The following is a 57387-nucleotide window of genomic DNA, read 5'->3' as shown; positions in this document are numbered from 1 at the left end:
GGGGTACTCCCCGATGCACCAGGAGGGTTCGATCGTCCTGGGCACCGGCGGCGACAACAGCAACGGCTCGATCGGGTCGTTCTTCGAAGGCGTGATGACCAGCGGGCTGCCGACCGACGCGGCCGACAACGCCGTGCAGGCCAACGTCGTCTCGGTCGGCTACGGCGGCCCCAGCCCGGTGGCGGGCGGCACGCTCAGCCCCGGTTCGACGATCTCGCTGCGCGCCACGACCGCCTGCTGCACCACGCGGTACATCCGGCACCAGTTCGACGACGCGGTGACGTCGGTGGTGAGCTCCACGAGCCCGGCGCTGGACAAGAGCGACGCGTCCTGGATCGTGCGCCGCGGCCTGGCGAACCCGTCGTGCGTGTCGTTCGAGTCGCGCAACTACCCCGGTGACTTCCTGCGGCACTACAACTACCAGCTGCTGCGCCAGCCGATGGACGGCAGCGCGGTCTTCCGCGCCGACGCCACGTTCTGCCCGCAGGCCGGGAAGAACGGCCAGGGCACGTCCTTCGCCTCCTACAACTATCCCGACCGCTTCATCCGCCACTACGACAACACCGTCTACATCGCCAGCAACGGCGGCCCCGACACCTTCGACGCCACGGCCTCCTGGGCCAACGACGTCAGCTGGGCCGTGAACAGCCCCTGGGCGCCGTAGTCCCCGGGCCGGACCCGCGGAACCGTTCCCCCGTGCGGTTCCGCGGGTTCCGGCGTTTCCCGCCCGTCGCGGCCGGGTAGCCCTCCCTCGCGACAGAAGGGCGGGCCATGACGAACGAACCGCCCACGGCCGCGCACCTGCAGGCCGTGGCTGCCGAGCTCGGGCTGCAACCCGAGGACACCCGCGCGCGGACCGGCGACTTCGAGGGCGGCCGCATCCGCTTCGCGGGCCGCGCCGTCGAGCGCGAACCGAGTGACTACCTGCTGCTCTGGACACCGGGCAAAGGCTGGCAGCTCGCCGCGGACGACGGCCGCGACGGCGCGGTCCAGGTCGTCGCCACGCTGCCGGGCGCCCCCGCACCCGAAGCCGTGGCCGATTTCGTCCTCACCGCGCTGACCGGACGCGGGGAGCGCCTGGTGCGCCGGTCGGACGAGCCGGGCACCGAGCCCGTCCCGCACGGCGAGAAGGACCGGTCACCGGCGTAGGCGTGCCGCGGGCAAAAGCGTTTCGCGCGGCCGGACGGCGGCTCCAGCCTGACCGCATGACGCACTGGTTCCCCTACGAAGAGGACGAGGAGACTCCCGGCCTCTCCGGCGACGAAACGGCCTTTCTCGAAGCCCTTCGGGAAGCGGCCGGCAGCCGGGCCGAGCGCGGGGAAACCGAGCCGTCGCTGCTCGCGGTGGTCTCGCTGGTCGACGGCGAGGCGAAGGTCGCGCTGGCGACTTCGGGGTCCATGTCCTCGGCGACCGGGCCCGCGGCGACCAGCTGCACAACCAGCTGACCCCGGCGGCAGAAAGCGCTTTCCGCAGCGCTTGCCCGCCGGGAACGCCGTCACCTACGCTCGTGGGGAAGGCGATCACCCGAAGGAGCCGCGTGCCGACCACCCTGCGAGACCGGATCGGGCTGTGCTCGGTGACGTTCCGTTCGCTGCCCGCCGCCGAGGTGGCCCGGGTCGCCGCCGCGGCCGGGCTGCGGGTCGTCGAGTGGGGCGCCGACGTCCACGCTCCTCCGCACGCGGCGGAAACCCTGAGCGAGGTGCGCGAGCAGACCGCCGCCCACGGGCTGGCGGTCTGCTCCTACGGCTCGTACTGGCGCGCGGGCCGGGACGCCACCGAGGACTTCGCCGCCCTCGCCGAAGCCGCGGCGGCCCTCGGCGCCCCGCGGATCCGGGTGTGGGCCGGCACCGAAGACTCCGCAGACGCGTCCGCGGAGTCCCGTTCCCGGGTGACGGCGTCGCTGCGCGAGGCGGTGGCGATCGCGGCCGCCCGGGGGCTGTCGGTCGCGCTGGAGTTCCACGCCGGCACGCTGGCGGACACCCCGGCGGCGACGTTGCGGCTGCTCGACGACGTCGGCCACGACGCGCTGTCGACCTACTGGCAGCCGCCGGTCGGCGCGCCGGCCGAGCCCGCCCTCGCCGGCCTGGCCACGGTGCTGGAGCGGGTCAGCGCGGTCCACGTCTTCTCGTGGTGGCCCGGGCCGGCCCGCCTCCCCCTGCACGAGCGCGAACGCCTGTGGCGGCCCGCGCTGGAACTCGTCGCCGACCGCCCGCTGGACGTCCTGCTCGAGTTCGTCCCGGACGACGACCCGGCCGTGCTGCCGCGCGAGACGGAAACGCTGCTGCGCTGGCTCGGCACCTGAGCTCCCCCGGTGGCCGCCGTTCTTTTCCCCATCGATTCCCTCTCTGAACTGTTGCCGAAACGAATCATGGCGGTTGCGCCATTCGCGGTACCAGGCCACGGACCGGCAACCTGTTGCCGGTTCCCGGCGTTGCTCTGATGGGGGTCACCACGGTCCCGGGCCCCGGTCCGGGCGTTATCGTCGGTGACAAGGGGAGGAAAACCGAGGGGGAGATCGGTGTGGATGACCGGCCGAGCACGACCTTCAAACGTTTCCGGCGCCACGTCGGGCTGACCCAGGAAGCGCTCGCCGAGCGCTCGGGGGTGTCGGTCCGGACGATTCGCGGGCTGGAGACCGGAACACGGCGAAATCCGCAGCGCAGTTCGCTGCAGCTGCTGGCCGACGCGATGGAACTCTCGGCCGACGACCGCGCCGAGCTGATGGCCGCGGTGTTCACCGGCCCCGCGAAGGCGCCGGAGCGGCCGGTCCCGCGGCAGCTGCCGCCGCCCCCGCACCGGTTCACCGGCCGGGACCGCGAGCTGGCGGAGCTGACCCGCGCGGCGGCGGCCGCCGGCAGCGGCGCGGTCGCCGTCTCGGCCGTCGGCGGCGCGGGCGGCATCGGCAAGACCTGGCTCGCCCTGCACTGGGCCCACCGGTACGCGGACGACTTCCCCGACGGCCAGCTGTACGCCAACCTCCGCGGCTTCGACCCGAGCGGGACCCCGGCGCGTCCCGAGGCCGTGGTCCGGGGGTTCCTCGAGGCGCTGGGCGTCCCGGCGGCGTCGCTGCCGCTGGAGGCCGAGGCGCAGTACGGCCTGTTCCGCAGCCTCACCGAAGGACGCCGGCTCCTGATCGTGCTCGACAACGCCCTCGACACCGAGCAGCTCGTCCCGCTGCTGCCGGGCCGGTCGGCGTGCGTGGTGCTGGTGACCAGCCGCAACCGGCTCGCCGGCCTGGTCGCCACGCACGGCGCGACGACGGTGGGCCTCGACGTCCTCGACACCGCCGACGCCCGGCGGCTGCTGACCCGGCACGTCGGCCGGGCCCGGACCGACCGCGAGGCGGGCGCCGTCGCCGAGCTGCTGGAGCACTGCTCGGGGCTGCCGCTGGCGCTCGGCATCGTCGCGGCACGCGCCACGAGCAACCCGGGTTTCCCGTTGCGGGCACTGGCCGACGAGCTGCACAACACCACCGCACGGCTCGACGGGTTCGACGCCGGGGAGCTCAACGCCAACCTGAGAGCCGTCTTCTCGGCGTCCTACGGCGTCCTGGACCCCGAAGCCCGGCGGCTGTTCGGGCTGCTGGGCCTGGTGCCGGTGCCGGAGGTCGGCGTGCCGGCGGTGGCCGGCCTCGCGGGGTGGCCTGCCGCCAAGGCCGGGCAGGTGCTGCGGGTGCTCGAGAACGCCCACCTCGTCGGGCAGCCCCGGCCCGGCCGGTACCGGATGCACGACCTGATCGGGCTGTACGCGACCGAACGGGCCCGGGCGGACCTCCCGGCCGGTGACCGCGCTTCGGCGCTGGATCGGCTGGCCGACCACTACGTGCACACCGCGATCGCCGCCGACCGGGTGCTGCGCGACCGCACCGAGGTGGTCGAGCTGGGCGAACCCGCCGAAGGCAGCGTGCCGGAATCGCCGGCGGGCATCGGTGCCGCGATGGCGTGGCTGGCCGACGAGCACGACGCGCTGCTCGCGATCCAGGCCGCGGCGGCCGCGCAGGGCAAGCACGCCCGGGTGTGGTGGCTGGGGCAGGCGCTGGCCATCTTCCACTGGCGGCGCGGCCTGTTCGCGGAGGACCTGGTCTCCTCGCGGCGCGCCCTCGCCGCCGCGGAGGAGCTGGGCGACGCGGAGGCGATCGCCGTCATCGCCCGCAACCTGGGCTACGACCTGCTCCGGCTCGGCGATCGCGCCCAGGCGACGGCGTGCCTGGAGCGGGCGCGATGGATCAACGAGGAGCACGGCTTCACCGAGGCGCTCGCGCACACCTACGGCGTCCTGACGCACCTGGCGGAGCTGGGCGACGACCACCGGACGGCCATCGGCTACGCGCTCCGGTCGGCGCGGTTGTTCCGATCGATCGGCAAGGCGAGCGACGAGGCCAACGCCCTCAACGCGATGGGCTGGCACCACGCGATGCTCGGCGAATTCGAGTCGGCGCGGGAGTACTGCGCCAAGGCACTGGACATGCTGGTGCGCTGCGGCGATCGCCGGTACGAGGTGTGCGCGCTGCACAGCCTCGGATACATCGCGAAGAGAACGGGCCAGTACGCCGAGGCATTGCGCTGCTTCCGCCGTTCCATCCCGGTCTACCACGACATCGGCGATCAATTCGCCGAAGCCAACGCCCAGGTCGACATCGCCGAAGTCCACGCGGCCATGGCGGACCCGGTGGCCGCGGAAACCGCGTGGCGCACCGCGCTCGCGATGTTCGAAACCCAGAACCGGACCGAGGACGCCCAGCGCGTCCTGGCCAGGCTGAACGCGCTGGGACGGCCGCTGGCGGTGCGGTGAGGCGGCGCCGCACCCTCCACAGCGGACAGAGGCGTCCCACCGCGGCCGGCACCGGATTCCGCACCGAAAACCGGGCGTCGATCATCACTCGATGAGGCGAATGTGTCCCATTTCGCCGCGTCCCGGCGCCGACTACGCCGAACGGCCTCACGCCGTTTCCCCGTAATGCGCGGCGCGGCCGGATCGCCAATGCCGGCAACGGAAGATCCCTCCCCCGACCTCGGCGCACGCCGCCGGAAGAACCGCTGATCACGTGGTTTCCCCGCGACCGGCGCCGGCGTTGGTATTTCCCTTTCCGGCGGTTCTGTGGATACACTCGGGCGGGAGCACGTCGCCCATTGTGCGCCGGACACGCCTCACGTTCCCGGACACACCACCCGAGGAGCAATCAATGGCCCAGAAAGTCCTCGTCGAGATCCTGGACGACATCGACGGCAGCGCCGCCGCCCAGACGGTCCAGTTCGGCCTCGACGGCGTCACCTACGAAATCGACCTCTCGGACGAGAACGCCACGGCCCTGCGCGACGAGTTCACCCGCTACATCGGCGCCGGCCGCCGCATCAGCAGCCGCCGGTCGCGCGCGGCGGCGAGCCGCCCGATGACGACGTCCGACCGTGAGCGCAACCAGCAGATCCGCGCCTGGGCCAGCGCGAACGGCTACGAGATCTCCGAGCGCGGCCGGCTCTCCACCCAGGTGGTTTCGGCCTACGAGCAGGCGCACGCGGGCGCGGACGCGCCGGCCCCGGCGCGGCGCTCGTCGCGCAAGAACGCGGCCGCCTGACACCCGGCCGGGTCACGGCCAGCTCCAGCGCATGCCCACGATGCCCGGCCCGATCCCGCCGGCGAAGTGGTGCGCGGGCGACGCCGGTGACACCGGAACGGGCGTGACGTCCCGTTCCGGCCCGCCGGGGGTGTCCAGCCGGTAGGCGTGGCACGTCGCGGGCAGCGTGCCCAGGGCGAAGTGCACCTCCAGCAGGTGTTCGGCGACCGGGTGCCGGAAGCGGCGGTCGTAGCTGGTGTCGGGGACGCCGTCGGTGTATTCGAACTCGTACTCGAGGATCGCGGTCTCCCCGACGGCCATCGACCGGCTCGGCACCAGTTCGCTGATCACGAAACCCGGCTCGGGGAGCACTTCGGTGCGCACGGGCCGGCAGTACCGCGTCGACACCAGGCGCGGCGGGTGGCCCGGGACGCAGCCGCGCAGGGCCACCACCTTGGCCTGGACCGGTTCTTCCACCGCGCGGACGACCTCGCGCACCCGCAGCCGGGCCAGCGACCGGTCGGCGGCGACGCGCAGCGTCTCGTGCAGGCTGAGCACCAGCAGCGACGTCTCGTCGGCCGCCTCGAACGAGCGCAGCACCGACAGCACGCTGTTGCGCGGGCCCCACAGCCGTTCCCAGCGCACCAGGTCCGGCGTCCCCGGGTGCCCGGGCCGGGCCAGCAGCTCGATCAGCGACCGTGACGGCACGCCGAGGACGTCCTCCAGGACAGCCACCGCGCGCCGGGACTCGGGCCGTTCCGGGCGCGTGCGGCCGGTGCGCCAGTAGCTGAGCGTCGTGGTGCTGACCGGCACGCCCGCGGCGGCCAGGCGGTCCTTGAGGCGGGCGAGCCCGAGCCCGCTGCGGTCGATCGCCAGGGAGAGCGCGCGGCTGAACGGGCCGTCGGCCAGCGCCTGCGCCAGTTCCCGCCCGGCGGGTTCCGGCGGCACCGCGAACAACGGCATCGGCGCTCCTCGGCGTCGGTGCGGGGAAAGAGGGCGCCGTCCGGCGGATCACGCCGTCGTGGCAGGAGTGTCCGGTGGTGCCGGACCGCCCTCGGTTTAACAGCCGCGGATCGCGGTTGTCACCCGACGAACGTCGGCCGGCGACCGCGCAACCCGCCGAAAGATCCGTTCTGTTCCGTTGATGGGCTCGGATCTTCGGGCGGTTACCGGTGGCGCACCGTCCGCTTACGTTCGGTGAGTCCCCACCGGTTCCTCCCAAGGAGTCCCCATGCGCCACCCCTCCGCCCGGTCCGCCGCGCTGCTCGCCGGTTCGTGCGCCGCCTTCGCGGTGCTCGCCGCCGCCCCGGCGTCGGCGAGCACCACGATCACCCCCCTTTCGCCCGACGCGCAGCCGTCGATCATCGGCGGCAGCACGGCCCAGAACCCGGGCTACATCACCCGGTTCAACGGGCACGCGAACGGCTACACGTTCTTCTGCACCAGCACCCTGATCGGCGCGCGCTGGGTGCTGACGGCCAAGCACTGCATGTACGACAACAACGGGCAGCGGCTCACCGACATCGACCTCTACGTCGGCTCGAACAACGCCTCCGGCGGCGTGCACGCGAAGGCGTCCACGACGTACGTGTACTCGGGCGGCGACCTCGCTTTGATCAAGCTGAACACCAACGGCGGCAGCACGTTCGCCCGGCTCGCGGACAGCTCCTCGGATGCCCAGGAAGGGGACGCGGCCCGCGTCTACGGCTGGGGCGCGACGCAGTCCACGGACGAGGGCAGTCACCAGTCGGCGGTCCTGAAGCAGGCTTCGGTGCAGGTCTCGGACACGAACGCGAGCGACTACTTCGGCGGCCCGGCGATCACGGCGGACACGCTGGACGGAGCGGTGGCGGGCGGCGACTCGGGCGGCCCGATGCTCGACGGCGGCGTGCAGGTGGGGGTGTGTTCGACAAGCGACCGCTCCAGCACGACGACGTACGGCAGCGTCGCAGCGGGCCGCGGCTGGATCCGCCAGGTCAGCGGCGTCTGATCGCAGAGTCCCGGGTCGCCGGCCGGATTCCCCGCCCGGCCGGCGCCCTGTCACGACAGGGACGGGTCGGCCAGAGCTCGCCTGGTGGCGTCGGGAACATAAGCGCCCAGCGCGACGATGAGGCTACGGATGCCGGTACGGGTTTCAGAGCTGAGCCGGGCGGTGCGGGCCACGTCGAGTTCGTTGGCGATGGTGAGGAGAGCGAAGTCGGTGAGGTCGCCGCCGGCCAGGGAGACGACCTCGCCGGTGAAGCGGTCGGTGAGCGGGAGCGGCGTCGTGCCGAGGTGGGCGTAAGTCTTGCTCCGGTCGCAAGCGCCGTAGCGGTAGACGAGAGCCTCGTCGTCGTTGCCGATGGCTGCGCGCAGCCGGGCTCGCCGATCCGGCGGCAGCAGCGGGTGCGGGAAGCCGTCGGTGCCGTAGGTGGCGTGACACAGCGCGGCGAGGCGGGCGCGCCGGCTGCCGCCCCACCCGGCCACCAGATCGCGCACGCGCCGGAGGTGGTCGAGAAGATGGCCACCGGGATGGCTGACCTCTCCCGCGCCGAGTTCACGCAGGAGCGCCAGCGCCGGCCACTCGGTGGCGAAGGCGGCGACGGTTTCGGCCAACGCCACCGGTTGGTCCCGGGCGACGAGGTGCCCGGCTGCGCGGATACGGGTCACCTCGGCGTGCGGAGTTCGGCGCAGCAAGCGGTCGGCATCGACGTCGGTGACGGGTGACCCGTTGCCGCCGCGAACCAGCAGGACGGGGAACTCGAGCTGGGCGGTGACCCGCCCCAGCCGCGGAACCTGGGCGAGGATGTCGTCGACGAGTTCGGCGTACGCGTCGAGCATGCCGCCGTCGGCGAGAAAACGGCGGACCCGGTCGGGCTGGAGGTCGGGCACGACGTCCACCAGCACGAGACCTGCCACCCTCGCCCGGACCGCCGGATCACCGAGGGCGGCGAGGGCCGCGAGCCCGCCGAGCGAAGCGCCGACGACCACGCATCCCGGCGGTTCGGCGTGGAGCATCGCGGCGACATCGTCCGCGCAGGCCGCGAGCGCCCGCGGTGATCCGTCACTGTCACCGTGCCCGCGCTGGTCGAAGGCCACGCAGCGGAATCCGGCGTCGACGAGGATCTCGATGACCGGCGTCCAGACCCGGCGTCGTTCCCCGCCGGCGTGCAGCAGCAGCACGGCCGGCCCGGACCCGGCCTCCTGCCCGCGAAGGACCGCGTCGGGGCGCGTGATGTGCCGCGCCCGGACGCCGGAGAGCTCGGTCATGGCGACAGCACCTCTTTGCCTTGCCGGAAAACCGCCACCTTACCTTGACCAGTCAAGGTAAGGTGGCGGTTGTGACATCTCAGCGGGTGCGCCGTCCTCCCGGCGAAGCGCGGCGCCTGATCCTGGAAGCCGCTGAGCGGCTCCTGGCCGAGGGCGGAGTGGCCGCCGTCCAGGTCCGGGCCGTCGCCACCCGCGTCGGCATGACCGACGCCGGGGTCGGCCACCACTTCGGCAGCCGCGACCGCCTCCTGGAAGCACTGCTGCGGCACGGCGGCCGGAAGATCCGCGCCGGAGTGGCGGACGTGCTGGACTCCTGGCTCGATCGCGGCGCCGACCTCGGTGAGCTCGTCGACGCCCTGGCCGGGTTCTACCGCCGGGGCTACGGCGAGCTGGCCATGGCGCTGCACGCCGCCGGGTGGCGGGACGCGGGATCGGGCATGCTCGCCCCGGTCGTCGACGCGTTGCACGCACTGCGAGCCGGCGCAGCCGGCATCCCGGTCGAGGACACCCGGCTGGCCGTCGCCGCTCTCCACCAAGCCCTCGTCACCGAGTCCGCCTACGGCCCCGCGTTCCGCCGCAGCGCCGGTGTCACCGGCCGGGCGGCGACGGCAAGTGGTCCGCAGCTGCGCTGGTGGACCACGCACCTCTCTCGCTCGCTCGGCTTGCCCTGACCCCGGTCGGCCGCCGGCTCCTCGGGAATCAGGGCTCGGTGCCCCAGCTCAGGGAGCCGGACTGGTAGGCGGTGACGGTGGCCAGGTCCGTGAACGACGCCGCGGCGCGGTAGCTGTAGTCGTCAGCCTGGTTGAACGCCGACCAGTCGGACTTGGCGAGCCGGACCTGGATCTCACCGGTGTTCGCGCCGGCGGCGAGGGAACCGGCCGTGAACGCGACTTCCACGTAGGCGTCGGCCCCCGGGCGTTGGGTACTCAGCTTCACCACGCGCAACGTGACGTTTCCGCAGCCAACGACCGCGTAGTCGCACCAGAGCTGGTAGGTCGGGTTGGCGGCGTCGCCGGTGAACCAGTACCGCGCGGTGACGCTGTTCAGGGCGACGGATGTGCTGCCGCGGTTGGCAATTTGGAGGCCTACGCGAATCTGGTTGTCGCCGGTGCCGGCTCGCTGCTGCACGGCGAGCGTGCCGGTGCCGGGGTCGCCGCCGGTGGTGGTGGTCGTGAAGGACACCGGGCTGCTGGGCGCGGACTGGTTGCCGGCGGCGTCGCGGGCGCGGACCGAGAACGTGTACGCGGTGCCGGGGGTCAGTCCGGTGACCTGGTAGCTGGTGCTCGTCGTGCTGGCGACCGTCGCACCGGCCGGGTTCAGCACGTCGTAGCCGGCCACGCCGACGTCGTCGGTGGCGGCGGTCCACGTCAGACCGGCGCTGGTGCTGCCGGGGGTGGCGGTGAGCCCGGTGGGCACGGACGGCGCGGTGGTGTCCCCTGTGGACGGTTGGGGCTGGCTGCCCCACACCACCGTGGAACCCTGGGCGAGCACCAGGTTCGGGTCGTCGGCGGGCGTGGTTCCGCTGGGGGCGAGGCCGGTGTGCGACCAGTCGTTGCCGGGGTTCCACGTTCCGGTGCTGCTGATCCGGAACTGCACCTCCTTGCGGTAGCGGGACTGACCTCCCGGGGCGACGCCGCCGGAGCACGGCACCTCGACGTAGTAGACCGGGCCGGAGAACTGGTGCAGCGTGGGCGCGTCGCACTGGTTGTAGGCGGAGCTGACCGAGATCTGGCCGGGCGTGGTGGCGCCGTCGAGGGTGAAGTAATAGCGCAGTGCGCCGGTGAACGTGCGGGCCGGCCACGCCGACTTGTTGATCACGTACGCCTTCACCTCGGTGAACGTGCCGCCGTCGGGTTGGTTGAGCGCACCCTGCGCCAGGATTTCCGGGCCGTCCGGGGTTTCCTTCGGCGGGAAGGCCGCCAGCGGCGTGCCGCCGTACTCGCCGTAGAGGCGGGCCAGCGCACCCGTGAAGGCGGCGTTGTAGTCGAGAGCCACCTCGTTCATCGTGTAGTTGGTGCGGTCGTCGGTGTATGCGTCGTTGGCCGAGCTGGGGCCGCCGACGAGGGCGCCGTAGAGGACGTGCCGGCTTTGCGCGGGCTCGTTGATGTTGTCGGCCCAGGAGCCGTGCGCGGTGCGGTGGTGCGGGTTGCGGGGCGGGTTGACGCCGAACCCGACCTCGAAACTCGCGCCGCGCGGGTTGTCCCCGAGCGCGTAGTCGATCTGCCGCACGGCGAAGTCGTGGTACGTGGTGGCGCGGGTGGGATCGGTGGCGCGCAGGGAATCCGAGTAGACGAGCGCGACGAACGCCGTGTTCGCCGCGTACCGCAGCGAGCCCCACTGGTCGAGCACGGCCTGGCCACCGGGCGAGTAGGGCACGTGCTGGCCGTTGACGCCGGTGGTCCACCAGTCCAGCCAGCGGTCGGCGTCGGCGACGTACTCGGGGTCCTTGGTGAGCTGGGCCAGCAGGACGTAGGCGCCGTAGGACTTGTCGTCCCAGGCCAGCGTCCAGCGGTAGGAGCGGGTGGTGGTCTGCGGTTCGGTGGACAGCTTTTCGTACTCGCTGCGCGCCTTGGTCAGGTAACCGGTGTCGCCGGTGGCCTTGTAGAGCCAGATCGCGCCCCAGACCAGCTCGTCCTGGTAACCGCTCCAGGACTTGTAGAAGTTCTGGGCGTCGGTGATGCAGTTGGAGTAGACGCCCCGGTAGTTGTCGGCGAACGAGTACAGCTGCTTGGCGTGGGTGAGCAGGGTGGCCGCGTAGCCGGGGTCGTCGGACTGGAACACCATCGAGCCGGCGGCCAGCTGCGCGGCGGCTTCGCCGGCGAGGTCCGAGCCGGGGCAGGAGGTGTCGATGCGGTAGGCGGGGCGCGCCATGGTCATCGTCTCGGCGGGGCCCCACCACTTGTGGTCGTCGTCGCCCTTGCCGACCTGGCCGTAGAGCACGTTGGGCTGCGGGTGCGCCTTGATCAGCCAGTCGTCGCCCCAGCGCAGGTTCGAGAGCAGGTACGGCCATTGGCCGGAGTTCTGGTAGGCGGCGCGGTTTTCGAGCGCACCCCAGGCGAGCATGGTCATGCTGGACTCGAAGGGCAGCCCGAACTTGACGTGATCACCGGCGTCGTAGAACCCCCCGGTGAGATCGAGGCCGGCGTCCTTGCCGTCATCGAGGCCGGACGGGCCACGCCAGGAGACCCGGTTGCCGGCGGGCAGAGCGCCGGAGCGCTGGGCGTCGTAGAACCAGACGGCCTTCTGCAGCGCTTCGCCGTAGTTGAACTTCCCGGCGGCACCTGCGGGAACACCCGGCACCACAAGGGTCAGGCCGAGCACGAGCACGGCCACAACCGTCCGGGCCAACGCCTTCGTCATTGAAGTACGCACAACGCCTCCTCGTTCTGGGAGCGCTTCCAGAGAGGAAGGGTAAGGAGCGGAACCGGTTGTGTAAAGCATCGATGCGCGACTGCAGGCGGATCGGCGGGACTGCACGAAGCTGTCCATCGGGCTCGCCCCGTGGGCGATCGCCCGCTCTTCGCGGTCGCTGACCCGGCGGCCTCTGCGACGAACGGCCAGGCCGTGCCGCACCCGGCTCAGCCTCGCCGACCTCGCCGGGGAGGACGTGGTCCACGCCTCTCGCGCCGCCGCGCGCGGCAGCGGCCGCAAACCAAAAAGCCGGACTGACTTGAGTCAGTCCGGCTTCGGTGGTACCCCCGATGGGATTCGAACCCACGCTACCGGCGTGAGAGGCCGGCGTCCTAGGCCGCTAGACGACGGGGGCTTAGGATCTTCCCTGGTTTCCCAGGGGCTTTTCGGTTTTTCTTGCTGGAGAGAACCTACCAGAGCCGGTTTCCCGATCCGCAGGGGGGTCACTCTCCGCAGCTGGGGTACCAGGACTCGAACCTAGACTAACTGGACCAGAACCAGTCGTGCTGCCAATTACACCATACCCCAGTGAGGTACTGCTCCGGCTGGCCGGTTCAGCACCGCACGAGGAGAAATACTAGAGCACGCCGTTCCGGACGGTGAACGCGGGGGTGCCACTGCCGCGCTGGGCGGGGACGCCGATCGTGGCGTACTCCGAAACCAGCAGCTCAGGCAGCTCGGCGAGGCCGGCGACCGTGTGGACGCCCTCCGGGGCGCGCTCGCCGATGCCGTCGCGGTCGAGCCAGACCGCGCCCAGGCCCGCGTCGCGGGCGCCGATCGCGTCCGTGTCCAGTTTGTCGCCGACGTGGACCGCCTGGGCCGGCGCGCAGTCCAGACCCAGGCACACCGTGTGGAACATCACCGGGTCGGGCTTCGCCACGCCGAGCTCGCCCGCGATGGCGACGTGGTCGAAGAACGGCGCCAGGCCCAGGTCGGCGATTTTCCGGCGCTGGTGGGCACCCGAGGCGTTCGTCACCGCCGCGAGGACCAGGCCGGCCGCGCGGAGCCATTCCAGGCACGGGACGACGTCGTCGAACAGCTGCCAGGAGTGGTCGAGCAGCTCCCGGCGGCGACGTTCGAACGAGCTCACCTGCTCGGCGTCGGCGAGGATGCCGATTTCGGCCAGGAAGCAGTCCGTGCGCCGCTGGTGCATGGTCGCGTAGTCGAGTTCGCCCGCGACGACGAGGGCGACGTGCTCCTCGGTGATCAGGTCCCACAACGGCCACAGGTCGCCGCGGCCGGTGAGGATGTGGAGGCTCCGGCGGATCGCCGCGGTGCAGTCGATGAGGGTGTCGTCGATGTCCAGGCACACCAGCCGGAGCTCGGGCGGCGCCCAGGGCTCGGACGCCGCCGCGGCGGGCGGGGCGGTTCGCGACGGGGTCCGGGGTGCCAGGGCGAAATCCACCCAGTGAGGCTAGGGCAACCGCCGCGTTCGCGACGCTGCCAAAGAGGTGATTGCCACTGCCCTGTTCCGGCGCACCGGCTCTACTCGCAGTTGGCGAACCGTCCCCGTTCGGTTACCTGGTACCGCGCGGCGGACCTGTCGCCTCCTCCGGTGCGGACTCGTCCCCACGGCAAAACCGTTGTACCACCGGGGAATCCGCTCCGTCCACATCGGCGCCACGGCGAACGGCCGCCGATAGCGTGCCGGCGTTGAACACCTTCGACGAACTGTCGCGTTTGGACGGTTTCCGGCCACCAGCGGCGGCGACGGCACGCCGTCGCCCGATCAGCGTATCCCCGCTCACCCCCCTTGACGCCGGTGCCCGTGAGGTGCATCCTCATCTTATTCAACAGGCGATGAATAAGGGAGATGGTCGAGATGACCGAGCGCACGAGCTGCGTCGTCATCGGTGGCGGGCCGGCCGGGATGGTCACGGGGCTGCTGCTGGCCCGGGCGGGCGTCGAGGTGACGGTGCTGGAGAAGCACGCCGACTTCCTGCGCGACTTCCGCGGGGACACGGTCCACCCGTCGACGCTGACGCTGCTCGACGAGCTGGGCCTCGGCGAAAAGTTCCACGCGCTCCCGCACAGCGAGCTGACCGCGGCGGGGTTCCCGCAGGAGAACGGCGAGCTGATGAAGCTGGCCGACTTCACCCGGCTCAAGGTGGCGCACCCGTACATCGCGATGGTGCCGCAGTGGGACTTCCTCGACCTGCTCGCCGAGAGCGCGCGCAAGGAGCCGACGTTCGTCCAGCGGATGGAGACCGAGTGCACCGGCCTGGTCCGCGAGCACGGCCGGGTCGCCGGCATCACCTACCGCACCAGCGCCGGCGAGACCGGCGAAATCCGCGCCGACCTGGTGATCGCCGCCGACGGACGCTGGTCGCTGGCCCGCCGGGAAGCCGGCCTGGTGCCGCGGGAGTACGACTGCCCGTTCGACGTCTGGTGGTTCCGGCTCTCGCGCGGTGACGACGAGGAAGGCAGCATGCTGATGCCGAGGATGCGCGACCGCCGCTTCGCGGTGCCGCTCCCCCGGCCGGACTTCTACCAGGTCGCCTACCTCGCGCCCAAGGGCGACGACCTGCGCAAACAGGGTATCGAGGCCTTCCGCGAGAACGTCGCGCAGATCTGCCCCGAGTTCACCGGCCGGGTGCACGAGCTGGCGACGATGGACGACGTCAAGTTCCTCGACGTGCGGCTCAACCTGCTGCGCCGGTGGCATGTCGACGGGCTGCTGTGCATCGGCGACGCGGCGCACGCGATGTCGCCGATCGGCGGCGTGGGCATCAACCTGGCCGTGCAGGACGCGGTCGCGGCGGCGACGCTGCTGGCCGAGCCGCTGCGCCGGGGCCGTCCGACGGAGGCCGAGCTGGCGAAGGTGCGCGCTCGGCGGCTCGCGCCGACGCTGCTGGTGCAGGGGCTGCAGCGCCTGATGCACCGGACCGTGGTGCGCGGGGTGATGAACGGCAGGCGCAACGGCCCGCCGGCGCCGATGATCAAGGCGTTCGCGCGGTTCCCGCGGCTGTCGTACTTCCCGGCCCGGCTCCTCGGCCTCGGGCTGCGGCCGGAGCACGCTCCGGCGTTCGCCCGGCGGCCGGTGGAGCCGGCGGCGCGGGGTTAGACCTCTTCGACCGGGTTGGTCAGGGTGCCGATGCCTTCGATGGTGATCGAGACGCTCTGGCCACCCTCGATCGGGCCGACGCCCTCGGGGGTGCCGGTGAGGATGACGTCGCCGGGCAGCAGCGTCATCACGCCGGAGACGAACTCGACCAGCTCGGGGATCTTGTGGACGAGGTCCGAAGTACGGCCGTCCTGCTTGAGCTCGCCGTCGACCTCGGCCCGCAGGGAAAGGTCGGAGGCGTCGATCGAGGTCTCGATCCACGGGCCGATCGGGCAGAAGGTGTCGAAGCCCTTCGCACGGCCCCACTGGCCGTCGGACTTCTGCAGGTCGCGGGCGCTGACGTCGTTGGCGACGGTGTAGCCGAGGATGACGCTCGCGGCACGGGCGGCCGGCACGTTCTTGACCGGCTGCCCGATGACGATCGCCAGCTCGCCCTCGAAGTCGACGCGGCCGATCCCCGAGGGGCGGCGGATGGCCGCGTGGGGACCGATGACCGTGGTCGACGGCTTGATGAACAGCATGGGCTCGCCGGGCACGTCGTTGCCGAACTCGGCCGCGTGCTTGGCGTAGTTGCGGCCGACGGCGATCACCTTCGACGGCAGGATCGGCGCGAGCAGCCGGACGTCGGCCAGCGGCCACCGCTTGCCGGTGAAGTTCGGCTGGCCGAAGGGGTGCTCGGCGATTTCGAGGACCTGGGCGTCGTCGCCGTCGCCTTCGATCGAGGCGAACGCGACACCACCGGGATGAGCAATTCGGGCTAGGCGCACGCGTCCAGTCTACGTGTGCGCCCGGCTCGCCCCTCAGGCCACGGTGGTGCTCTTGTGGACGAGCGCGTCGCACAGGGCCAGCCAGCTGGCCTCGACGATGTTGCCGTGCACGCCGACGGTGGTCCACTCGCGCTCGCCGTCGGTGCTCTCGACCAGCACGCGCGTCACCGCGTCGGTGCCGGGGTTGCCCTGGAGGATGCGGACCTTGTAGTCGGCCAGCTCCACACTGTCCAACCAGGACAGGTGCGGGCTCAGGGCTTCCCGCAGGGCGGCGTCGAGGGCGTGCACCGGCCCGATGCCCTCGGCGGTGGCGATGACGCGCTGGCCGCCGACGTGCACCTTGACGGTGGCTTCGGCCACGACCTCGCCGTCCGGGCGGTGGTCGAGGACCACCCGGTAGGACTCCAGCTCGAACGGGGCCTCCGCCGGGACGTCGGCCTCCTGGCGCAGCAGGAGCTCCAGGGAGGCGTCGGCGGCCTCGAAGGACCAGCCCTCCGACTCGAGCCGCTTGACCTTCGTGATGGCGCTCGTCAGCGCCTCGGGCCGGCCGGCAAGGTCGACCCCGAGCTCACGTCCCTTGAGCTCGAGGCTGGCCCTGCCGGCCATCTCGGTGACCAGTACCCGCATGTCGTTGCCGACGGAAGACGGATCGATGTGGTTGTACAGCAACGGATCCACCTTGATCGCGCTCGCGTGCAGTCCCGCCTTGTGGGCGAAGGCCGACGCCCCTACGTAAGCCTGGTGGGTGTAGGGGGCGAGGTTGGCGATTTCGGCAAGGGCATGGGAGACCCGGGTGAGCTCGGCGGCGCCTCCGGTCGGGAGGACGTCGAGGCCGAGCTTGGTCACCAGGTTTCCCGTCACGGCGAAGAGGTCGGCGTTGCCGGCCCGCTCCCCGTAACCGTTGGCGGTGCACTGGACGTGCGTCACGCCGGCCTGCACCGCGGCGACGGAGTTCGCCACGGCGCAGGAAGTGTCGTCCTGACAGTGGATGCCGAGCCGGAACCCGGTCTTTTCCTTGACCTCCCGCACCGTTTCCGCCAGCCCGAGCGGCAGCTGGCCGCCATTGGTGTCGCAGAGCACGAGGACGTCGGCGCCCGCGTGCGCGGCGGCGTCGAGGATCCGGAGGGAGGTCTCGGGGGAATGCGCGTAGCCGTCGAAGAAGTGCTCGGCGTCGAGGAAGACCCGCCGGCCTTCGTTCGTGAGGAACTCGACGGTGTCCTTCACCATCGCGCAGGCTTCGTCCACGTCGACGCGCAGAGCGCGTTCGATGTGCCGCAGATCGGACTTGGCGACGAGCGTGATAACCGGCGCTTCACTGTCGAGCAGGGCCCGCACCTGCGGATCGACGTCGGCGCTGGTGCCGGCCTTGCGCGTGGCCCCGAAGGCGACGAGCGCCGCGTGCTTCAGAGGCAGCTCGCCTTTCGCGGCGCGGGCGAAGAATTCGGTGTCCTTGGGAAGCGCCCCGGGCCAGCCACCTTCGATGAACCCGACACCGAGCTCGTCCAGCAGCCGCGCGACGGCGAGCTTGTCCTGGACGGAGTAGGAGATGCCCTCCCGCTGCGCACCGTCTCGGAGGGTGGTGTCGTAGAGGTGGAAGGCGTCGCCGAGCGGGGTATCGGCGGGCTCCTTGCGGGTCACGGTCTTCTCCCAATCGTTTCAAGGCAACAAAAAAACCTCCCGCAGGGTGCGAGAGGTTGCGCGCCGGGAGCTCTTGTGGAGCTATCGTCCGGCGCGCTCGTCGATAATGATCGCGAAGCTGGTCACGGTCGCATCATGCCACAGCGCCAGCGCACGAGTCCAGGAACTGGGCCAAGCTCCCACCATCCGGGAACATGCCCGGCGACGCACTCACCGGCTCGGCCGGGATCACTCCGCTGGAAACGGGCCGAATCAGCCCCCCACCCCCACACAGCAAGCCCCACCCATCCCTGGGGGCTGACCCCGGTCCAGTCTATCGGCGCCCACCGACGAAACCGGCCGAAAAGCCGCTCGGCCACGCAGTTCTCCACATCCCGGCGGTGTTGTGGACAAGTTCGCGGCAGCGTGGCGGCGAAGCCGGCCGGCGGCCCGAAAACCCCGCACCACCAGGGCGCGGAGCTCTCCCGAACCCGAATGCTCAGCCGACCCAACTGGCACCACTCCCCCAGCCCCGAGCCGGAAGCTCAACCGATCAACAGGCGCCACACCCCAAGGACGTGAAGCTCCCCGGAACCGGAAACTCAACCGACCCCAGACCCCAGGACGCGAAGCTCCCCAGAATGGGAACCCCAACCGACCGCCAGACCCCACTACAGGACGCGAAGCCCCTCGGAACCGCAAAACTCAACCAACAAGCACCCCACGGGACACAAAGCGCCCCGAACCGAACCCAACCAGCCACCAGAAGCCCCCAGCTCCAGGCACGAAAAAGCCCCGCACCCACCACGGGCGCGGGGCTTCCCCGAACAATCAAGCAGTCCGCACGTTCGACGAAACCAGCGCCGCCAGCCGGTCCCCGATCGCCTGCGTGGCGCCCGGCGATGCCTGGTCCCGCGTGGCCAGGTCGAACGCGACCGATGCCTCGATCCGGCGCGCCGACTCCTTCTGGCCCAGGTGGTCCAGGAGCAACGCCACCGACAGCACCGCCGCCGTCGGGTCCGCCAGGCCCTGGCCCGCGATGTCCGGCGCCGACCCGTGGACCGGCTCGAACATGCTCGGGTTCCGGCGGGTGATGTCCAGGTTGCCGCTCGCCGCGAGGCCGATGCCGCCCGTCACCGCGGCCGCCAGGTCGGTGATGATGTCGCCGAACAGGTTGTCCGTCACGATCACGTCGAACCGGGACGGGTCCGTCACCAGGTGGATCGTCGCCGCGTCCACGTGGGAGTAGGCGACCGTCACCTCCGGGTGCTCCAGCGAGACCTCTTCGACGATCCGCGACCACAGCGAACCCGCGTACTCGAGCACGTTGGTCTTGTGCACCAGCGTCAGGTGCTTGCGCGGGCGGGCCTCGGCGCGGTTGAACGCGTCCGCGACCACGCGGCGGATGCCGAACGCCGTGTTGACGCTGACCTCCGTCGCGATCTCGTGCTCGGTGTCCTTGCGCAGCAGACCGCCCGTGCCCGCGTACGGGCCTTCGGTCCCTTCGCGCACGACGACCATGTCGACGTCGCCCGCGTCGGCCAGCGGTCCCCGGACACCCGGGTACAGCCGCGCCGGGCGCAGATTGACGTGGTGGTCCATCTCGAACCGCAGGCGCAGCAGCAGGCCGCGCTCCAGGATCCCGCTCGGCACCGAGGGGTCGCCGACCGCGCCCAGCAGGATCGCGTCGTGCTGGCGGAGCTCGCCGAGGACCGACTCCGGGAGCAGCTCACCGGTCGAGTGCCACCGCGCCGCGCCGAGGTCGTAGTTCGTGATCTCCGCCGTCGGTACTACCTCGCCGAGCACCTTCAGCGCCTCGGAGACCACCTCGGGCCCGATCCCGTCTCCTGGGATCACCGCGAGCCGCATCCACACACCTCCGTCGACCGGACCACCAGCCGCACCGATGGCCCACCGCAACAAAACGCCAGCAGCCGGAAGGTTACCGGCCGTAGACAAACCGCCGTAGCCGCACCACCCTTATGCCGCATCCTCCCGCAGGGTGAGACACCCAATCGGGTGAACAACAGAGGGGCGTCCCCGGCGGAAATCCCCCGGAGACGCCCCTGGTCCTGCGGAAATCGATCTTGCCGCGGCCTAGCGGCGACCGCCCCCGATCGGCTGACGGTCGTTCCCCGGCCGGGCGTCCTCCACCTTGACCACGTTCGCGCGGTTGCCCGCGGCGTTGTGGTGCTCGATGGCCAGCAGGCCGAGGGCGTTGTCGGCCGCGGCCGACGCCGCGTTCCGCGTGACGACCAGCGCCGTTCCCGGCTTCGCGACGTAGCCCAGCGCGGCGTCGCCGCCACCCTGCACCGCGTAGCCCGGCGCCAGCGCGTCGAACGACAGCGGCGTGCCGACGTAGTCGATCAGCCCGTTCGTCGTGCCCGGCGCGACGTAGAAGCCGCTGACGCCCACCGTGTAGGAAATGCGGTGGCTGTCGGCGTTGGCGTCGATGCCCAGCGCGGCCAGCGAAACCGGCAGGGTGAGCACGTTCGTGTCGAACACGTTGGTGTCGACGTCGCCGAGCTGGCCGTTGACCGCCTGGACGTCCACGGTCGGGAAGCCCGGGGTCAGCGCGACCGTGTTGGCCAGGAGGACGTCGGTGGACGTCGCCTTGGTCACGTAGGTCTCGAAGTCCGGCTGCCCGTCCCCGGTGGTGTCGATGTCGACGAACGGCGAGGTGTTGCTGCCGATGTTCGCCCAGTCTCCCCAGGTGGAGAGACCGAACGCGAGCAGCGCGTTCTCCGGCTCGCCCTGCGCCTTCGCCAGCGGCGCGGTGGACGCCGCGCCGATGTAGCGGAGGTCGCCGCCCTTGGCCGTCTTGTTCAGCGTGCAGTCGGTGACCACGTCCGCGTCGCACTCGGGCAGCTGCGGGGACTCCGCCTGCAGCTCGAGCACGCTGATCAGCGAGCGGTACCGCTGCGCGCCGGCGCCCTGGTCGACGCCCTTGCCGCCCAGGTTCAGCACGGCCTGGGTGGCGTCCGCGCCGAACCTGACCGACGCCGGCGTCGTGATCGCCGAGACCGGCTTGGGCGCGGCGTAGACCGCAACCCGCAGCGGCACCTTGGCCCCGCTGACCGGTGTGAAGGCGACGCGGCCGGAGGCGTCGGCGACGAACTGCCGGGCCAGGCCGGCCTGGGTGGCCGCCATGGTCGGGTCCATCACCTTGCGCAGCGCCTTCGGGTCGGCGATCCGCAGCGTGACGCGCACCTTCGCGGTCCCGCGCGGGGTCAGCTTCACCGACTGCTTGTCCACTGTGTACTCGACACCCGGCAGCGCGTTGACCGCCTGGTAGGCGACGGTGTACTCGGCGGGGGTGACGCCCTTGTTGACCAGCTTGATCGTCTTCGACAGCGTGACGGGGCCCCCGGCCTCGACCGTGCCGAAGCTGACGCTCACCGCGCCCGGGTCGTCCTGCACGTAGGCGAGCACCTGGTTGTCCAGCGCCGCCTTGGCGTCGATCCGGCCGCTGCCGACGCGCTGCGGCGCGTAGGTGTGGCCCGCGCCGTCGCCGACGTCGTGGCCGGCGGTGCCGATGACCGACGCCTTGACCTCCTCGACCGACCAGTCCGGGTGCGACTGGCGGACCAGCGCCGTGATGCCCGTGGTGTGCGGGGCGGCCATCGACGTGCCCGAGAGCACGGTCCGGCCGTTGCCGCTGCCGCGGAACGCCGAGGTGATCGTGTCACCGGGCGCGGCGAGGTCCGGCTTGACGGCCGGCCCGCGGGTACCGCGCGAGGTGAACGAGCTCGGGGTGTCGACGATCGTCTTGTCGTAGGTCTGGATCGACGCCCGGCCGGCGCCGTAGAGCCGGACCTGCAGCGTGCCCGCGGTCAGCGCCGTGCGCAGCGTCTTCGTCGCGGAGCCGGTGAACTGGAACATCGGGATCGCCGCGTTGCCCGCGATGCCCGCGCTGAAGTGCTCCGAAGTGGACGACAGCAGCGCGCCCTTCGCCCCGGCGGCCTGCGCGTTGTTCGCGCGGGCGGCCGAACCGCAGGCGCGGGTCGAGTCGTTGTCGTCCCACTCCAGCCAGACGAACTTGCCAGCGGCCTTCGCCTTGTCCTCCGCGGAGTACGGCGCGCAGCCCGCGGCGTTGGCCGCCGAAAGGGCCACGACCGGCGCGGTCACGTCCAGCGTGTCGTAGCCGGTGTAGTTCTGGCTGTACTGCCCGGTCTTCTGACCCGCGGCCGTCGCCGGCGCCTTGACCTCGGCGGCGTCGCGCAGGACGCCCGCGTCGCGCGTGCTGGCGACGGTGAGCGCCTCGGGGGTGTTGCCCGGGGACCCGGCGATGTCGTTGATGTCGCCGCCGTTGCCCGCGGAGATCACCGGCAGCACGTTGTTCGCGGCGAGCTTGCGCACGAACAGCGAGTCCGGGTCGTCCGGCGCGCCGAAGTCGGAGCCGAGGGAGAGGTTGACGATGTCGAGGTGGTCGGTGAAGTCGCCGTCGCCGTCCGGGTCGAGCGCCCAGTCCAGCGCCTGTGAGGTGACGTTCGTCGAGCCCGTGCAGCCGAACACCTTGATCGCGTAGAGCAGCGACTTCGGCGCGGTGCCCGGGCCGATCAGCATCGCGTCGACCTTCTTGGCGTCCAGCTTCTTGTAGTCGCCCTTGAAGGTCTTGCCATCGGCGGTGACACCGAAGCCGCCGATGGTGCCGGCGACGTGCGTGCCGTGCTCCCCGCAGGCCAGCGGGTTCGGGTCCGGCTTCGGGGTGGTCTTGCCGGCCGTCGCGGCGTCGTAGTCGTCGCCGACGAGGTCGGTGCCGCCGACGACCTTGGCGCTCGGGAAGAGCGGGGTCGGCTTGGTGCTGTCGACGCTCTTGTAGGCGGCCTGCGTACCGGGGCCGCCGAAGTCGGCGTGGGTGTAGTCGATGCCGTCGTCGATGACGCCGACCCGGACGCCGTCGCCGAACTTGCCGGTCTGCTGCCACGCGGCGAGCGTGTTGGTCAGCTGCTCGGCGCTGGCGTTGGTGCGGGTCTTCGGCACGACCGTGCGCACCGCGACGACGTCCGCCCGCTTCGCGACTTCGCGCAGCTTCGCGGCGTCGGCGGTGACGACCACGCCGGGAACGGCGTTGGCGGTCTGCGTGACGACCTGCGGCTGGGCGTCGGCCGCGCGCAGCTGGCCCACGACCGAGTTCACCGCGGCCGCGGTGTCGTCCTTCGCGGCACGGGCGGCGCGCTTGGCGGCCTCCTTGCCCTGGGGCTGCGCGGAGGTGAACGCATCGACGGCCGGCTTCTTCGCCAGCTCGACGAACGCGGTGACGCGGCCCTGCGCGGCCCCCAGCCGCGGCGACACCTTGCCCTGCAGCTTCGCGTCGTCGATCTTCGCCGGCGCGACGCCGTCGGCGAGCTGCGAGCCCTGTGTCTGATCAGGACTTGCGCTCGCGACCGGCGCCCCGAGCGCGGCCGCAAGAACGACGGCGAAGGCCGCCGTCGTGGCGCGCGCGGGGAGGCGGGATCTGCTCATGAGTCGGCCCCTTACCCGAGGTCTGGACCCGAACCTGCCGACCGCTCCTGAACACCCCCGACGGTGAAGCGCGGCACAGCGCCGTGCCCTCGACGGCGCGTGGTTCAACCTCGCGCAGCGAACCTAATGCCCCAAAACACCTACTTAGGTAGGCAAAGGACTCCGTTACGTGAATGTGATTGCGCACGAAGGCCCCCTGTCGGGTGACAGGGGGCCTTCGAAAGGGTTACGTCAGTTGAAATCGACCGCACGGATCGTGTGCGCCCCGACAGCGGCGCCGATCGGCTCCAGCAGGTGCGCGTCGATGTGGCGGTCGACGCGCAGCAGCATCACCGCGTCCGAGCCGTCGGTGGTCTGGCTGATCTGCGCGGCCTCGATGTTGATGCCCGCTTCGCCGAGCAGCGTCCCGACGCGGCCCATCACGCCCGGGCGGTCCGGGTACTCGACCAGCAGCACGGTGCCTTCGGCGCGCAGGTCGAAGCCGCGGCCGTTGACCTCGACCAGCTTCTCGACCTCGTCCAGGCCGGTGACCGAACCGGATACCGTCAGCGCCTGGCCGTCCGCGTGCACCGCGCGCACCGTGACCAGGCTGCGGAACTTGGGGCTCTCCGGCTCGGTCGTCAGCTCGACCTGGACGCCGAGCTTTTCCGCCAGCTGCGGCGCGTTGACGAACGTGACCTGGTCCTCGACCACGCCGGTGAACACCCCGCGCAGCGCCGCCAGCTGCAGCACGCCGGTGTCCTCGTTGGAGATCTCGCCCTTCACCTGCACGGTGACCGACGTTGGCGACGTCGGGTTGAGCGCCGTCAGCAGCTGGCCGAGCTTCTGGGTCAGCGACAGGTACGGGCGGACGTGCTCGCCGACCGCGCCGCCGCCGGAGACGTTCACCGCGTCCGGCACGAAGTCGCCGCGCAGCGCCAGCAGCACCGACTTCGCGACGTCGGTGCCCGCGCGGTCCTGCGCCTCGGCCGTCGACGCGCCCAGGTGCGGCGTCACGACGACGTTCTCCAGCTCGAACAGCGGGCTGGACGTGGTCGGCTCGGAGACGAAGACGTCGACGCCGGCGCCGCCGACGTGGCCCGAGCGCAGCGCGTCGGCCAGGTCCTGCTCGACGATCAGCCCGCCGCGGGCGGCGTTCACGATGATGACGCCCGGCTTGGTCTTCTTCAGCGCCTCGGCGTCGATGAGGCCCTTGGTCTCCGGCGTCTTCGGCAGGTGGATGGAGATCGCGTCGGCACGGGCCAGCAGCTCGTCGAGGGTGACGAGCTCGATGCCGAGCTGCGCGGCGCGCGCGGCCGAGACGTAGGGGTCGTACGCGATGAGGTGCGTGTCGAAGGCGGCGAGGCGCTGGGCGAACAGCTGGCCGATCTTGCCGAGGCCGACCACACCGATGGTCTTGCCCTGCAGCTCGACACCGGAGAAGGAGCTGCGCTTCCACTCGCCGCCGCGGAGGCTCTGGTCGGCGGCCGGCACGCGGCGCGCGACCGCCAGCAGCAGGGCAACGGCGTGCTCGGCGGCGGAGACGATGTTCGACGTCGGCGCGTTGACGACCAGGACGCCGCGCTCGGTCGCGGCGGGCACCTCGACGTTGTCGAGGCCGACACCTGCGCGGGCGACGACCTTCAGCTGCGTGGTGGCGGCGAAGACTTCGGCGTTCACCTGGGTGGCGGAGCGGACCAGGAGCGCGTCGGCGCTCTTCACCGCCTCGAGCAGCGCGGACCGGTCCGTGCCGTCGACGTGCCGGACCTCCACCTCGTCACCGAAGACACTCAGCACGGAGGGGGCGAGCTTCTCCGCGATGAGGACGACGGGCTTATTGGGCTTGCTCACGATGCGGCTCCCACTATCTGGTCACTTCCAGGACGCGATATGTGTCGACAAACGGTCATTGCACGTCGTTGTGCCCCGGTCGAGCGGGAGTTTAACGCGCTGGCCGGGCCTGTGGCTTCTTCTGGTGTTAACTTGCGCGCAATCCTTCGAAAACAAGAGCCAGCAGCCGCTGCATGCCCCCTTCGCCCGGCAGGTGGCCGCCCGCCCAGGATGCCGCGTGCAGCAAGAGAAGCAGCTCGTGCGCGGTGACGTCCTCGCGCAGTTCGCCCGCGTCCTTCGCCCGTTCCACCAGCTGGGAACCGAGGTCACGCATCGCGTGGCACGACTCGTACAAACGGGATGATTCGTCGTTCAGTGCGTCGGCGGTGAGCTCGACCAGGCCGCGGAAGGTGCCGGTGGCGTCGCCGAGCCCGGCGAGCCACGTCTGCAGGGCGTTCAGCGGCTCGGGGTGGGTGAGCAGCTCGCGGGCCCGCTCGGCCTGCGCGTCGAACCGGGCGCGCAGGAGCGTCTCGAGCAGCGCGTCCCGGGTCGGGAAATGCCGGTACAGCGTGCCGATGCCGACGCCGGCGCGGCGCGCGATCTCTTCCAGGGACGCCTCGACGCCGTGCTCGGCGAAGGCGTGCTGGGCCTCCTCGAGGAGGCGCTCGTAGTTGCGGCGGGCGTCCGCACGCATCGGTTTGACGTCGGTCATCGCGCTCCCGAGCGTACCGGGTAGCCAATCGGAGGTCGCCTCCGTATATTAACCGGAGGCAGCCTCAGCTTACTGGAGGGAACTCGAGGATGACCCTGATCGAAGACACCCGGACCCGGCTCGGCGCCATCGGCGCGTGGTTGCCGAGTGCACCGCTGCAACCGCCCCCGGACGTCGAACGCGCGGCGACACGACGGCTCGCGGAAGCCGGCTACCGCTCGGTCTGGAGCGGCGAGGGACCCGGCACCCGGGAAGTGTTCGCCCACTTCGGCGATCTGCTCGCGTCCGTGCCGGACGTCGTGCTCGGCACCGGCATCGCGAACCTGTGGGCCCGGCGCGGAGCGACCGCGCAGAAAGGCGGCGCGACGCTCGCCCACGCCCATCCGGGCCGGTTCGTGCTCGGCATCGGTGCCGGGCACGCGTTCCAGGCCACGAAACTCGGCGAGGAGTACCGCCCGATCGACCGGATGCGCGCCTATCTGTCCGATATGGACGCAGCGGAAGCCGAAAACCTTTCGCCGGTGGCATTTCCGCGCGTGCTGGCCGCCGTCGGGCCGAAGATGCTGGCCCTCTCCCGCGACCACGCGGACGGGGCCCACCCGTTCGCCCAGCCGGTCTCGCACACGCCGTACGCCCGGGAAATCCTCGGGCCGGACAAGCTGCTGATCCCGCAGCAGACCGTCCTCCTCGGCAGCCGCGAGGACGCCCGCGGGAGCATCCGGCGCCGGGTGGCGCAATCGCGGGAATACTCCGTCACCGTTTACCTCGCGGGCTGGAAGCGGCTCGGCTACACCGAAGCCGACATCGCCGGGCCGAGCGACCGGTTCGTCGACGACCTCGTGCTCTGGGGCGACGCCGCAACCATCGCGAAACGCCTCGCCGAGGTGCTCGACGCGGGCGCGGACCACGTCCTGCTGACACCGTCCGCCCCCACCTTCGAGTCCGCTGTGGACACTTTGGCCGAGCTGGCTCCGGAGGTCGTCCGATGAGCGTCGGGATCTGGCGGTTCTTCGACGGCGCCCCGATCGGCGAGCTCCGCGAAACGGCCGCCGAGGTGGAGGAACTCGGCTTCGACGCGCTCTGGTTCGGCGAATACGCCGGCCGGGACGCGTTCACGCAGGCGGCGCTGATCCTCGCGGCGACGTCCCGGCTCACCGTGGCCACCGGGATCGCCCGGTTCGACCGCCGCGCGCCGATCACGGCGGAAGCGGCGACGCGCGCGCTCGGCGAGGCCTACCCGGGCCGGTTCGTCGTCGGCCTCGGCGGCCACTTCCCGGGCGCCCGGCCGATTTCGGCGATGCGGGAGTACCTCGCCGGGATGGACGACGCCGACCTGCCGGCCCTGCCGCCGCCGTCGCCGCGGCCCCGGCGGCTGCTCGCCGCCCTCGGTCCCCGCGCACTCGGCTTGGCGGCCGAACGCGCGGACGGCGCGCACCCGTACTTCGTCCCGCCCGAACACACGGCGGCCGCGCGGGAACGGCTCGGCCCGGGCAAGTACCTGGCGGTCGAGCAGGCGGTGATCCTGGACGCCGCACCGGAGGCCGCCCGCGCCGCGGCCCGGGAGCACGTGGGCCTGTACGTCCGGCAGGCCCCGCACCACCAGGCGAACCTGCGCCGCCTCGGCTTCACCGACGCCGACCTCGCCGACGGCGGCAGCGACCGCCTGGTCGACGCCGTCGTCGCCACGGGCGAACAGGCGGCCGCGGCCCGCATCCAGGCCCACCTCGACGCAGGCGCCGACCACGTCTGCGTCCAGGTCCTGGCCCGCACCGCGAAGTCCTACCGCCTCCTGGCCGACCTCCTCCCGTGATTGAGGGGTCGGCTCGCGTGATCAGGAAGCCGACTCGCGTGATTGAAGCGACGACACGGCGACGAGCCCCAGCTTCGCCGTGTCGGCCTTCCCATCACGCGAGTCGACCCCTCAATCACGCGTGATGACCCTTCCTTCACGCGGGGGTAGGGTGGCGGGGCGCGGTCCGGGCCGCGCCCCGTCCGCGGAAAGGGCCGAGCCCACCCCTGCTTCACCCCACCACCAGCTCCGCACCTTCTTTCCTGCCCGGTGCCGGCGGACCACGGGCGACGAGGGAAGGAGGCACCATGGGCACGCTGCCCGCGAAACCCAGCCTGGACCAGCTGCGCAAGCGCGCGAAGGACCTCGCGCGCGCCGAAGGCGTCAAACTCGCCGAAGCGCAGTTCCGCATCGCGCGGGACCACGGGTTCCCGAGCTGGCCGAAGCTGCAGGCGTACGTCCGGCGCGTCACCGAGCACGGGGAAACCCTGCAGCACCCGTACCACCAGGACGTCGAGTACTACGCCGGACGCGCGCTCGGGCTGCTCGCCTCGGCCGAGGACGACACGCCCGGCGCGAAAGAGCCGTTCGCCCGATGGAACCAGCCGCTCACCCGAGACGGCGCCCGCGCGGTCGTCGCCCGGGAACACGGTTTCGGTTCCTGGAAAGCACTCCGCGAGCACGTCAAGTCTCTTGTGGACAGTGGTGAGCCGTTCGCCCGCGCCTACCGGGCGATCGAAGCCCGGGATCTCCAACAGCTCGAGACGCTGCTCGGCGAGTTCCCCGGACTCGTCGACGCCCGCGGCACCAACGGCAACGACCTGCTCGGCATGGCCGGCGCGACGTGCGACGAGCGGCTCAGCCGCATCCTCCTCGACCACGGCGCCGATCCGGCCCGCGGCAACGTCCACGGCTGGACGCCCCTGCACCAGGCCGCCTACAGCAACCTGCCGCTCCTGCTCGACCTGCTCCTGCGGCACGGCGCGCCCGTCGACGTCTCGGCCCGGGGCGACGGCGGCACTCCCCTGGTCGTCGCCCTGTTCTGGGGTCATCGCGAAGCCGCGGAGAAGCTGGCGGAACACAGCCGGGCGCCAGGCAACCTGCGCGTCGCGGCCGGGCTCGGCGACGTCGACGCGATCGCGGAACTCCTGACCTCGGGCGACCCCGGCGCGCATCGCGGCTTCTACCGCCCCCACAGCGGTTTCCCGCGCTGGCAGCCGACCGACGACCCCGCCGAAGTCAAGAACGAAGCCCTGTCCTGGGCCGCGCGCAACGACCGCACCGAAGCCCTGCGCGCCCTCGGCGCACGCGGAGCCGATGTGAACGCCGACGTCTACCGCGGCACCGCGCTGACGTGGGCGGCCGCGCAGGGCAAGCTCGCCGCCGTCCGGACGCTCCTCGACCTCGGCGCCGACGTGAATCATCGCGGCACCTTCGGCGGCCCGAACCACGGCGAAGGCGTCACAGCCCTGCACCTGGCCGCCCAGTCCGGGCACCTCGACGTCATCCGCACTCTCGTCGAGAACGGCGCCGACCTCGGCGCACGGGACGCGATCTACGGCAGTACGCCGGAGAAGTGGGCGGAGGTGGGCGAGCAGCCGGCCGCTCAGGACCTGCTTCGGTAGACAACCGGAGTCAGCAGTCCGTATCGTTGGAGACGGCCTGCTGACTCCGTTTTGCCTCTGGGAGGAACCATGACCACACCCCGCGACGTCTTCGCCGCGCTGTCCGACGGCATCAGCGAAGGAAGATGGGACGAGCTGTCCGCGCTCTACGCCGAAGACGCCGTCGTCGAACACCCCCAGGCCGTGCCGCGGCCGGGCCGCATCACCGGCCGCGCGACCATCCACGAACGGTTCACCAGCGCTCTCGCCGGCACCCTGCGTCTCAAGCGCAAGAACGTCGTCGTGCACGAGACGACGGACCCCGAAGTGATCGTCGCGGAATACGACTACGACGCCGAATCTGTGACGACCGGGCGCACCATCCCGACGGCCAACATCCAGGTGCTGCGCGTCCGCGACGGCCTGATCGTCCATTCCCGCGACTACCACGACTACCTGCGGCTCGCCGTGATCCGCGACGGCGTCGGCCAGCTGGCCGAGGCGTACGCGCAGGCGCCGCCGCGGGAGTTGTCGCCGATCGGCGAGCGGACATCGAGCGACCCGAAGAGCCGGCGCGGGGTGTTCGAGCGGCTCGTCTACGGCGTGTGCGACAAGGCCGGACCGCACCTGGCGGAGCTGTACGCCGAGCCGACCCACGTCACGCACCCGTTCCAGCCGGGTTCGGCCGTCGTGCGCACGCGCGAGGAGCTGCGGGCGCATTTCGAGCAGGCCGCGGCCATGGGGGTCGACTTCGAGATCGCCGACCTCGTCACCTACGAGGGCACGGACCCGGAGATGCTGATCGCCGAGTTCGCCTACCAGGGCAGCTACGGCGGCCACCCGGTCCGGATCGCGAACATCTTCGCCATGCGGATCTGCGACGGCCTGGTCGTCGAATCCCGCGACTACGGCGACCACCTCGGCATCGCCGGCGACCTCGGCCGGATCCCCGAGCTGGCCGCGAAGCTCTAAGCCTCCGCGGCGAGGTCCTCGGGCAGGTCGAACTCGCCGTCGCGGACGCCCTTGACGAACGCGTCCCACTCCCCCGGCGTGAAGACAAGGATCACGCCGTCCGGCTTCGCCGACTGCCGCATCGCGGTGTAGGTGACACCGTCGGTGTGCTCGATGAACGCGTACTCGACGCAGTCGTCGAGGGTGACGCCTTCGGGCTCGGCCCGGATCCACTCGGCCTTCGTGAAGTCGAGGTGGTGCCGGATGTGCGCCTTGTCGTCGACCGGCTGATCACTCATGTCACCAGCGTAGCGACCCGGGCACCGAACGCACCGAAGGGGACGCCCGGCACCGGGCGTCCCCTTCGGGTCTTGCGGGAAAAACTCAGGCGGTCTCGGTGATCGGCCGGTCCACCCACGACATCAGGTCGCGCAGCTTCTTGCCGGTCGCCTCGATCGGGTGCTGGTTGCCCTGCTCCTCGAGCTTGGTGAAGTTCGGCCGGCCGGCCTCGTCCTCGGCGACCCATTCGCGGGCGAACGTGCCGTCCTGGATCTCGCCGAGGATCTTCTTCATCTCTTCCTTGACCGCCGGCGAGATGACGCGCGGGCCGCGGGTCAGGTCGCCGTACTCGGCGGTGTCGGAGATCGAGTAGCGCTGGCGCGCGATGCCGCCCTCGTACATGAGGTCGACGATCAGCTTCAGCTCGTGCAGCACCTCGAAGTAGGCGATCTCCGGGGCGTAGCCGGCCTCGGTGAGCACCTCGAAGCCGGTCTGCACCAGCGCGGACGCGCCACCGCAGAGCACGGCCTGCTCGCCGAAGAGGTCGGTCTCGGTCTCCTCGGTGAACGTCGTCTTGATGACACCGGCGCGGGCGCCGCCGATAGCGGCCGCGTAGGAGAGCGCGAGCGCCTGGGCGTTGCCGGTGGCGTCCTGCTCGACGGCGATGAGCGCCGGGACGCCCTTGCCGTCGACGAACTGGCGGCGGACCAGGTGGCCCGGGCCCTTCGGGGCGACCATCGCGACGTCGACGTTCGACGGCGGCTTGATCAGGTCGTAGCGGATGTTGAAGCCGTGCCCGAAGAAGAGGGCGTCGCCGTCCTTGAGGTTCGGCGCGATGTCCTGCTCGTAGATGAAGCGCTGCTTCGTGTCCGGCGCCAGGATCATGATCAGGTCGGCCTCGGCCGACGCCTCGGCCGGGGTGAGCACGCGCAGGCCCTGCTCCTCGGCCTTCGCCCGCGACTTGGACCCCTCGGGCAGGCCGATGCGGACGTCGACGCCGGAGTCGCGCAGGCTCAGCGAGTGGGCGTGGCCCTGGCTGCCGTAGCCGATGACAGCGACCTTGCGCCCCTGGATGATCGAGAGGTCGGCGTCGTCGTCGTAGAAGATTTCCACTGCCATGGGGGTTACTGCTTCCTTTCCTGACTTACGAAATCCGGAACAGCGGCGCGAAGCGCCTCCGTTGAGGGTGGTGGCGGGGGCATGGATGGACTAGCGCGGTGAGGTTGCGGTGATCGAGCGGGCGCCGCGTCCCACCGCGACCATGCCGGACTGGACCAGCTCGCGGATGCCATAGGGCTCCAGCATCCGCAGCAGGGCGCCGATCTTGTCCGACGTCCCGGTCGCCTCGACGGTGAGCGCCTCCGGGGACACGTCCACCACCTTCGCACGGAAGAGCTGGACGGTTTCGAGGACCTGGCTGCGCACGGTGTTGTCGGCGCGCACCTTCACCAGCAGCAGTTCACGCTGCACGGCGGTCGACTGCTCCAGCTCGACGATCTTGATCACGTTGACCAGCTTGTTGAGCTGCTTGGTCACCTGTTCGAGCGGTAGCTCTTCCACGGCGACCACGATCGTCATGCGGGACACCTCGGGGTTTTCCGTGGGCCCGACGGCGAGGGACTCGATGTTGAACCCGCGGCGGGAGAACAGCCCGGACACGCGCGCGAGCACACCGGGCTTGTTCTCGACCAGGACACTCAGCGTGTGGACGCTCATCTCAGCGCTCACCCTCTCCGGCGGCTTCCGCGGCGGCCTCGGTCGTCTCGACCGAGACCTCGTCGTCGTCGAACAGCGGCCGGATGCCCCGGACCGCCATGATCTCGTCGTTGCCGGTGCCGGCCGCGACCATCGGCCACACCTGGGCATCCTTCCCCACGACGAAGTCGATCACGACGGGGCGGTCGTTGATTTCCATCGCGCGGCGGATGGTGGCGTCGACGTCTTCCTTCGTCTCGCAGCGCAGGCCCGCGCAGCCCAGCGCCTCGGCCAGCAGCACGAAGTCCGGGATGCGGTGCTTGTGCGTGCCGAGGTCGGTGTTGGAGTACCGCTCCGAGTAGAAGAGGTTCTGCCACTGCCGGACCATGCCCAGGTTGCCGTTGTTGATCACGGCGACCTTGATCGGCGCGCCCTCGATCGCGCAGGTGGCCAGTTCCTGGTTGGTCATCTGGAAGCAGCCGTCGCCGTCGATCGCCCACACCTGCTTGTCCGGGACGCCGAACTGCGCGCCCATCGCGGCGGGCACCGCGTAGCCCATGGTGCCGAGGCCGCCGGAGTTGATCCAGGTGCGCGGGTTCTCGTACTTGACGAACTGCGCGGCCCACATCTGGTGCTGGCCGACGCCCGCGGCGTAGACGGCGTCCGGGCCGACGAGCTGCCCGATCCGCTCGATGACGTACTGCGGCGACAGCGAACCGTCGTCGGGCCACTCGTAGCCGGCCGGGTAGTTCTTGCGCCAGTCGTCGGCCTGGGTCCACCAGTCGGCCAGATCCGGCTTGCCGCTGTGGTCGAACTCCGTCTTCACGGCGGTGATCAGCTCGCCGATGATCTCCTTGCAGTCGCCCACGATCGGGACGTCGGCCTTGCGGTTCTTGGAGATCTCGGCCGGGTCGATGTCGGCGTGCACGATCGCGGCGTCCGGCGCGAACGAGGACAGCTGGCCGGTGACCCGGTCGTCGAACCGGGCGCCGAGCGCGATCAGCAGGTCGGCGCGCTGCATCGCGGCGACCGCGGCGACCGTGCCGTGCATGCCCGGCATGCCCAGGTGCTGCGGGTGCGAGTCGGGGAACGCGCCGCGCGCCATCAGCGTGGTGACGACGGGGATGTTCGTCAGCTCGGCGAGCTGCTTCAGCTGCTCGTGCGCCTCGGCCTTGATCACGCCACCGCCGACGTAGAGCACCGGGCGGCGCGACTTCGCGATCAGCTTCGCGGCTTCGCGGACCTGCTTGCCGTGCGGGCGCAGCGTCGGGCGGTAACCCGGGAGGCGCAGCTCGGTCGGCCAGGAGAACGAGGTCATCTCCTGCAGCACGTCCTTCGGGATGTCCACCAGCACCGGGCCGGGTCGGCCCGTCGACGCCAGGTGGAACGCCTCGGCGATGGTCCGCGGGATGTCCGCCGGGTCCGTGACAAGGAAGTTGTGCTTGGTGATCGGCATGGTGATGCCGCAGATGTCGGCTTCCTGGAAGGCGTCCGTGCCGATCAGCGCGCGCGACTGCTGGCCGGTGATGGCCACGACGGGGACCGAGTCCATGTTCGCGTCGGCGAGCGGGGTGACCAGGTTGGTCGCGCCCGGGCCCGAGGTGGCCATGCAGACGCCGACCTTGCCGGTGGCCTGGGCGTAGCCGGTGGCCGCGTGGCCGGCGCCCTGTTCGTGGCGGACCAGGACGTGGCGGACCTTCGTCGAGTCCAGCAGCGGGTCGTAGGCGGGCAGGATGGTGCCGCCCGGAATCCCGAAGACCACCTCGGCGCCGACGGCCTCGAGCGAGCGCACGAGGGACTGGGCGCCGGTGACGCGCACCGGCGTTCCCGCCGGTGGCGCCGGCTTCGGACGTGCTCCGGGCGTTCCGGGCGTCGGCCCGGGTTTCGCGTCGCTGCGCGACGTGGCACTGGTCATCGGATCTGCCTCGTGGGTCTCGGTGTCACTCGTTCGGGTCGGTTTTGTGCGGTGGGGCCAGGAATCTCTTCCCTTGGGCAACAAAAAACCCTCGCCGACCGTAAGGTCGCACGAGGGTTCGCGCGTCGACGCAGCGGAAAGTCTTCCCTAAGCGTCGACGCGCTTGGGAAGTACGAGGCCGGTCAGCGGTGTCACGGCGATGACGCTAGACCGAACGCCATGCGGGTGTCAACTCTGCGGGATGGAGAGTCCGCATGGTGGACACCTGCGCGGCGCACGTCACGCGCGCGCCACCCGGGTTCGAGCCGGTCGCGCGCGCGGTGCACCATTTCCGCGTGGCCGAAAAACAGCAGGACGAAGGCCGGAAGGCCGTCTTCCGCGTCCCCCGCACGTCCTTCATGGCGATCGCTCTCCTGACGATCTGCGTGACGCCGATCGCGCTCGGGGAGATCCCGTACCTGCAGTGGCTGTACATCTTCCCCATCGCGCTGGCGGTGTTCGTGGTCCGCCACCGCACCGTCGCGACGCGCTCGGGGCTGGCGGTGCGCACGGTGTTCGGCCACCGCGACATCCCGTGGCCGGCGTTGAAGGGCCTCGCGATCACCAAGAAGTCGCGCGTGCAGGCGGTGCTGCAGGACGACACGAAGGTGCCGCTGCCGACCGTGCGGACCCGGCACCTGCCGGTGCTGTCGCTGGTCAGCGAAGGTCTGATCGCGGACCCGAGCGGCGTGCTCGGCGCCGAGGACATCAAGCCCGGGACGTCGGAGACCCCGGCCGCCGAGTAGGTCCGGCCCCCACCCTCAGCGGACGAGCTGCGCCCGGCAGCGTAAATTGGTCCTACCAGTTTCGCCGGCCACCCTTTGACCTGGGAGTTTCCGTGCCGCCTCTCCGTTCCCGGACCACCACCCACGGCCGCAACGCGGCGGGCGCACGCTCGCTCTGGCGCGCCACGGGCATGACCGACAGCGACTTCGGCAAGCCGATCGTCGCGATCGCCAACTCCTACACGCAGTTCGTGCCCGGCCACGTGCACCTCAAGGACCTCGGCGAGATCGTCGCGGACGCGGTCAAGGAAGCGGGCGGCGTCGCGCGCGAGTTCCACACGATCGCCGTCGACGACGGCATCGCGATGGGCCACTCCGGCATGCTCTATTCGCTGCCGTCGCGCGAAATCATCGCCGACTCGGTGGAGTACATGGTCAACGCGCACCAGGCCGACGCGCTCGTGTGCATCTCCAACTGCGACAAGATCACCCCGGGCATGCTCAACGCGGCGATGCGCCTGAACATCCCGGTCGTGTTCGTCTCGGGTGGCCCGATGGAGGCCGGCAAGGCCGTGGTGGTGGGCGGCGTCGCGCAGGCCCCGACCGACCTGATCACCGCGATCGCGGCGTCGGCGAGCACCGAGGTCGACGACGAGGGTCTCGACGTCGTCGAGCGTTCGGCCTGCCCGACCTGCGGCTCCTGCTCCGGCATGTTCACCGCGAACTCGATGAACTGCCTCACCGAGGCCCTCGGGTTGTCGCTTCCCGGCAACGGCTCGACGCTGGCGACGCACGCGGCGCGTCGCGCGCTGTTCGAGGAGGCCGGCCGCACGGTCGTCGAGCTGTGCCGCCGCTGGTACGAGGAGGACGACGCTTCGGTCCTGCCGCGTTCGATCGCGTCGAAGGCGGCGTTCGAGAACGCGATGGCCCTGGACATGGCGATGGGCGGCTCGACGAACACGGTGCTGCACATCCTCGCCGCGGCGCAGGAGGGCGAGGTCGACTTCACCATCGCCGACATCGACGCGATCGGCCGCCGCGTGCCGTGCCTGTCGAAGGTGGCGCCGAACTCCGACTACCACATGGAAGACGTCCACCGGGCCGGCGGAATCCCGGCGATCCTGGGCGAGCTCTACCGCGGCGGCCTGCTCAACACCGACGTGTGGTCGGTGCACTCGCGGGACATCGAGTCGTGGCTCGGCGCCTGGGACATCCGGGCTGCTTCGCCGTCCCCTGCCGCGGTCGAGCTCTTCCACGCGGCGCCGGGCGGGGTCCGCACGACGCAGGCGTTCTCGACGTCGAACCGCTGGTCGTCGCTGGACACGGACGCGGCGGAAGGCTGCATCCGCGACGTCGAGCACGCGTACACGAAGGACGGCGGCCTGGCGATCCTGCGCGGCAACCTCGCGGAGAACGGCGCGGTGATCAAGGCCGCGGGCATCGACGAGGACCTGTGGCACTTCGAGGGCCCGGCCCGGGTGCTGGAGAGCCAGGAGGAGGCGGTGTCGGCGATCCTGAAGAAGGAGATCCAGCCGGGCGAAGTCCTGGTGATCCGCTACGAGGGCCCGGCGGGCGGCCCGGGCATGCAGGAGATGCTGCACCCGACGGCGTTCCTCAAGGGCTCGGGCCTCGGCAAGAAGTGCGCCCTGATCACGGACGGCCGGTTCTCGGGCGGTTCGTCGGGCATTTCGGTGGGCCACATCTCCCCGGAGGCGGCCGCGGGCGGCCTGATCGGCCTGGTCGAGAACGGCGACCGGATCCTCCTGGACATCCACGAGCGACGCCTGGAGCTCCTGGTCGACGAGTCAGTGCTGGCGGAGCGCCGCGCGAAGATGGAGGCAGCCGAGCGGCCGTGGCAGCCGAAGGACCGCCAGCGCCCGGTGACGGCGGCCCTGCGCGCCTACGCCCGGATGGCGACGTCGGCGGACACCGGCGCGGTCCGCGACGTGAACAAGTAGTCCTGACCTGAACCGAGAGCCGCCCCGCTGACCCGGGGCGGCTTTTTCGTGCCGAAAACTCCCCGCCGCTCTTGGGGGACCCCCGGTTTCAACGTTACTCGCGGCCACCGACAATTCCGGGCCCGCGAGCCGCAGTTGTCCACAGGGCCGCCCCGAGCCCCGAGTTGTCCCCAGCCGGCGACCGCTACCGCGTCAGAACGATGACCACGACCGTCGCGGCCGTCGCCAGCAGCAGTGACACCAGTCCCAGCGGCAACGGCCGCTTCCGCCAAGGCGTGTTCCGCTCCAGCGAAATCGGCCCGGACCCGGTGAACAGCAGGCTCAACGCCGCCGCCCCGAGCAGCAGCTCCAGCTCGAAACCCTGGCCCTGCCCCTCGAAGAACCCGCCGTGGAACTTCGCGTACACCGCGTTGGCCGCCACCCCGAGCAGCCCGGCCGCCGCCAGCGGCGTGAACAGCCCGACGATCACCAGCAGGCCGCCGCCGACCTCGGTGATGCCGGTGATCCACGACAGCAGCGTCGTCTGCTTGTGGTAGCCGAACATCTCCAGCATCCGCGCGAACCCGCCGATGCCCGGGCCGCCGAACAGGCCGAACAGGTGCTGCAGACCGTGCGCGCCCATGGTCAGGCCGAGCGCCAGCCGCAGGATCAGCAGGCCGAGCCCGAGGCCGCCCTGGCGCGGCGTGTCGTCCGACCGATCGTCCTCGACACCCGACAGGAGGCTGGTGGGCTGCTGCGAAAAGTCGTCTCCACTGCTCACCCGCGCAGGTTAGGGGAATCGCGCGGCCCTGGCGAGCTCAGTATTCCCCGTGGACGAGGTTGTCGGGCAGCTCCCCACCTGCGTATCGGGCGATCTCCGCCGCGGCGACGGCGTACGAACGACCACGCACACCGCGCACGGCCCCGCCGACGTGCGGAGTCAGCAGCAGCCCCGGCGCCGTCCACAGCGGGTGCCCGGCGGGCGGCGGCTCGGGATCGGTGACGTCCAGGGCGGCCCGCAGCCGTCCGGTGGTCAGTTCGGCGACCAGGGCGTCGGTGACCACGACGGCGCCGCGCGAGACGTTGACCAGCACTGCGCCGTCGCGCATCCGCGACAGGAAGTCCGCGTCGACCATGCCCCGCGTGCGCGAGGTCAGCGGCACCATCAGCACCACGACGTCGTGCAGCTCGAGCAGGCCGGGCAGCTCCCGCACGCCGTGCACGCCCTCCCGCGCGGTCATCCCGACCATCGTGCAGCGCGCGTCGAACGGCTCCAGCCGGCGCCGCAGGTGCTGCCCGAGGTCGCCGGCGCCGATGACGAGCACCCGCTTGCCCTGCAGCGTTTCGGTCGTCCGCCGCACCCACCGGCCCTCGCGCTGCGCCGCGGCGAAGACGTCCAGCTGCCGGTACACCGACAGCAGCACGGCGACGACCCACTCCGCGGTGCTCCCGCCGTGCGCGCCGCGGCAGGTGGAGAGGAGGACGCCGTCGGGCACCCGGCCGACCCAGTCCTCGGCGCCGGCGGACAGCAGCTGGATCAGCTTCAGGTTCGGCACGGTCCGCCACAGCTGCTCGCCCGGCGGGTGCTTGCCGGGGATGAGCACCTCGGCCTTCCCGGCCTCGGGCGGCACCGGATCGCCCCACTGGTAGCGCACGGGCAGGACCCGCGGAACCTCGGCGAGCACGGACATGCCCTCGTCGTCGGGCACCAGCACGGTCAGCGTCATGATCTCCAACGTAACCGAGGAGTACTCACCCATGGTTCACGCACCGGCCCCTAGGCTGGGGGATCATGCGCACCCGGTACCGCTCGGCCCTGCTGGCGATCGTGGCCTGCGGCGTCCTGCTGCCCGCCGGATGTGCGCGGTTCGACGACACCGCGGCGGGCCAGACGTTCAGCCCCGCCCCCGTGCCGAGCCCCGAATCGCCGCCCGAGGTCCAGGGCCCCGGCGCGGACTCGGGCAGCGACGGCAGGCAGCCGCGCCCGGGCCAGTCGGCCGCACCGGTGCCGCCGCCCCAGGGCTGCAAGGACTTCGATTCGTCGGTGATCGCGACCTGCCTGGACACCGTGGCGGCGGTGGCCGGCCTGCCGGGCGACGGCTCCACGCCGAGTGCGCTGGCTGGCGAGCGCAAGAGCGGCCGCGTCCTGCTGGCGACGAGCGGCAAGGAGGCGACGGACTTCGCGAAGCTCGACGTCCAGCCGGCCGGCGACGGCGGCCTGACCGGGCTCGCGCTCTCGCCGTCGTACGTCGAAGACCAGCTGGTCTTCGCCTACATCACGACGGCGACCGACAACCGCGTGGTCCGGTTCGCGAAGGGCCAGGCGCCGAAGCCGGTGCTCACGGGCATCCCGAAGGGCGCGACCGGCAACCGCGGCACGATCGGCACCGACAACCGGGGCGCGCTCCTGGTCGCCACCGGCGACGCGGGCAACCCGAACGCGGCGGCCGACGCGAACTCCCTCGCCGGGAAGGTGCTGCGCATCGACACGTCGGGCAAGGCCGCGGCGGGCAACCCGAACGGCGCCCTGGCGGTGGCAGCGGGCCTGCACGCGCCGGGCGGGGTGTGCGCCTCCGCCGACGGCGGCCGCGTCTGGGTCACCGACCGGCTCGCCGACAAGGACGCCCTCTACCGCCTCCAGGCCGGCCGGCCGCTGACGACGCCGGCGTGGACGTGGCCGGACAAACCGGGCGTCGCGGGCTGCGCCGACTTCGTCGACGCCAACGGCTCGCTGTCGGTCGGCACCTCCCTGGCCGGAAACCTGCAGAACCTCCCGGTGACCCCGGAGGGCGCGATCAGCGGCCAGCCGACGGTCAGCCTCGACGGCAAGACGGGCAAGCCCCCGGTGACGTACGGACGGCTGGCGGGCATGAGCATGATCAGCCCGCAGATGGCGGTGGCGGGCACGGTCAACAAGGACGGCGGAACCCCGGTCTCGAGCGACGACCGAGTGGTCCTGATCACCCCGGCCACCTCCGGCGGCGGCAACGGCAAGGACTGAGCTGCGGATGTCCCCGTAGCCGACCACGGCGTTGATCCGGGACGGCCGGCCGTGCCCCACCCCCGCCGGGCACGGCCCACCTGCTCCGGCAGCCGGTCAGCTCAGCGGCTTCAGCTCCACCCGGCGCCCCTCCGCCGACGACGTCAACCCGGCCTCCGCCAGCTGCAGCCCCCGCGCCGCCGAGAAGAAGTCGTACCGGTGTTGCCGTCCCGCGACCACGTCCCGCACGAACTCCTCCCACTGCGTCTTGAAGCCGTTGTCGAACTCGGCGTTGTCGGGCACTTCCTGCCACTGGTCGCGGAACGGCTCGGTCGCGGGCAGGTCGGGGTTCCACACGGGCTTCGGCGTCGCCGAGCGGTGCTGGCCGCGGCAGCGCCGCAGCCCGGCGACCGCGCTGCCCTCGGTGCCGTCGACCTGGAACTCGACCAGTTCGTCGCGGAAGACCCGCGTCGACCACGACGAGTTGATCTGTGCGATGGCCCCCGACTCCAGCTCGAAGATGCCGTACGCGGCGTCGTCCGCCGTCGCCGCGTACGCCTCGCCTTGCTCGTCCCAGCGGCGCGGGATGTGCGTCACGGCCTTGGCCGTCACCGCCGAAACGCGGCCGAAGAGGTTCTCCAGCACGTAGTTCCAGTGGCAGAACATGTCGAGCACGATGCCGCCGCCGTCCTCGGCGCGGTAGTTCCAGCTCGGGCGCTGCGCCTCCTGCCAGTCGCCCTCGAAGACCCAGTAGCCGAACTCGCCGCGCACCGACAGGATCCGGCCGAAGAACCCGCCGTCGATCAGCCGCCGCAGTTTCAGCAGCCCGGGCAGGAACAGCTTGTCGTGGACGACGCCGTGACAAATCCCGGCGTCGCGGGCGAGCGCGGCGAGCTCCAGCGCCGCCGGCAGCGACTCGGCCAGCGGCTTCTCGGCGTAGACGTGCTTGCCCGCGGCGATCGCCGCCCGCACCGACGGCTCCCGCGCCGACGTCAGCTGCGCGTCGAAGTAGATGTCGGCGTCCTGCAACGCGGAGCCGGCGTCCGTGGTCCACGCCGTGAGGCCGTGGCGGTCGGCGAGGTCCTTGAGTTTCGCGGCGCTGCGCCCGGCGAGGATCGGCTCGAGCTGCACGCGGCTGCCGTCCGGCAGGGCGACGCCGCCCTGGTCGCGGATCGCCAGGACCGACCGGAGCAGGTGCTGCCGGTACCCCATCCGGCCCGTCACCCCGTTGAGCAGCACTCCGATGCTGGACTGGTTCATCACTGCAGGCCTTCCTGGTCGAGCGGGATGTCGTATTCGGCGCGGCGTCCGCACATGCCGTAGCCGTCCGGGTTCGACGGCGTCGCGACCCGCACGCCGGACCGGTCGAGGTGGCTCCCGTCGCCGTCGGCGAGGGCCGTGAGGTGCGCGCCGGTCAGCTCGGCGGCCTTCAGCGCCCCGGCGCGCCAGCGCGGTACCCACTCTGCGACCTTCGGCGCGACGAGCGCGACGGCCGCCCGGTGAAAAGTTCGCAGCGGCTCGGGGTCGCCGTCCCGCAGGGCGTCCCGCAGCGGCAGGTACCCGCGAACGGCCAGGTCACGACGGCGCCGTGCGGCGTCGTCGGTTTTCGGCGGCGCCGCCGCTTCGGCATAGGCCACCGCGTCGGCGAGCACGTCGGGCGGGAACGTGAACACGGCGTCTCCCGCCTCCGGCAGCCCGCTGTTCTGCATCAGCACCGTGACGCGCAGGCCGTCGTCCTGCACCATCCGGTGCACGGTGCCGGGCGCGAACCACGCGATGACCCCGGCTTCCAGCGGCGTCTCCACGTAGCCGCCGACGCTCAGCGTCTGGACGGCCCCTCGTCCCCCGGTGACGACGTAGGCCTCGGTGCAGGCGAGGTGCAGGTGCGGACTGCCGCCGCAGACGCCGTCCTCGGCCGCCCAGTCGTAGGCGCGCAGGTGCGAGACGCCGATGCCGCCCGGTAGCGGGAATTCGTTCATGACCATCCGTGACCGTCCAGGTAGCGGGTGACCCGGTCGCGGTCCCAGGCGCCGTCGGCGACGACGATCCGGTAGCGGTAGGTGAAGCTTTCGTCCGGCGGCAGGGCGAATTCCTCGAAGAACGCCCACGAGAAAGCGACCATGGGCGTCTCCTGGGAACGGACGAACCAGTGCGACTCGTGGATGGCCTTGTCGTTTTCGGGCGCGTGGGCGAAGAGGAGCGTCGAGTGCGCGTCGACGTCGTCGTGCTCGCCGACGAACGCGAGCCACGGCGCCTGCGCACCCATCATCTCGTCGCCCTCGAGGTCGCCGGGCCCGAGAACACGGCCGCCGCCGAAGTCCCGCGGCCCCCGCCAGTGCAGGCCGGTGTACCCGGCCCGTTCGCGACCGGCGGTGGTCGGGCTGCCGAACACGAGCGGCGTGTCACGGATGTTGGTCAGCTCGATCCCCCAGTCGAGCGCCCACGTCCCTTCCGCAGGCTCGACCGAGTGGACGACGATGTCGCGCCGCTCCCGCGCCCACTCGTCACCGCCGTTGGCGACCCAGGTGAGGGCCTCGGTGAAGCTCAGCCGGTCGGGTTCGACGGTGAAGGCGGTGAACCCGTCGTGCCGCATGGAGCCGATGCGGTCGGGCAGCTGCTGGTACCACTGGCCGGGGACGTAGGTGTGGCCGCCCCAGAAGTTCTGGCCGGACAGGTGGCTGGACGTCATCTGCAGGCCCTTGTGCCACCGGTGGTCGGCGGGCCGGTACCCGCTGACGTGCCGGCCGCCGAGGGTCCGCAGCGGATGGACGTAGGGCTTGCGCGACTCGAAGGCGACCGGGTCGGGCTTGTACACATAGGACATCAGCTGGACGCCGCCCGCCTCCACGGCGACGTGCTCGCCGTGCCGGTGGGTGACCGTGATCGCGGCGCTCACGCGGCGGTCCCGGCCATCGAGCGGTAGAAGGCGTCGCCGGGCCCGATCTCCCCGCGCCGGACGCCGGCCCCGGTGGCCGCGGACTTGTAGAGCGCCGCGACGAACTCCAGCACCTGCCGCCCGTCATCCCCGCTGCACGGCGGCCGCCGCCCGGCCCGGTACGCGGCGAGGATCGGCGTGAAGGCGGCAGCGTGCGAGCTGTCGACGTCGGCGGCCGGAGTGTGCCAGCGTTCGACGATCTCGCCCCCGACGTGCGGCGCCGGCGTGTAGCACCAGTCCTTGACGCCATATCCGTAGAGATGAGTCAGCTCGGCGGTGGCGCGCTCGCAGTCAATGCGGATCCGGCTGACTTCGTCCGGCGAGAGGACGCTGTTGACGACGGTGGCAAGCGCCCCCGACTCGAACCGGACAAGCGCGGTGGAGACGTCTTCGGTCTCGACGTCGTGCACGAGCCGCGCGGTCATCGCGCGGACCTCGGCCCAGTCACCGAGCAGGTGGAGCAGCAGATCCATCTGGTGGATGCCGTGCCCCATGGCCGGGCCGCCGCCCTCGGTCTCCCAGCGTCCACGCCACGGCACGGCGTAGTAAGCGGCGTCGCGGAACCACGTGGTCTGGCAGTGGGCGACGAGCGGACGGCCCAGCTCCCCGTCCGCGAGCAGGGCCCGGAAGTGCGCGGCGGCCGAGCCGGACCGCTGCTGGTAGACGAAGGCCGCGTACGGCCCCCCGTCCCGCTCGGCGGCGGTCATTTCGTCGTATTCGGCGAGAGACCGGCACGGCGGCTTCTCGCACCAAACCCAGGCGCCGCTCTCGAGGGCTTTCGTCGTCTGCTCGACGTGCAGGCTCGGCGGGGTGCAGATCGAGACGAGGTCGGGCTCCTGCTCGGCGAGCAGGGTGCCGAGGTCATGGTAGGGCCGGGCGTGTCCGATCCCGGCACAGAACGCGGCCACCCGGCCCTCGTCGATGTCGACGGCGGCCACGATGTCGACGTCATCGCGATGGGCCTGGTAGGCGGCCCGGTGGCTGTCCGCGATGGCCCCGGTCCCGACGACGGCGACCCGTAAGCGCTTTCCCTGGGCCAACAGGGGTCTCCTTCCTCGGCTCCGGCGCCCGGACGGCGCCGGTCCGCGCCGTCCATATGCCCGCGGCCGAGCGACCTCCTCGTGCGGGGCGGCACCTCTCCGACCGTTGCAGAAAGCGCTTTCTCACGCAACGGCCGCCGCCGATGTCAACGTTGTCAACGCCACCGATCAACCGGACGGACGACTCCGACACCAGGTCGGAAATTCACCCAACGTTAGGAACCTTGCCGAAACCACCGAGGGGCCCTCACCCGTCCCCCGATGGAGGATCAGCGGCTCTTGCTGCGCACCTTCCGCGGCTGCCGGCTTTCGGCGCGCATCGCCCGCACGTCCAGGAAAGCGACCACGACGGACACCAGCCCCGCGAACAGCCCGAGGAACCGGCCGAGGCCAGCCCCGATGGTGATCCCGGCGGCGTCGAAGATGCCGCGCTGGTCGGCGTCGAACTCCCAGTCGAGGGTGACCCAGCCGATGACCATCATCAGCAGCGATGCGGCGGCGACCACCAGCCACAGGTGCGGCAAGCCGCTGACCCGCAGGTTCCGGATTCGCCCGAAGACGACCACGACGAGACCGGCCAGCAGCAGCGGCAGCGGCGGGCACCAGGCGAAGAAGCTCGCGTGCCAGGCGTCGCGGACGACGTCACCGTGCGGCAGCTGCGCGAGGATGCTCTCGATGTCCGGCTTACCGGCACTGAGGGTCGTCCACGGCAGGAACGTCGAACCCAGCGCGAGCAGCCCGGCCGCCAGGCCGAGCCACTCGCGCCAGGTGACGCTTTTGACGGAGAACGGCTGTGTCATGAAACCGGTCAGGAACCGACGCGCTCGATGATCAGTTCCCGGACGCGCTTGGCGTCGGCCTGCCCCTTGGTCGCCTTCATGACCGCGCCGACGATGGCCCCCGCCGCGGCGACCTTCCCGCCGCGGATCTTGTCCGCGACGTCGGGCTGCGCCGCCAGGGCTTCATCGATCGCCGCGAGCAGCGCCGAGTCGTCCGAGACGACCTTCAGCCCGCGCTTCTCGACGACGTCCCGCGGCTCGCCTTCACCGGCGAGCACACCCTGGACGACCTCCTTGGCGAGCTTGTTCGTCAGTTCACCGGACGACACCAACCCGATGACCTCGGCCACCTGCTTCGGCGTGATCGCCAGGTCGGTCAGCTCGACCTCGCGCGCGTTCGCCTCTTGGGCGAGGGTGTTGACCCACCAGCCGCGCGCCTCGTCCGGCTTGGCCCCGGCTTCGACCGTGGCCGCGACGAGGTCGACGGCACCGACGTTCAGCAGGTCACGCAGGGCTTCGTCGGAAAGCGACCACTCCTGCTGGATCCGCTTCCGCCGTTCCGCCGGCATCTCCGGCAGCGTGCCGCGCAGCTGTTCGACCCATTCGCGCGACGGCGCGATCGGGACCAGGTCGGGCTCCGGGAAGTACCGGTAGTCCTCGGCGGTCTCCTTCGTCCGGCCTGGCGACGTGGTGCCGTCGGCCTCCTGGAAGTGCCGCGTCTCCTGCTTGATCGAACCGCCCTCGGCGAGGATCGCCGCCTGCCGCGTCATCTCGTACCGGACGGCGCGCTCGACGCTGCGCAGCGAGTTGACGTTCTTCGTCTCGGTGCGGGTGCCGAACTCGGTCGCGTCCTTCGCCATGAGCGAGACGTTCGCGTCGCACCGCAGCGAGCCCTGGTCCATCCGGACGTCGGACACGTCGAGGGCGCGAAGCAGGTCACGCAACGCCGAGACGTACGCGCGCGCGACCTCGGGCGCCCGCTCGCCGGTGCCCTCGATCGGCTTGGTGACGATTTCGATCAGCGGAACGCCGGCCCGGTTGTAGTCGAGCAGCGAGTGCTCGGCACCGTGGATCCGGCCGGTGGCGCCGCCGACGTGCAGCGACTTCCCGGTGTCCTCCTCCATGTGCGCGCGCTCGATCTCCACGCGCACGACCTCGCCGTCGTCGAGCGTGACGTCGAGGTAGCCGTTGAAGGCGATCGGCTCGTCGTACTGCGAGGTCTGGAAGTTCTTCGGCATGTCCGGGTAGAAGTAGTTCTTCCGGGCGAACCGGCACCATTCGGCGATCTCGCAGTTCAGCGCGAGACCGATCCGGATCGCGCCCTCGACGGCCTTGCCGTTGACCGCCGGCAGCGCCCCGGGCAGGCCCAGGCAGGTCGGGCAGACCTTCGTGTTCGGCTCGCCGCCGAACTCGTTCGGGCAGCCGCAGAACATCTTCGTGTTCGTGTTCAGCTCGACGTGCACCTCGAGCCCGAGCACGGGGTCGAACCGCTCGACGACGTCGGCGTAGTCCATCAACTCGGCCACGGCAGTCACTTCGTTCCTCCCAGCTCCGGGACCTTGTGGATGAGCGCCCCACCAGCGGCGGCGTCGCGCGCGGCTTCGTATGCGGCGCCGACCCGGTAGAGCCGGTCGTCGGCCAGCGCCGGGGCCATGATCTGCAGGCCGACCGGCAGGCCGTCCTCGTCGGACAGCCCGCTCGGCACGCTCATCGCGGCGTTGCCGGCGAGGTTCGACGGGATCGTGCACAGGTCGGCGAGGTACATCGCCATCGGGTCGTCGACGCGCTCGCCGATCTTGAACGCTGTGGTCGGCGTCGTGGGCGAAACGAGGACATCGACCTTTTCGAAGGCGGCGTCGAAGTCACGCGTGATCAGCGTGCGCACCTTCTGCGCCGAGCCGTAGTAAGCGTCGTAGTAGCCGGACGACAACGCGTAGGTGCCCAGCATGATGCGCCGCTTGACCTCGGCGCCGAAGCCCTTCTCGCGGGTCAGCGACATGACCTCTTCGGCGCTGTGCGTGCCGTCGTCGGCGACGCGCAGGCCGTAGCGCATGGCGTCGAACCGCGCGAGGTTCGACGAGCACTCGCTCGGCGCGATCAGGTAGTACGCGGGCAGCGCGTAGACGAAATGCGGACACGAGACTTCGACGACCTCGGCCCCGAGCGCACGCAGCTGCTCGACGGCGGCCTGGAACGACCGCTCCACGCCCGGCTGGTAGCCGTCGCCGCCGAACTCCTTCACGACGCCGACCTTGACGCCCTTGAGATCACCGGTCATGCCCTGGCGGGCGGCGGCGACCACCGGCGGCACCGGCGCGTCGATCGAGGTCGAGTCCCGCGGGTCGTACCCGGCGATGACCTCGTGCAGCAGGGCGGCGTCGAGCACCGTCCGCGCGCAGGGGCCGGCCTGGTCGAGCGACGACGAAAAAGCGACAAGGCCGTAGCGCGAGACACCGCCGTAGGTGGGCTTGACCCCGACGGTCCCGGTCACCGACCCGGGCTGCCGGATCGACCCACCGGTGTCGGTGCCGATGGCGATGGCCGCTTCGAACGCCGCGATCGACGCCGACGAGCCACCGCCCGACCCGCCCGGGATGCGGGCGTGGTCCCACGGGTTGTGCGTCGGGCCGTACGCGGAGTTCTCGGTCGACGACCCCATGGCGAACTCGTCCATGTTCGTCTTGCCGAGAATCACGACACCGGCTTCGCGCAGCTTGCGCGTCACGGTCGCGTCGTACGGCGGGATCCAGCCTTCGAGCGTTTTCGAACCACAGGTCGTCGGCACGCCCTCGGTGGTGAGGACGTCCTTCAGCGCGAGCGGCACGCCGGCCAGCGGCGACGCGGGCGCGTCACCACCGGCGATGCCCTCGTCGACGGCCTTGGCGGCGGCGAGCGCGCCCTCGGTGTCGACGTGCAGGAACGCGTGGATGTGGTCGTCGACCTCGGCGATCCGGTCCAGGTGGGCCTGCGTGACCTCGACCGCGGACACCTCACGCGCGTGGATCTTCTCCGCCAGCTCCGCGGCGGTCAGCTTGATGAGCTCGGTCACTGCTCTTCCCCCAGAATCCGCGGCACCCGGAAACGCCCGTCCTCGGCGGCCGGCGCACCGGCCAGCGCCTGCTGCTGCGAGAGCCCGGGGACGACGACGTCCTGTCGGAAGACGTTCGTCAGCGGCACGGCGTGCGACGTCGGCGGCACGTCATCGGCGGCGACCTCGCTCACCTTGGCCACCGAGTCCAGGATCTGGTCGAGCTGGCCGGCGAAGACGTCGAGCTCGTCGTCGGTCACGGCCAGCCTGGCCAGCTTCGCGAGGTGCGCGACCTCGTCTCGGGAAATGTTGGGCACGCGGGTGACTCCCGGGTTGTGCTGTGCGGGTTGTCTCGGAAGCTGCAAGTCTATGGTGGCGGCGCGGGCGGACTCGACTGGGTTACGCCCGGCGCAGGCAGGCTGCCGTCCGGCGACGCTCGCATCCCGCCCGGCGGACAGCAGGTCCCACGAGCCGGGTGGGTCTGTCACAATCGGCGACCGGCATCGAGCGTCCCACGGCAAGGCTGGGACGCCAGAGGTGAGAGGGGCGCGTGGTGTCGTTCCTGATCCGGGTCATCCTTCCGGACAGCCCGGGGACCCTCGGCGCGGTCGCCACGGCGCTGGGCACGGTAGGCGCCGACATCCTCAGCGTCGACGTCGTCGAGCGCGGCACCGGAGTCGCGGTCGACGACCTGGTGGTCGAGCTGCCGTCGGGCCGCCTGCCCGACGCGCTGATCACGGCGGCCGAGAGCGTCGAAGGCGTCGAAGTGGACGCGGTCCGGCCGTACGCGGGCGTCCTGGACACCCACCGTGAGCTGGAACTGGTCGAAGAGATCGCGGCGCAGCCGAAGTCCGGCCTCGACATCCTCGCCGAGGGCGTCCCCCGCATCGTGCGCGCGGGCTGGGCGATGATCGTCGAGTACGCCGAGACCGGCGCGGTCCGTCTGGCTTCGTCGAGCGCGGCGCCGGAGACGCCGATCACGGATCTGCCGTGGCTGCCGCTCGAGCGCGCGACCGTCCTCGACAGCGAGGAAGCCTGGATCCCGGAGACGTGGAAGGAGCTCGGCACCGAGCTGGCGGCGACCCCGCTCGGCAAACCGGGCAAGGCCCTGCTCGTCGCCCGCCCGGGTGGCCCGAACTTCCGCGCCGCCGAGGTCGCCCGCCTGGCCCACCTCGCCGGCATCGTCGCGGTCGTCCTCGACGGCTAGCGCAGACCAATCCCGTCGTCGGAAAAGGGACGAGCCCCACGCGGGCTCGTCCCTTTTCCGGCAGCCCTGATCAGACGTCGATTTGGTAGGCGATCAGCGTGACGTGCGGGAACGGCCGCCAGTCCCGCTCGGCCAGGCGCGCGAACCCGAGCCGCTCGTAGAGCCGGTGCGCGCTGTGCATCCGGTCGAGACTGCTGAGCACCACCTTGCGGAGCCCGAGCGCGCGAGCGCGGTCGAACACGGCCCCGACCAGCGCGTCGCCGATCCCGCGCCCACGCGCCGAGGGCGCCACCGCCAGCATCCGGAACTCCAGCTCGCCCGGACGCGAGATCTCGGCGTATTCGGACCCCGGCTGCACGATCGTCACCGTGCCGACCACGTCGCCCGCCCGGTCCACGGCCACGAGGACCTCGGCCTCCTCGACCCGTCGCGCGACATCACGCAGCTTCGCGTCGTAGCCGACGTCGTCGGCGAGGTGACCGTCGGCTTCGTACGCCTGCACTGTGACCTCGCCCGCCGCGGCGTACTCGTCGGGCCGCGGCGGCCGGATCTCGACATCACCCATCCGTCTCCCCTGAGTCTTCTTCGGCAGTCTCGTCGCCGGCCGGCAGCGCCACCTCCTGCGCCGCCTCGGGCCCCTGCTCCAGCAGGACGCGGAAACCGGCTTCGTCGAGCACCGGCACCTTGAGCTGCACCGCCTTGTCGTACTTCGAACCAGGCGAATCCCCGACGACGACGAAGGCGGTCTTCTTCGAGACCGACCCGGCAGCCTTCCCGCCCCGGGCCATGATGACTTCCTTCGCCTCGTCGCGCGAGAACCCGTCGAGCGAGCCCGTCACCACGATCGACAGACCTTCGAGGTTGCGCGGGATCGAGTCGTCGCGCTCCTCCTCCATCCGCACCCCGGCGCGTCGCCACTTTTCGACGATCTCCCGGTGCCAGCCGACTTCGAACCACTCCTGCGTCGCGCGGGCGATGGTCGGCCCGACGCCGTCGACGTCCGCGAGCTCTTCCTCGGTCGCCTGCTCGATGCGCTCGATCGAGCCGAACTCGCGCGCCAGCGCCTGCGCCGCGGTCGGCCCGACGTGCCGGATCGACAAAGCGACCAGCACCTTCCACAACGGCCGGTCCTTCGCCACTTCCAGGTTGGCGAGCAGCTTCCGCGCGTTCGCCGACAATTCGCCGGCCTTGGTGCGGAACAGCTCGACCTCGGCGAGGCTGTCCTCGTCGAGGTCGAAGACATCGCCTTCGTCGGCGATCACCCGCGCGTCGAGCAGCGCGGCCGCCGCCTCGTAGCCGAGGACCTCGATGTCGAAGGCACCGCGCCCGGCCAGGCTGAACAGTCGCTCCCGCAGCTGCGCGGGACAGAAGCGGCTGTTCGGGCAGCGGATGTCCTTGTCGCCTTCCTTCTGGTAGGCGAGTTCGGTACCGCAGGCCGGGCAGTGGGTGGGCATGACGAACTCGCGCTCGTCGCCGGTCCGGGCGTCCACGACCGGCCCGAGGACCTCGGGGATGACGTCACCGGCCTTCCGGATGACGATCCGGTCGCCGATCAGCACGCCCTTGCGCTTGACCTCTTCCTGGTTGTGCAGCGTGGCCCGCGCGACGGTCGACCCCGCGACCTTGACCGGCTCGGTGACGGCGAACGGCGTCACCCGCCCGGTCCGCCCGACGTTGACCTGGATGTCCAGCAACGTCGTGATGGCCTCTTCTGGCGGGTACTTGTACGCGATCGCCCACCGGGGCGCGCGCGACGTCGTGCCGAGCCGGCGCTGCAACGCCACCCTGTCGACCTTGATGACCACGCCGTCGATCTCGTGCTCGGCGTCGTGCCGGTGTTCACCCCAGTAGGTGATGTGCGCGGTGAGTTCGTCGGCCGACGTCAGGACTTTGCTGTGCGGCGACACGGGCAGGCCCCACGCCGCCAGGGCGTCATACGCCTCCGACTGACGCTGGGGCTCGAAGCCGTCGCGCTTGCCCAAACCATGGCAAATCAGCCGCAGCCGCCGCTCGCGCGTGATCTTCGGGTCCTTCTGCCGCAGCGAGCCGGCCGCGGTGTTGCGCGGGTTCGCGTACGGCGGTTTCCCCGCTTCGACCATCTTCGCGTTCAGCTCGAGGAAGTCCTCGACGCGGAAGTAGACCTCGCCGCGCACCTCGACCAGGGCGGGCACCGGGAACTGGTCAGTTGCCGTCAGCGTCTCCGGGACCTGGTCGAGCGTGCGGACGTTGAGCGTGACGTCTTCGCCGGTCCGGCCGTCTCCGCGGGTGAGCGCCCGGGTGAGGTGACCGTTTTCGTACAGGAGGTTGATCGCCAGGCCGTCGATCTTCAGCTCGGCCAGGAACTCGGTCCGCCCGACCTCCTTCTCGACGCGCTCCACCCAGGCCAGGAACTCCTCGGTGTCGAACACGTTGTCCAGGCTCAGCATGCGCTCGAGGTGGTCGTACGCGGTGAACTCGGTCGAGAACGTGCCCCCGACCCGCTGGGTCGGCGAATCGGGCGTGACCAGCCCGGGGTACTCGTCCTCGAGCTGCTGCAGTTCGCCCAGCAGCTCGTCGAACTGCCCGTCGGAGATGATCGGCGAGTCCAGGACGTAGTAGCGGAACTGGTGGTTGCGCAGTTCCTCGGCGAGGGCGCCGTGCCGCTCGCGCACGTCGGCCGGGACGTCGGTCACGTCCTCGGCGGTCTGGTCCTGGGGAAGGTCGGTGCTGCTCACGGGTGGTAACCCTAGTCGGCGGTACCGACATTTTCGTCGTGGTCGCCGCCCAGCCCGCGGACCAGTTCACGGAACTCCAGAAGGGTGATCGCCCCGGCCGGCTCGACGGCCGCGGTCTCGACGCGGCGTAACCGTTCGGCGGCCAGCCGTTCACCCAATGTCGCATCGAGCGGCAGGAAGGTCATGGTCTGCCGGGTCGCGTCGTCGAGGTCCCCGAAGCCGGGGTGGAAGACGGCGACGTCGACCACTTGCTCGGCGTCGTCCACCTGCGCGACAACCCGGACATCGGCCAGCGCGATCCGGCGCTCCCCCAGGTTCACCGTGACCTCGGTCGGATCGGGCACGGGCGGAACCGAGTCGTGGTACTCCCAGATCGCATCGTCTGGCGGCGCGGCAGCGCGCCACGCGTCGGTGAACGGCCGGACCGCCGGATCCTCCTGACCGGTCACCACCAGGGCGTAGATCGCCTGGCGGCCACGTTCGAGCGAGAAGTGCAGCCGCGGGTGGAGCGCCTCGACCAGCTGACACAGCTCATGTTCGACCCGGTGCGGTTCGCCCTCGCCCAGCGCCGCGCTGACCATCGGCAGCAGTTCGAACCAGCCGTGCCAGAACGCCTCCGCGGCCGCCGCCGGGTCCTCCGGCACGGGCTGCTCGGGCCACGCGGTACGCGGGTCGGGCGGATCAGCGGCGGCGTTCTTGCGGCGGAACAGGCGCATGGTTACGGGTGATCCTCGTTCGGTCGGCTTCCCCGACACGCTACTTGCCGTCCGGAACGGACGTCGGCGAGTTGCCGGATTCCGTCACCAGCCTTCGGGCGGCTCGACGAAGGCTTTGCCGAGATCCCGCGTCAACGCGAGGGCCCGGCGCATCCACTCCGGCGTCGCACCGGCGAGGCCACAAGCAGGTGTCGGCACGGCCCGTTCGGCGAGGACGCTGCGGTTGAAACCGAGCCGGTCGGCCAGCCGGAAGGCCGGCTCACCGACGTCCTTGAGGCTCGGCGGAGCCCCCGGAGCCGTTGTCGGAACCGCGCCCAAGAACAGCGTGGCGCCGCCGTCCCACACTTCGCCGATCTCGTCGAGGAACGCAGCGGAGGCGCCATCGAGCGCGGCCAGGTCGAAGGCCAGCGCGTCCGCGCCGGCTTCCCGCAGCAGCCCCAGAGGCGGTTGCGCGGCACAGCAGTGCAGGATCACCGGCTGGCCGGTGATGCGCCGAGCGCCGTCGATCACAGTGGCAAGCAGCTGGCGGGCTTCGGGCGCCGGCACGGCCGGGACGTTCCCGTAGCCGGACGGCGTCGACAGACCACCGGCCAGCACCGTGGGCAACGACGGCTCGTCGAACTGGACGACGACCGGCGCACCGGTCCTGGCCTGCACTTCCGCGACGTGTTCCGTGAGGCCGTCCAACAGCGACGACGTGAAGTCCCGCAAGGCGCCGTGGTCGGTGAGCACCCGGTGACCTCGGGGAAGTTCGAGCCCGGCGCCGAGCGTCCACGGCCCGGCCACCTGGACCTTGAAGACGGGCGGGGTGACCCCGGCCTTTTCCCGCGCCTCCTGCACGGCGTCGAGGTCCCAGCGGAGCAGGTCGACCGCCCGGCGGTGCTCGTGCCCGGGCCGGGAGGCGACGCGGTAGCCGCTCGGCACGACATCGACGGCCAGGTCGACGAGCAGCGCGGCGGTCCGGCCGAGCATGTCGGCCCCGACCCCGCGGGCCGGCAGCTCGGGCAGGTGCGGGAAGTCGGGCAGCTCGCCGAACACGACCGCCGCCGCTTCGGCGGGGTCGTTGCCCGGCATCGAGCCGATCGCCGTTGCGGCCCCGACGGGCCAGATTCGCTCGCTCACGACCACGGATTCTCGTCGACCACCGGCCGTCGGCGCCGACCGGGCCGGTGTAGCGGGGCACCGAGATGCGGACATTCACCACATAACCGTTGGGTGGCACCACGAGCGGGTCCGCAGCGATAGGCTGACCGGCCATGACGAGTTCGCCACCGCAGCCGGGCTGGTACCCCGACGCGCGGGACCCCCGTCTGCATCGCTGGTGGGACGGCCGGGCGTGGACCGCCGACACCCGGCCCGCCTACCAGCCCCCGCCGCCGAGCGATTCCGAGCCGATCGAGCTGGACATCGAACGCGCCCACGACCCGGCCCGGATCCAGAACCAGGTCCATCGGGCGACACGCGGCCGGGGCGGTGCCCACAGCGGGGGCGGCACCCTGTTCACCGAGCCGGTCCTGGTGGTCAACCAGCGCGCGAAGCTGATCGAGATGGCCAACGAGTTCGGCGTCTTCGACCAGAACGGCAACCGGCTCGGCGGGGTCGTCGAGGTGGGTCAGAGCACGCTCAAGAAGGCGATCCGGCTCCTGACCAACTACGACCAGTTCCTGACGCACAAGTTCGAGGTCCGCGACGCCAACCACAGCACCGTGCTGAAGGTGACCCGGCCGGCGAAGGTGTTCAAGTCGCGGTTCCTCGTCACCAGGGCCGACGAGACCCCGATCGGCGAGATCGTCCAGGAGAACGTGTTCGGGAAGATCCGGTTCGGCTTCGTCGTCGACGGCCGATCGGTCGGCGGGATCTTCGCCGAGAACTGGCGCGCCTGGAACTTCTCGATCCGCGACCACGCCGGCACCGAGGTCGCCCGGGTGACCAAGACCTGGGGCGGCTTCCTCAAAGCCGCCTTCACCACGGCCGACAACTACGTCGTGGAGATCCCGAACCCGCTGGCAGACCCGCTTGCGAGCATGGTGATCGCCGCGGCCCTAACGATCGACACCGCTCTGAAGCAGGACACCGACTGATCGAGTGACCGGCGTCTCAGCGCCACCAGGTGGACAGCGGGCCCAGCACAGCTCAGGGTGAAGAAAGGCCGGGACACCGCAGTCTCGCCGGGACGGAGGTCACCGTGGAACCGTTGCCGGAAAGCACCGACCGAAACTGGACCGAGCCCGGAATCTACGAGGTTTCGGACGGCGTCTATCGGATCCCGTTGCCCCTGCCGAACGACGCGCTGCGCGCGGTCAACGTCTACGCGGTCACCGACGGCAAGAAGCTGGTCCTGGTCGACTCGGGCTGGGCGCTGGACGTAGCTCGCCAACAGCTTGCGGCCGCCCTCGGCGGGATCGGCGCCGAACTCGCCGACGTCAGCGAGTTCCTCGTCACCCACGTACATCGGGACCACTACTCGCAGGCCGTTGTCCTCCGTCGTGATTTCGGCTCGAAGATCGCCCTCGGCCAGGACGAAGAGCCATCCCTCAAGGCATCGGGCAATCCCGAGCGGCTGCCGATGGAGGCCCAGGTCGACCTCTTGTACCAGGCCGGAGCGGGCGAAGTCGTGGAAGCGCTGGCCCGGGAATTCGGCACGGATCGTCGGCACACCGAAGCCGACCTCTGGGAAGCGCCTGACGAATGGCTGACACCGGGCCCGCGCCCGATCCTGCCCGGGCGCGAGTTCGACGTCGTCGCCACTCCGGGGCACACGTCCGGGCACGTCGTCTTCGTCGACGACACCGCCGGCCTGTTGTTCTCCGGCGACCACGTACTGCCGCACATCACGCCCTCGATCGGGTTCCAGCCCGTACCGGCCGAGTTGCCGCTCAACGACTTCATCGGCTCCCTCCGCCTGGTGCGTGCAATGCCGGACCGCCGCATGCTTCCCGCGCACGGCCCAGTGTCCGAAAGCGTGCACACGCGGGTCGACGAGTTGCTCGAACACCACCGTAAGCGCCTCGAGACAATCGGTGCCCAAATCGCGGCCGGCGCGACCAGCGCGTACGAAGCGGCGCACCGGATCGGCTGGACCCGCCGCAACCGCAAACTGTCCGAAATGGACTCGTTCAATCAAACACTCGCGGTGCTGGAAACTGCGGCCCACCTCGACCTCCTGGTGTCACAGGGCAAACTGCACGCTCAGGTCGTCGATGGTGTCCGACGCTACACGCTGCCCTGACGTTCCTGCCGCCAGCACTACGAGTAGCCGCCTCGTAGCAGTTATGTCCGTCGGCTGCCCTGCTGCATACTGGGTGAAATGGATGTCATCAGACGCGCCCGGGCCACGGACATCGAGGCGCTCGTGCGCCTGTTCGGCGCACCAGGCAAACCGCTGGCAACCGCGCTTCGGGAACTCATGAACGACCCGCACGTCACGTTGGTCGTGGCGGAGGACGACAACGGCGTCGCCGGCACCGCACAGCTGACGGTGCTGCGAGGTCTCGCTTGGGAAGGCGCGCCTCGCGGCCTGCTCGAGGGTATCCGCGCCGCTCGACGTGGGGTGACGAGCGCACTGCTGACCTGGGGCATCGACGAAGCGCGGCGACGCGGGTGCACACGCATCCATCTCGATTCCGGCCTCAACCGCGGCGACTTGCGAGACTTCTACGCCCGCTTTGGATTCGAGTACAGCTACCAAGGATTCACCCGCGTCCTGTGATACTGGCGCCGTGACCGACTACACCATCCGCAGGGCCCAGCGTGACGACGTCGGCGCGATCGTGCGCATGCTGGCGGACGACCAGCTCGGCGCCACCCGGGACGATCCTCGCGACCTGAAGCCGTATCTGAGCGCCTTCGACGAGATCGACGCCGACCCGAACCAGCTCCTGGTGGTCGTCGTGTCTGGCGACGAGCCGGTCGGCACCTTGCAGCTGACGATCATCCCCGGCCTGGCCAGGCGTGGCGCGCTGCGGGGTCAGATCGAAGCCGTCCGGATTCATGCCGATCATCGGGGCTCCGGACTGGGAGCCGACCTCGTGCGCTGGGCGATCGACGAGTCACGGCGGCGCGGATGCGCACTGGTGCAACTCACGTCAGACGTTTCCAGAACGGACGCACACCGGTTCTACGAGCGCCTCGGATTCACCCCCAGTCACACGGGATTCAAGCTCAAGTTCTGAGCAGCGGCGCCACAACAGGCGGCAAATCCTCGACTGTCCATTTTGGATACGTACCCCTTTCGGGTGATCAGCGCGGACGTTCTCATACGCGCGACGATCCCGAAGGAACCGCGATTAGTCAAGCAAAGGGCGCGAATGGACCGTTCGCGCCCTTTCGATGACTTTCGTCGCGTGCCGTCGTACGGTCGGATACATGACATCTTCACAGCCACTCCACCAGCTCGTTCCCACGTCGACCGGTCAGGGCATCGACGACGAACTACCGTCGAGTCTGCAGTCGTTCCGCACCAACCCGAACTCGTTGCAAGACATGGAAGACGACCAGGTCGTAGACCTCATCCGCGATACCGACGCGGAAATCTCGAAGCTGCAAGCACTTCAGCTGAGAGCGATCGCGGACCTGAGCGTGCGCCGGAGACGGGCGCCAAGCGCATCTTCGGAAGTAGCGTTGGCGTTGTCCATAACGGAACACCGCGCCAGCGCCATCGTTTCCGCGGCCAACGCGCTGATCGCCCGTCTCCCCCGCATGCTCAACCTGATGGATGACGGCCGGCTCGACCTCTATCGCGCCATGAAGGTCACCGACGCGACATCATGGCTGTCGGGAGATCACGTACGCGTCGTCGATGCGACGTTGGAGGACCGGGTTCCTGGGCGAAACGCGACGCAGGTCCGCAGAGCCGCGGCCTACGCAGCAGCGAAGGTCGATCCCGAGGGAGCTGCGCTCCGGACCGAGCGAAAGCTCGTCGAGCGGCGGTTCACCATGCACCACCAGGACACCGGCGTGACCAATGTATCGGTCAGCAACGCACCGACCGAGAAGGCAACTGCTGCCTACGCCCGCGTCGACCAGGCCGCCCGAGCGTTGAAAACCGCGGACGAGCCGCGAACGCTGGATCAGCTCCGCGCGGATGTCGCTATCGACCTGCTCCTCAGCGGCACCGGCGGCCCCGGCGCGCGCACCGAGGTCTTCCTGCACATCGACCTGGCCACTTATCTCGGACTCGGCCAGTCTCCGGCGACGTTGGCCGGCGGCGGGCCTATCGCGGCCGCGGTGGCGCGCCACATCATCAGTGGGGCGGACACGACGCTCCGCCGCGTTCTCACCGACCCGCGAACGGGTCAGGCGACCGAACTCTCCCCGACCCGCTACCGGATCCAGCAAGACGAGTTCATCCGGGTCCGCGACCAGGAATGCCGTCAGCCCGGATGCACTCGCCCCGCGCAGAACTGCGG

General features: G+C 70.9%; 50 protein-coding genes and 2 tRNA genes (2 of these 52 running past the window's edge). 22 read left to right on the top strand and 30 right to left on the bottom strand.

Annotation, left to right across the window (positions count from 1 at the left end; genetic code table 11):
- From AB0M93_RS15455 to AB0M93_RS15430, 6 genes are all read left to right on the top strand, one after another.
- Positions 1–664: the end of an alpha-L-arabinofuranosidase B gene (locus tag AB0M93_RS15455; RefSeq protein WP_364273452.1), read on the top strand. It extends 872 nt beyond the left edge of the window; the window shows 664 of its 1536 coding nt (coding positions 873–1536); the start codon falls outside the window, past its left edge; it ends in the stop codon at positions 662–664.
- A gap of 107 nt (positions 665–771) precedes the next feature.
- On the top strand, positions 772–1149 hold the full coding sequence (locus AB0M93_RS15450; RefSeq protein ID WP_364273449.1) for a DUF6292 family protein: 378 nt from the start codon (positions 772–774) through the stop codon (positions 1147–1149).
- A 56-nt stretch (positions 1150–1205) separates the two neighbouring features.
- Positions 1206–1445 (top strand): hypothetical protein, encoded by a 240-nt coding sequence (locus tag AB0M93_RS15445; RefSeq protein WP_364273446.1) that lies wholly within the window; start codon positions 1206–1208, stop codon positions 1443–1445.
- 92 nt (positions 1446–1537) lie between these two features.
- Positions 1538–2302, top strand: coding sequence for a TIM barrel protein (locus AB0M93_RS15440; protein WP_364273443.1), 765 nt, complete (start codon positions 1538–1540; stop codon positions 2300–2302).
- A gap of 218 nt (positions 2303–2520) precedes the next feature.
- A complete protein-coding gene (locus AB0M93_RS15435) occupies positions 2521–4791 on the top strand; it encodes a tetratricopeptide repeat protein (protein WP_364273440.1) in 2271 nt (756 codons plus the stop codon).
- 391 nt (positions 4792–5182) lie between these two features.
- The gene (locus AB0M93_RS15430; RefSeq protein WP_364273437.1) at positions 5183–5572 is read left to right on the top strand and encodes an Lsr2 family protein; all 390 of its coding nucleotides are present in this window, start codon (positions 5183–5185) and stop codon (positions 5570–5572) included.
- A 12-nt stretch (positions 5573–5584) separates the two neighbouring features.
- On the opposite strand, the gene AB0M93_RS15425 is transcribed toward AB0M93_RS15430, so the two are convergent.
- Positions 5585–6514, bottom strand: coding sequence for a hypothetical protein (locus AB0M93_RS15425; protein WP_364273434.1), 930 nt, complete (start codon positions 6512–6514; stop codon positions 5585–5587).
- Positions 6515–6782: 268 nt separating this feature from the next.
- Between AB0M93_RS15425 and AB0M93_RS15420 the strand changes: the two genes are divergently transcribed.
- Positions 6783–7541 carry a trypsin-like serine protease gene (locus AB0M93_RS15420; RefSeq protein ID WP_364273431.1) on the top strand — a complete coding sequence of 253 codons (759 nt, stop codon included), beginning with the start codon at positions 6783–6785 and terminating at the stop codon, positions 7539–7541.
- Positions 7542–7591: 50 nt separating this feature from the next.
- Here the strand turns inward: AB0M93_RS15420 and AB0M93_RS15415 are convergent, their stop codons facing one another.
- A complete protein-coding gene (locus tag AB0M93_RS15415) occupies positions 7592–8800 on the bottom strand; it encodes an alpha/beta hydrolase (RefSeq protein WP_364273428.1) in 1209 nt (402 codons plus the stop codon).
- Positions 8801–8871: 71 nt separating this feature from the next.
- On the opposite strand from AB0M93_RS15415, the gene AB0M93_RS15410 reads away from it, so the two are divergent.
- Complete coding sequence (locus AB0M93_RS15410; RefSeq protein ID WP_364273425.1) at positions 8872–9471, top strand: TetR family transcriptional regulator; 600 nt, start codon at positions 8872–8874, stop codon at positions 9469–9471.
- Between the two features lie 28 nt (positions 9472–9499).
- On the opposite strand, the gene AB0M93_RS15405 is transcribed toward AB0M93_RS15410, so the two are convergent.
- From AB0M93_RS15405 to AB0M93_RS15390, 4 genes are all read right to left on the bottom strand, one after another.
- Entirely contained in the window at positions 9500–12172 is a 2673-nt protein-coding gene (locus tag AB0M93_RS15405; protein ID WP_364273422.1) for a glycoside hydrolase family 9 protein, read from the bottom strand.
- A gap of 318 nt (positions 12173–12490) precedes the next feature.
- Positions 12491–12566 (bottom strand) — tRNA-Glu (locus AB0M93_RS15400).
- A 101-nt stretch (positions 12567–12667) separates the two neighbouring features.
- Positions 12668–12739: transfer RNA gene (locus AB0M93_RS15395), tRNA-Gln, on the bottom strand.
- Between the two features lie 49 nt (positions 12740–12788).
- Positions 12789–13523: an HAD family hydrolase gene (locus tag AB0M93_RS15390; protein ID WP_364258963.1), complete on the bottom strand. Its 735-nt coding sequence runs from the start codon at positions 13521–13523 to the stop codon at positions 12789–12791.
- A gap of 501 nt (positions 13524–14024) precedes the next feature.
- Between AB0M93_RS15390 and AB0M93_RS15385 the strand changes: the two genes are divergently transcribed.
- A complete protein-coding gene (locus AB0M93_RS15385) occupies positions 14025–15275 on the top strand; it encodes an FAD-dependent oxidoreductase (RefSeq protein ID WP_364273420.1) in 1251 nt (416 codons plus the stop codon).
- Here the strand turns inward: AB0M93_RS15385 and AB0M93_RS15380 are convergent.
- From AB0M93_RS15380 to AB0M93_RS15355, 6 genes are all read right to left on the bottom strand, one after another.
- Positions 15272–16042, bottom strand: a complete 771-nt coding sequence (locus AB0M93_RS15380; protein WP_364273417.1) for a fumarylacetoacetate hydrolase family protein — start codon at positions 16040–16042, stop codon at positions 15272–15274. The genes AB0M93_RS15385 and AB0M93_RS15380 overlap by 4 nt on opposite strands.
- A gap of 33 nt (positions 16043–16075) precedes the next feature.
- Positions 16076–17680, bottom strand: coding sequence for a citramalate synthase (gene cimA, locus AB0M93_RS15375; protein WP_364273414.1), 1605 nt, complete (start codon positions 17678–17680; stop codon positions 16076–16078).
- An 810-nt stretch (positions 17681–18490) separates the two neighbouring features.
- A complete protein-coding gene (locus AB0M93_RS15370) occupies positions 18491–19528 on the bottom strand; it encodes a 3-isopropylmalate dehydrogenase (RefSeq protein WP_364273411.1) in 1038 nt (345 codons plus the stop codon).
- Between the two features lie 228 nt (positions 19529–19756).
- The gene (locus AB0M93_RS15365; protein ID WP_364273408.1) at positions 19757–23125 is read right to left on the bottom strand and encodes a S8 family serine peptidase; all 3369 of its coding nucleotides are present in this window, start codon (positions 23123–23125) and stop codon (positions 19757–19759) included.
- Between the two features lie 231 nt (positions 23126–23356).
- Positions 23357–24955 (bottom strand): phosphoglycerate dehydrogenase, encoded by a 1599-nt coding sequence (gene serA, locus AB0M93_RS15360; protein ID WP_364273405.1) that lies wholly within the window; start codon positions 24953–24955, stop codon positions 23357–23359.
- 127 nt (positions 24956–25082) lie between these two features.
- Entirely contained in the window at positions 25083–25646 is a 564-nt protein-coding gene (locus tag AB0M93_RS15355) for a helix-turn-helix domain-containing protein (RefSeq protein WP_364273402.1), read from the bottom strand.
- Between the two features lie 89 nt (positions 25647–25735).
- Between AB0M93_RS15355 and AB0M93_RS15350 the strand changes: the two genes are divergently transcribed.
- From AB0M93_RS15350 to AB0M93_RS15335, 4 genes are all read left to right on the top strand, one after another.
- Positions 25736–26635: a TIGR03620 family F420-dependent LLM class oxidoreductase gene (locus tag AB0M93_RS15350; protein ID WP_364273399.1), complete on the top strand. Its 900-nt coding sequence runs from the start codon at positions 25736–25738 to the stop codon at positions 26633–26635.
- Positions 26632–27456, top strand: a complete 825-nt coding sequence (locus tag AB0M93_RS15345) for a TIGR03620 family F420-dependent LLM class oxidoreductase (protein WP_364273397.1) — start codon at positions 26632–26634, stop codon at positions 27454–27456. Before AB0M93_RS15350 ends, AB0M93_RS15345 begins: the two co-directional genes overlap by 4 nt.
- A gap of 287 nt (positions 27457–27743) precedes the next feature.
- Positions 27744–29060: an ankyrin repeat domain-containing protein gene (locus tag AB0M93_RS15340; RefSeq protein ID WP_364273395.1), complete on the top strand. Its 1317-nt coding sequence runs from the start codon at positions 27744–27746 to the stop codon at positions 29058–29060.
- Positions 29061–29129: 69 nt separating this feature from the next.
- Complete coding sequence (locus AB0M93_RS15335) at positions 29130–30011, top strand: nuclear transport factor 2 family protein (protein ID WP_364273392.1); 882 nt, start codon at positions 29130–29132, stop codon at positions 30009–30011.
- On the opposite strand, the gene AB0M93_RS15330 is transcribed toward AB0M93_RS15335, so the two are convergent.
- From AB0M93_RS15330 to AB0M93_RS15315, 4 genes are all read right to left on the bottom strand, one after another.
- Positions 30008–30289, bottom strand: a complete 282-nt coding sequence (locus tag AB0M93_RS15330) for a DUF397 domain-containing protein (protein ID WP_013223584.1) — start codon at positions 30287–30289, stop codon at positions 30008–30010. The two genes, AB0M93_RS15335 and AB0M93_RS15330, sit on opposite strands and share 4 nt — an antisense overlap.
- 85 nt (positions 30290–30374) lie before the next feature.
- Positions 30375–31388: a ketol-acid reductoisomerase gene (gene ilvC, locus AB0M93_RS15325; protein WP_003080750.1), complete on the bottom strand. Its 1014-nt coding sequence runs from the start codon at positions 31386–31388 to the stop codon at positions 30375–30377.
- Positions 31389–31478: 90 nt separating this feature from the next.
- The gene (gene ilvN / locus AB0M93_RS15320; RefSeq protein WP_003080760.1) at positions 31479–31985 is read right to left on the bottom strand and encodes an acetolactate synthase small subunit; all 507 of its coding nucleotides are present in this window, start codon (positions 31983–31985) and stop codon (positions 31479–31481) included.
- Position 31986: 1 nt separating this feature from the next.
- Positions 31987–33879: an acetolactate synthase large subunit gene (locus tag AB0M93_RS15315; RefSeq protein ID WP_364273389.1), complete on the bottom strand. Its 1893-nt coding sequence runs from the start codon at positions 33877–33879 to the stop codon at positions 31987–31989.
- Between the two features lie 254 nt (positions 33880–34133).
- Here AB0M93_RS15315 and AB0M93_RS15310 point away from each other — a divergent pair, with 254 nt between their 5' ends.
- Together AB0M93_RS15310 and ilvD are read left to right on the top strand one after the other, a co-directional pair.
- A complete protein-coding gene (locus tag AB0M93_RS15310) occupies positions 34134–34664 on the top strand; it encodes a PH domain-containing protein (RefSeq protein ID WP_364273386.1) in 531 nt (176 codons plus the stop codon).
- 92 nt (positions 34665–34756) lie between these two features.
- Complete coding sequence (gene ilvD, locus AB0M93_RS15305; protein ID WP_364273383.1) at positions 34757–36601, top strand: dihydroxy-acid dehydratase; 1845 nt, start codon at positions 34757–34759, stop codon at positions 36599–36601.
- Between the two features lie 184 nt (positions 36602–36785).
- Here the strand turns inward: ilvD and AB0M93_RS15300 are convergent, their stop codons facing one another.
- Both AB0M93_RS15300 and AB0M93_RS15295 read right to left on the bottom strand, forming a co-directional pair.
- Positions 36786–37361 (bottom strand): DoxX family protein, encoded by a 576-nt coding sequence (locus AB0M93_RS15300; protein WP_364273381.1) that lies wholly within the window; start codon positions 37359–37361, stop codon positions 36786–36788.
- A gap of 37 nt (positions 37362–37398) precedes the next feature.
- Positions 37399–38307 carry a 2-hydroxyacid dehydrogenase gene (locus tag AB0M93_RS15295; protein WP_364273378.1) on the bottom strand — a complete coding sequence of 303 codons (909 nt, stop codon included), beginning with the start codon at positions 38305–38307 and terminating at the stop codon, positions 37399–37401.
- Positions 38308–38372: 65 nt separating this feature from the next.
- Between AB0M93_RS15295 and AB0M93_RS15290 the strand changes: the two genes are divergently transcribed.
- Positions 38373–39581: a PQQ-dependent sugar dehydrogenase gene (locus tag AB0M93_RS15290; protein ID WP_364273375.1), complete on the top strand. Its 1209-nt coding sequence runs from the start codon at positions 38373–38375 to the stop codon at positions 39579–39581.
- Between the two features lie 96 nt (positions 39582–39677).
- Here AB0M93_RS15290 and AB0M93_RS15285 read toward each other — a convergent pair whose 3' ends face one another.
- From AB0M93_RS15285 to gatC, 8 genes are all read right to left on the bottom strand, one after another.
- Entirely contained in the window at positions 39678–40820 is a 1143-nt protein-coding gene (locus tag AB0M93_RS15285; protein ID WP_364273372.1) for a Gfo/Idh/MocA family oxidoreductase, read from the bottom strand.
- On the bottom strand, positions 40820–41539 hold the full coding sequence (locus tag AB0M93_RS15280) for a cupin domain-containing protein (RefSeq protein ID WP_364273369.1): 720 nt from the start codon (positions 41537–41539) through the stop codon (positions 40820–40822). The genes AB0M93_RS15285 and AB0M93_RS15280 overlap by 1 nt, the downstream gene beginning before the upstream one ends.
- Positions 41536–42456 carry a PmoA family protein gene (locus tag AB0M93_RS15275; RefSeq protein WP_364273366.1) on the bottom strand — a complete coding sequence of 307 codons (921 nt, stop codon included), beginning with the start codon at positions 42454–42456 and terminating at the stop codon, positions 41536–41538. The genes AB0M93_RS15280 and AB0M93_RS15275 overlap by 4 nt, the downstream gene beginning before the upstream one ends.
- The gene (locus AB0M93_RS15270) at positions 42453–43535 is read right to left on the bottom strand and encodes a Gfo/Idh/MocA family oxidoreductase (RefSeq protein WP_364273363.1); all 1083 of its coding nucleotides are present in this window, start codon (positions 43533–43535) and stop codon (positions 42453–42455) included. The genes AB0M93_RS15275 and AB0M93_RS15270 overlap by 4 nt, the downstream gene beginning before the upstream one ends.
- Before the next feature lie 269 nt (positions 43536–43804).
- Positions 43805–44335 (bottom strand): hypothetical protein, encoded by a 531-nt coding sequence (locus AB0M93_RS15265; protein WP_364273360.1) that lies wholly within the window; start codon positions 44333–44335, stop codon positions 43805–43807.
- 8 nt (positions 44336–44343) lie between these two features.
- Positions 44344–45849, bottom strand: coding sequence for an Asp-tRNA(Asn)/Glu-tRNA(Gln) amidotransferase subunit GatB (gene gatB, locus AB0M93_RS15260; protein WP_364273358.1), 1506 nt, complete (start codon positions 45847–45849; stop codon positions 44344–44346).
- A complete protein-coding gene (gatA, locus tag AB0M93_RS15255; RefSeq protein WP_364273356.1) occupies positions 45846–47363 on the bottom strand; it encodes an Asp-tRNA(Asn)/Glu-tRNA(Gln) amidotransferase subunit GatA in 1518 nt (505 codons plus the stop codon). The genes gatB and gatA overlap by 4 nt, the downstream gene beginning before the upstream one ends.
- Positions 47360–47659 (bottom strand): Asp-tRNA(Asn)/Glu-tRNA(Gln) amidotransferase subunit GatC, encoded by a 300-nt coding sequence (gene gatC / locus AB0M93_RS15250; RefSeq protein ID WP_364258800.1) that lies wholly within the window; start codon positions 47657–47659, stop codon positions 47360–47362. Before gatC ends, gatA begins: the two co-directional genes overlap by 4 nt.
- Positions 47660–47895: 236 nt before the next feature.
- Here gatC and AB0M93_RS15245 point away from each other — a divergent pair, with 236 nt between their 5' ends.
- Positions 47896–48549 carry an amino acid-binding protein gene (locus AB0M93_RS15245; RefSeq protein ID WP_364273353.1) on the top strand — a complete coding sequence of 218 codons (654 nt, stop codon included), beginning with the start codon at positions 47896–47898 and terminating at the stop codon, positions 48547–48549.
- A 70-nt stretch (positions 48550–48619) separates the two neighbouring features.
- Here AB0M93_RS15245 and AB0M93_RS15240 read toward each other — a convergent pair whose 3' ends face one another.
- From AB0M93_RS15240 to AB0M93_RS15225, 4 genes are all read right to left on the bottom strand, one after another.
- Entirely contained in the window at positions 48620–49114 is a 495-nt protein-coding gene (locus AB0M93_RS15240; protein ID WP_364273350.1) for a GNAT family N-acetyltransferase, read from the bottom strand.
- A complete protein-coding gene (ligA, locus tag AB0M93_RS15235; RefSeq protein WP_364273347.1) occupies positions 49107–51263 on the bottom strand; it encodes an NAD-dependent DNA ligase LigA in 2157 nt (718 codons plus the stop codon). Before ligA ends, AB0M93_RS15240 begins: the two co-directional genes overlap by 8 nt.
- An 11-nt stretch (positions 51264–51274) precedes the next feature.
- On the bottom strand, positions 51275–51979 hold the full coding sequence (locus AB0M93_RS15230) for a hypothetical protein (RefSeq protein ID WP_364273345.1): 705 nt from the start codon (positions 51977–51979) through the stop codon (positions 51275–51277).
- 84 nt (positions 51980–52063) lie between these two features.
- Positions 52064–53101: a methionine synthase gene (locus tag AB0M93_RS15225; RefSeq protein WP_364273342.1), complete on the bottom strand. Its 1038-nt coding sequence runs from the start codon at positions 53099–53101 to the stop codon at positions 52064–52066.
- Positions 53102–53235: 134 nt separating this feature from the next.
- Here AB0M93_RS15225 and AB0M93_RS15220 point away from each other — a divergent pair, with 134 nt between their 5' ends.
- The 5 genes from AB0M93_RS15220 to AB0M93_RS15200 form a co-directional block, all read left to right on the top strand.
- Positions 53236–54060 carry a phospholipid scramblase-related protein gene (locus AB0M93_RS15220; protein WP_364273339.1) on the top strand — a complete coding sequence of 275 codons (825 nt, stop codon included), beginning with the start codon at positions 53236–53238 and terminating at the stop codon, positions 54058–54060.
- A gap of 104 nt (positions 54061–54164) precedes the next feature.
- Complete coding sequence (locus tag AB0M93_RS15215; protein WP_364273336.1) at positions 54165–55208, top strand: MBL fold metallo-hydrolase; 1044 nt, start codon at positions 54165–54167, stop codon at positions 55206–55208.
- 78 nt (positions 55209–55286) lie between these two features.
- A complete protein-coding gene (locus AB0M93_RS15210) occupies positions 55287–55688 on the top strand; it encodes a GNAT family N-acetyltransferase (protein WP_364273333.1) in 402 nt (133 codons plus the stop codon).
- Positions 55689–55698: 10 nt separating this feature from the next.
- Positions 55699–56151, top strand: a complete 453-nt coding sequence (locus tag AB0M93_RS15205; protein WP_364273330.1) for a GNAT family N-acetyltransferase — start codon at positions 55699–55701, stop codon at positions 56149–56151.
- Between the two features lie 193 nt (positions 56152–56344).
- Positions 56345–57387, top strand: the 5' portion of a protein-coding gene (locus tag AB0M93_RS15200) for a DUF222 domain-containing protein (RefSeq protein WP_364273327.1). It continues 232 nt past the right edge of the window; 1043 of the gene's 1275 nt are visible here — the first part of the coding sequence; it begins with the start codon at positions 56345–56347; its stop codon lies beyond the right edge, outside the window.

This window comes from Amycolatopsis sp. NPDC051102 (assembly GCF_040682815.1).
Taxonomy (GTDB): Bacteria; Actinomycetota; Actinomycetes; order Mycobacteriales; family Pseudonocardiaceae; genus Amycolatopsis.
This window is presented reverse-complemented; position numbering and strand designations above follow the sequence as displayed.

Bases quoted from the DNA above. Each gene is read 5' to 3' on its own strand.
- AB0M93_RS15450 (WP_364273449.1), top strand. From the start codon at position 772: ATGACGAACGAACCGCCCACGGCCGCGCACCTGCAGGCCGTGGCTGCC.
- AB0M93_RS15445 (WP_364273446.1), top strand. From the start codon at position 1,206: ATGACGCACTGGTTCCCCTACGAAGAGGACGAGGAGACTCCCGGCCTC.
- AB0M93_RS15430 (WP_364273437.1), top strand. From the start codon at position 5,183: ATGGCCCAGAAAGTCCTCGTCGAGATCCTGGACGACATCGACGGCAGC.
- AB0M93_RS15425 (WP_364273434.1), bottom strand. From the start codon at position 6,514: ATGCCGTTGTTCGCGGTGCCGCCGGAACCCGCCGGGCGGGAACTGGCG.
- AB0M93_RS15420 (WP_364273431.1), top strand. From the start codon at position 6,783: ATGCGCCACCCCTCCGCCCGGTCCGCCGCGCTGCTCGCCGGTTCGTGC.
- AB0M93_RS15415 (WP_364273428.1), bottom strand. From the start codon at position 8,800: ATGACCGAGCTCTCCGGCGTCCGGGCGCGGCACATCACGCGCCCCGAC.
- AB0M93_RS15385 (WP_364273420.1), top strand. From the start codon at position 14,025: ATGGTCGAGATGACCGAGCGCACGAGCTGCGTCGTCATCGGTGGCGGG.
- AB0M93_RS15370 (WP_364273411.1), bottom strand. From the start codon at position 19,528: ATGCGGCTCGCGGTGATCCCAGGAGACGGGATCGGGCCCGAGGTGGTC.
- AB0M93_RS15365 (WP_364273408.1), bottom strand. From the start codon at position 23,125: ATGAGCAGATCCCGCCTCCCCGCGCGCGCCACGACGGCGGCCTTCGCC.
- AB0M93_RS15355 (WP_364273402.1), bottom strand. From the start codon at position 25,646: ATGACCGACGTCAAACCGATGCGTGCGGACGCCCGCCGCAACTACGAG.
- AB0M93_RS15350 (WP_364273399.1), top strand. From the start codon at position 25,736: ATGACCCTGATCGAAGACACCCGGACCCGGCTCGGCGCCATCGGCGCG.
- AB0M93_RS15345 (WP_364273397.1), top strand. From the start codon at position 26,632: ATGAGCGTCGGGATCTGGCGGTTCTTCGACGGCGCCCCGATCGGCGAG.
- AB0M93_RS15340 (WP_364273395.1), top strand. From the start codon at position 27,744: ATGGGCACGCTGCCCGCGAAACCCAGCCTGGACCAGCTGCGCAAGCGC.
- AB0M93_RS15335 (WP_364273392.1), top strand. From the start codon at position 29,130: ATGACCACACCCCGCGACGTCTTCGCCGCGCTGTCCGACGGCATCAGC.
- AB0M93_RS15330 (WP_013223584.1), bottom strand. From the start codon at position 30,289: ATGAGTGATCAGCCGGTCGACGACAAGGCGCACATCCGGCACCACCTC.
- ilvC (WP_003080750.1), bottom strand. From the start codon at position 31,388: ATGGCAGTGGAAATCTTCTACGACGACGACGCCGACCTCTCGATCATC.
- ilvN (WP_003080760.1), bottom strand. From the start codon at position 31,985: ATGAGCGTCCACACGCTGAGTGTCCTGGTCGAGAACAAGCCCGGTGTG.
- AB0M93_RS15315 (WP_364273389.1), bottom strand. From the start codon at position 33,879: ATGACCAGTGCCACGTCGCGCAGCGACGCGAAACCCGGGCCGACGCCC.
- AB0M93_RS15310 (WP_364273386.1), top strand. From the start codon at position 34,134: ATGGTGGACACCTGCGCGGCGCACGTCACGCGCGCGCCACCCGGGTTC.
- AB0M93_RS15295 (WP_364273378.1), bottom strand. From the start codon at position 38,307: ATGACGCTGACCGTGCTGGTGCCCGACGACGAGGGCATGTCCGTGCTC.
- AB0M93_RS15290 (WP_364273375.1), top strand. From the start codon at position 38,373: ATGCGCACCCGGTACCGCTCGGCCCTGCTGGCGATCGTGGCCTGCGGC.
- AB0M93_RS15285 (WP_364273372.1), bottom strand. From the start codon at position 40,820: ATGAACCAGTCCAGCATCGGAGTGCTGCTCAACGGGGTGACGGGCCGG.
- AB0M93_RS15280 (WP_364273369.1), bottom strand. From the start codon at position 41,539: ATGAACGAATTCCCGCTACCGGGCGGCATCGGCGTCTCGCACCTGCGC.
- AB0M93_RS15265 (WP_364273360.1), bottom strand. From the start codon at position 44,335: ATGACACAGCCGTTCTCCGTCAAAAGCGTCACCTGGCGCGAGTGGCTC.
- AB0M93_RS15240 (WP_364273350.1), bottom strand. From the start codon at position 49,114: ATGGGTGATGTCGAGATCCGGCCGCCGCGGCCCGACGAGTACGCCGCG.
- AB0M93_RS15230 (WP_364273345.1), bottom strand. From the start codon at position 51,979: ATGCGCCTGTTCCGCCGCAAGAACGCCGCCGCTGATCCGCCCGACCCG.
- AB0M93_RS15220 (WP_364273339.1), top strand. From the start codon at position 53,236: ATGACGAGTTCGCCACCGCAGCCGGGCTGGTACCCCGACGCGCGGGAC.
- AB0M93_RS15210 (WP_364273333.1), top strand. From the start codon at position 55,287: ATGGATGTCATCAGACGCGCCCGGGCCACGGACATCGAGGCGCTCGTG.